The 57,671-nt window shown below is 50.4% G+C and carries 45 protein-coding genes and 1 tRNA gene (1 of these 46 cut by a window edge); 15 read left to right on the forward strand and 31 right to left on the reverse strand.

Annotation, left to right across the window (positions count from 1 at the left end; all coding sequences use genetic code 11):
• The first annotated feature begins 149 nt into the window (after window positions 1-149).
• Entirely contained in the window at window positions 150-1,085 is a 936-nt protein-coding gene (locus tag PsAD46_RS24675; protein ID WP_084404529.1) for a metallophosphoesterase, read from the forward strand.
• Window positions 1,086-1,164: 79 nt separating this feature from the next.
• Here PsAD46_RS24675 and PsAD46_RS24680 read toward each other — a convergent pair whose 3' ends face one another.
• The 11 genes from PsAD46_RS24680 to PsAD46_RS24730 all read right to left on the reverse strand — a co-directional run bounded on the left by PsAD46_RS24680 (window position 1,165) and on the right by PsAD46_RS24730 (window position 14,064).
• Entirely contained in the window at window positions 1,165-1,794 is a 630-nt protein-coding gene (locus tag PsAD46_RS24680; RefSeq protein WP_063290061.1) for a hypothetical protein, read from the reverse strand.
• A gap of 312 nt (window positions 1,795-2,106) precedes the next feature.
• Window positions 2,107-2,715, reverse strand: a complete 609-nt coding sequence (locus PsAD46_RS24685) for a GNAT family N-acetyltransferase (protein ID WP_063308073.1) — start codon at window positions 2,713-2,715, stop codon at window positions 2,107-2,109.
• Between the two features lie 94 nt (window positions 2,716-2,809).
• The gene (gene flhA, locus PsAD46_RS24690) at window positions 2,810-4,984 is read right to left on the reverse strand and encodes a flagellar biosynthesis protein FlhA (RefSeq protein WP_057463628.1); all 2,175 of its coding nucleotides are present in this window, start codon (window positions 4,982-4,984) and stop codon (window positions 2,810-2,812) included.
• A gap of 19 nt (window positions 4,985-5,003) precedes the next feature.
• Complete coding sequence (locus PsAD46_RS24695; RefSeq protein WP_063294006.1) at window positions 5,004-6,377, reverse strand: sigma-54 dependent transcriptional regulator; 1,374 nt, start codon at window positions 6,375-6,377, stop codon at window positions 5,004-5,006.
• 31 nt (window positions 6,378-6,408) lie between these two features.
• The gene (gene fliN, locus PsAD46_RS24700; protein WP_057463671.1) at window positions 6,409-6,726 is read right to left on the reverse strand and encodes a flagellar motor switch protein FliN; all 318 of its coding nucleotides are present in this window, start codon (window positions 6,724-6,726) and stop codon (window positions 6,409-6,411) included.
• 81 nt (window positions 6,727-6,807) lie between these two features.
• Window positions 6,808-7,488, reverse strand: coding sequence for a FliH/SctL family protein (locus tag PsAD46_RS24705; RefSeq protein WP_063308074.1), 681 nt, complete (start codon window positions 7,486-7,488; stop codon window positions 6,808-6,810).
• Window positions 7,489-7,524: 36 nt separating this feature from the next.
• Window positions 7,525-8,589, reverse strand: a complete 1,065-nt coding sequence (locus PsAD46_RS24710; RefSeq protein ID WP_057463631.1) for a flagellar motor switch protein FliG — start codon at window positions 8,587-8,589, stop codon at window positions 7,525-7,527.
• 1 nt (window position 8,590) lies between these two features.
• Window positions 8,591-10,237: a flagellar basal-body MS-ring/collar protein FliF gene (gene fliF, locus PsAD46_RS24715; protein WP_084404530.1), complete on the reverse strand. Its 1,647-nt coding sequence runs from the start codon at window positions 10,235-10,237 to the stop codon at window positions 8,591-8,593.
• Window positions 10,238-10,643: 406 nt separating this feature from the next.
• A complete protein-coding gene (locus tag PsAD46_RS24720; RefSeq protein ID WP_054784903.1) occupies window positions 10,644-10,922 on the reverse strand; it encodes a DUF1153 domain-containing protein in 279 nt (92 codons plus the stop codon).
• A gap of 125 nt (window positions 10,923-11,047) precedes the next feature.
• On the reverse strand, window positions 11,048-11,704 hold the full coding sequence (locus PsAD46_RS24725; protein WP_063294009.1) for a flagellar hook capping FlgD N-terminal domain-containing protein: 657 nt from the start codon (window positions 11,702-11,704) through the stop codon (window positions 11,048-11,050).
• Window positions 11,705-11,727: 23 nt separating this feature from the next.
• Window positions 11,728-14,064, reverse strand: a complete 2,337-nt coding sequence (locus tag PsAD46_RS24730; protein WP_063308075.1) for a flagellar hook-length control protein FliK — start codon at window positions 14,062-14,064, stop codon at window positions 11,728-11,730.
• Between the two features lie 455 nt (window positions 14,065-14,519).
• On the opposite strand from PsAD46_RS24730, the gene mnmA reads away from it, so the two are divergent.
• The 4 genes from mnmA (at window position 14,520) to PsAD46_RS24750 (ending at window position 20,887) form a co-directional block, all read left to right on the forward strand.
• Complete coding sequence (mnmA, locus tag PsAD46_RS24735; RefSeq protein WP_063294011.1) at window positions 14,520-15,722, forward strand: tRNA 2-thiouridine(34) synthase MnmA; 1,203 nt, start codon at window positions 14,520-14,522, stop codon at window positions 15,720-15,722.
• Window positions 15,723-16,086: 364 nt separating this feature from the next.
• Window positions 16,087-16,163 (forward strand) — tRNA-Met (locus PsAD46_RS24740).
• 236 nt (window positions 16,164-16,399) lie between these two features.
• Entirely contained in the window at window positions 16,400-19,954 is a 3,555-nt protein-coding gene (locus PsAD46_RS24745) for a serine/threonine-protein kinase (protein ID WP_063308076.1), read from the forward strand.
• A gap of 42 nt (window positions 19,955-19,996) precedes the next feature.
• Window positions 19,997-20,887, forward strand: a complete 891-nt coding sequence (locus tag PsAD46_RS24750; protein ID WP_063308077.1) for an SDR family oxidoreductase — start codon at window positions 19,997-19,999, stop codon at window positions 20,885-20,887.
• Here the strand turns inward: PsAD46_RS24750 and PsAD46_RS24755 are convergent.
• From PsAD46_RS24755 to PsAD46_RS24765, 3 genes are read right to left on the reverse strand one after another with little or no spacing between them, the layout of a single operon-like run.
• Window positions 20,857-22,218: a TfuA-like protein gene (locus PsAD46_RS24755; protein ID WP_153040813.1), complete on the reverse strand. Its 1,362-nt coding sequence runs from the start codon at window positions 22,216-22,218 to the stop codon at window positions 20,857-20,859. The two genes, PsAD46_RS24750 and PsAD46_RS24755, sit on opposite strands and share 31 nt — an antisense overlap.
• 4 nt (window positions 22,219-22,222) lie before the next feature.
• Window positions 22,223-23,533 carry a YcaO-like family protein gene (locus PsAD46_RS24760; RefSeq protein WP_063308079.1) on the reverse strand — a complete coding sequence of 437 codons (1,311 nt, stop codon included), beginning with the start codon at window positions 23,531-23,533 and terminating at the stop codon, window positions 22,223-22,225.
• A gap of 5 nt (window positions 23,534-23,538) precedes the next feature.
• The gene (locus PsAD46_RS24765; RefSeq protein WP_063308080.1) at window positions 23,539-23,814 is read right to left on the reverse strand and encodes a hypothetical protein; all 276 of its coding nucleotides are present in this window, start codon (window positions 23,812-23,814) and stop codon (window positions 23,539-23,541) included.
• 286 nt (window positions 23,815-24,100) lie between these two features.
• Here PsAD46_RS24765 and PsAD46_RS24770 point away from each other — a divergent pair, with 286 nt between their 5' ends.
• Window positions 24,101-25,117, forward strand: a complete 1,017-nt coding sequence (locus PsAD46_RS24770) for a GGDEF domain-containing protein (RefSeq protein ID WP_063308081.1) — start codon at window positions 24,101-24,103, stop codon at window positions 25,115-25,117.
• Window positions 25,118-25,270: 153 nt separating this feature from the next.
• Here the strand turns inward: PsAD46_RS24770 and PsAD46_RS24775 are convergent, their stop codons facing one another.
• From PsAD46_RS24775 to PsAD46_RS24815, 9 genes are all read right to left on the reverse strand, one after another.
• A complete protein-coding gene (locus tag PsAD46_RS24775; RefSeq protein WP_063294018.1) occupies window positions 25,271-28,444 on the reverse strand; it encodes an efflux RND transporter permease subunit in 3,174 nt (1,057 codons plus the stop codon).
• A 3-nt stretch (window positions 28,445-28,447) separates the two neighbouring features.
• A complete protein-coding gene (locus PsAD46_RS24780; protein WP_063308082.1) occupies window positions 28,448-29,629 on the reverse strand; it encodes an efflux RND transporter periplasmic adaptor subunit in 1,182 nt (393 codons plus the stop codon).
• A 44-nt stretch (window positions 29,630-29,673) separates the two neighbouring features.
• Entirely contained in the window at window positions 29,674-31,056 is a 1,383-nt protein-coding gene (locus tag PsAD46_RS24785; protein ID WP_063294020.1) for a TolC family protein, read from the reverse strand.
• A 119-nt stretch (window positions 31,057-31,175) separates the two neighbouring features.
• The gene (locus tag PsAD46_RS24790) at window positions 31,176-32,468 is read right to left on the reverse strand and encodes a HAMP domain-containing sensor histidine kinase (RefSeq protein ID WP_063294021.1); all 1,293 of its coding nucleotides are present in this window, start codon (window positions 32,466-32,468) and stop codon (window positions 31,176-31,178) included.
• A gap of 12 nt (window positions 32,469-32,480) precedes the next feature.
• Window positions 32,481-33,158, reverse strand: a complete 678-nt coding sequence (locus PsAD46_RS24795; RefSeq protein ID WP_063294109.1) for a response regulator transcription factor — start codon at window positions 33,156-33,158, stop codon at window positions 32,481-32,483.
• Window positions 33,159-33,444: 286 nt separating this feature from the next.
• Entirely contained in the window at window positions 33,445-34,269 is an 825-nt protein-coding gene (locus PsAD46_RS24800; RefSeq protein ID WP_063290075.1) for an ABC transporter permease subunit, read from the reverse strand.
• A 1-nt stretch (window position 34,270) separates the two neighbouring features.
• Complete coding sequence (locus PsAD46_RS24805; RefSeq protein ID WP_063290166.1) at window positions 34,271-35,089, reverse strand: sugar ABC transporter permease; 819 nt, start codon at window positions 35,087-35,089, stop codon at window positions 34,271-34,273.
• A gap of 108 nt (window positions 35,090-35,197) precedes the next feature.
• Window positions 35,198-36,346 carry an extracellular solute-binding protein gene (locus PsAD46_RS24810; RefSeq protein ID WP_063308083.1) on the reverse strand — a complete coding sequence of 383 codons (1,149 nt, stop codon included), beginning with the start codon at window positions 36,344-36,346 and terminating at the stop codon, window positions 35,198-35,200.
• 61 nt (window positions 36,347-36,407) lie between these two features.
• On the reverse strand, window positions 36,408-37,508 hold the full coding sequence (locus tag PsAD46_RS24815; protein ID WP_057463649.1) for an ABC transporter ATP-binding protein: 1,101 nt from the start codon (window positions 37,506-37,508) through the stop codon (window positions 36,408-36,410).
• 129 nt (window positions 37,509-37,637) lie between these two features.
• Between PsAD46_RS24815 and PsAD46_RS24820 the strand changes: the two genes are divergently transcribed.
• The gene (locus tag PsAD46_RS24820; protein WP_063294024.1) at window positions 37,638-38,627 is read left to right on the forward strand and encodes a LacI family DNA-binding transcriptional regulator; all 990 of its coding nucleotides are present in this window, start codon (window positions 37,638-37,640) and stop codon (window positions 38,625-38,627) included.
• Between the two features lie 78 nt (window positions 38,628-38,705).
• On the opposite strand, the gene PsAD46_RS24825 is transcribed toward PsAD46_RS24820, so the two are convergent.
• Together PsAD46_RS24825 and PsAD46_RS24830 are read right to left on the reverse strand one after the other, a co-directional pair.
• Window positions 38,706-39,524 (reverse strand): hypothetical protein, encoded by an 819-nt coding sequence (locus tag PsAD46_RS24825; RefSeq protein WP_063308084.1) that lies wholly within the window; start codon window positions 39,522-39,524, stop codon window positions 38,706-38,708.
• Window positions 39,521-41,716 (reverse strand): hypothetical protein, encoded by a 2,196-nt coding sequence (locus PsAD46_RS24830; protein ID WP_208982019.1) that lies wholly within the window; start codon window positions 41,714-41,716, stop codon window positions 39,521-39,523. Before PsAD46_RS24830 ends, PsAD46_RS24825 begins: the two co-directional genes overlap by 4 nt.
• Window positions 41,717-42,076: 360 nt before the next feature.
• Between PsAD46_RS24830 and PsAD46_RS24835 the strand changes: the two genes are divergently transcribed.
• The 4 genes from PsAD46_RS24835 to pelG are packed head-to-tail and all read left to right on the forward strand — an operon-like array spanning window position 42,077 to window position 47,117.
• Window positions 42,077-43,150, forward strand: coding sequence for a hypothetical protein (locus PsAD46_RS24835; protein WP_063308085.1), 1,074 nt, complete (start codon window positions 42,077-42,079; stop codon window positions 43,148-43,150).
• Between the two features lies 1 nt (window position 43,151).
• On the forward strand, window positions 43,152-44,135 hold the full coding sequence (locus PsAD46_RS24840; RefSeq protein ID WP_063294027.1) for a hypothetical protein: 984 nt from the start codon (window positions 43,152-43,154) through the stop codon (window positions 44,133-44,135).
• Window positions 44,136-44,148: 13 nt separating this feature from the next.
• Window positions 44,149-45,660 (forward strand): GT4 family glycosyltransferase PelF, encoded by a 1,512-nt coding sequence (gene pelF / locus PsAD46_RS24845; protein WP_063294028.1) that lies wholly within the window; start codon window positions 44,149-44,151, stop codon window positions 45,658-45,660.
• Window positions 45,661-45,695: 35 nt separating this feature from the next.
• A complete protein-coding gene (gene pelG, locus PsAD46_RS24850; RefSeq protein WP_063308086.1) occupies window positions 45,696-47,117 on the forward strand; it encodes an exopolysaccharide Pel transporter PelG in 1,422 nt (473 codons plus the stop codon).
• On the opposite strand, the gene PsAD46_RS24855 is transcribed toward pelG, so the two are convergent.
• The 3 genes from PsAD46_RS24855 to PsAD46_RS24865 all read right to left on the reverse strand — a co-directional run bounded on the left by PsAD46_RS24855 (window position 47,114) and on the right by PsAD46_RS24865 (window position 49,393).
• Window positions 47,114-48,013 carry an MJ1477/TM1410 family putative glycoside hydrolase gene (locus PsAD46_RS24855; protein WP_063308087.1) on the reverse strand — a complete coding sequence of 300 codons (900 nt, stop codon included), beginning with the start codon at window positions 48,011-48,013 and terminating at the stop codon, window positions 47,114-47,116. The two genes, pelG and PsAD46_RS24855, sit on opposite strands and share 4 nt — an antisense overlap.
• 133 nt (window positions 48,014-48,146) lie before the next feature.
• A complete protein-coding gene (locus PsAD46_RS24860) occupies window positions 48,147-48,803 on the reverse strand; it encodes a ChrR family anti-sigma-E factor (protein ID WP_063308088.1) in 657 nt (218 codons plus the stop codon).
• Window positions 48,800-49,393, reverse strand: a complete 594-nt coding sequence (locus PsAD46_RS24865; protein WP_063308089.1) for a sigma-70 family RNA polymerase sigma factor — start codon at window positions 49,391-49,393, stop codon at window positions 48,800-48,802. The genes PsAD46_RS24860 and PsAD46_RS24865 overlap by 4 nt, the downstream gene beginning before the upstream one ends.
• A gap of 146 nt (window positions 49,394-49,539) precedes the next feature.
• On the opposite strand from PsAD46_RS24865, the gene PsAD46_RS24870 reads away from it, so the two are divergent.
• From PsAD46_RS24870 to PsAD46_RS24880, 3 genes are read left to right on the forward strand one after another with little or no spacing between them, the layout of a single operon-like run.
• Window positions 49,540-50,880 (forward strand): FAD-dependent oxidoreductase, encoded by a 1,341-nt coding sequence (locus PsAD46_RS24870; protein WP_063308090.1) that lies wholly within the window; start codon window positions 49,540-49,542, stop codon window positions 50,878-50,880.
• Window positions 50,877-51,737, forward strand: coding sequence for a DUF1365 domain-containing protein (locus tag PsAD46_RS24875; RefSeq protein ID WP_063308091.1), 861 nt, complete (start codon window positions 50,877-50,879; stop codon window positions 51,735-51,737). The genes PsAD46_RS24870 and PsAD46_RS24875 overlap by 4 nt, the downstream gene beginning before the upstream one ends.
• The gene (locus tag PsAD46_RS24880; RefSeq protein WP_063308092.1) at window positions 51,734-52,978 is read left to right on the forward strand and encodes a cyclopropane-fatty-acyl-phospholipid synthase family protein; all 1,245 of its coding nucleotides are present in this window, start codon (window positions 51,734-51,736) and stop codon (window positions 52,976-52,978) included. The genes PsAD46_RS24875 and PsAD46_RS24880 overlap by 4 nt, the downstream gene beginning before the upstream one ends.
• Before the next feature lie 38 nt (window positions 52,979-53,016).
• On the opposite strand, the gene PsAD46_RS24885 is transcribed toward PsAD46_RS24880, so the two are convergent.
• From PsAD46_RS24885 to PsAD46_RS24895, 3 genes are read right to left on the reverse strand one after another with little or no spacing between them, the layout of a single operon-like run.
• Window positions 53,017-53,454 (reverse strand): nuclear transport factor 2 family protein, encoded by a 438-nt coding sequence (locus PsAD46_RS24885; protein WP_063308093.1) that lies wholly within the window; start codon window positions 53,452-53,454, stop codon window positions 53,017-53,019.
• Window positions 53,451-54,203, reverse strand: coding sequence for an SDR family NAD(P)-dependent oxidoreductase (locus PsAD46_RS24890; RefSeq protein WP_063308094.1), 753 nt, complete (start codon window positions 54,201-54,203; stop codon window positions 53,451-53,453). Before PsAD46_RS24890 ends, PsAD46_RS24885 begins: the two co-directional genes overlap by 4 nt.
• 44 nt (window positions 54,204-54,247) lie before the next feature.
• The gene (locus PsAD46_RS24895; protein WP_063308095.1) at window positions 54,248-55,780 is read right to left on the reverse strand and encodes a cryptochrome/photolyase family protein; all 1,533 of its coding nucleotides are present in this window, start codon (window positions 55,778-55,780) and stop codon (window positions 54,248-54,250) included.
• A 1,291-nt stretch (window positions 55,781-57,071) separates the two neighbouring features.
• Here PsAD46_RS24895 and PsAD46_RS24900 point away from each other — a divergent pair.
• On the forward strand, window positions 57,072-57,671 hold the 5' portion of the coding sequence (locus tag PsAD46_RS24900) for a crotonase/enoyl-CoA hydratase family protein (RefSeq protein WP_063308096.1). It continues 381 nt past the right edge of the window; only the first 600 of its 981 coding nucleotides appear in the window; its start codon is at window positions 57,072-57,074; its stop codon lies off the right edge, out of view.

Genomic DNA, 57,671 nt, shown 5'->3' on the forward strand with positions numbered 1-57,671 from the left:
CACGACACTGCTGTTTTGCGTCCATCTTCTTGCCTTTAAGGCAAATTGGAAGTCAGCATTGCCGATCTGTTAAAGGCGCTTGAGGGTAATTCCCAGAATTAAGGAAAACTCCTTGACCTCAGGCGCAATGCAGCGATGATGCGCAGGCTATGTTTAAGCTTGTACATATATCTGACCCACATCTGGGTCCATTGCCGGACGTTCAGCCAGTCCAGTTGGTCTCGAAGCGTATTCTTGGCTACATAAATTGGCGGCGCAACCGCGCCCATGCAATGACCAACTCTTATCTTGATGCGCTGATCCGCGATATCCATGCACAACAGCCGGATCATATTGCGCTTTGCGGAGACTTGGTCAATATCGCACTGCCCAAAGAGGTTGCTGGAGCCAAAGACTGGCTCGCAACCGTTGGCTCTCCCGAGACTTTATCCCTGACACCAGGCAATCATGATGCCTATGTCCCAGGCGCTTTAAAGCAAGCCTACGGCGCTTGGCGTCCATACATGCAAAGCGATCCGGGCTTGGGGCTGACACCGCCTCTGGGAACTGATCCGCACTTCCCATTTGCCCGCAGACGAGGCCACGTCACGATTGTTGGCCTCTCCACGGCCAAAGCAACGGGCCCTTTCATGGCCACAGGCCACATCAGCAGCAACCAGCTGCGCGAGCTGGCAGACCAGTTGCGACGCGCAAAAGAGCGCGGTGATTTCCGCGTTGTCATGCTGCATCACCCGCCTGTGCGCAACGCCACAGCCTGGTACAAGCGCTTGGTAGGCTCCAGCCGTTTCCGCAACATCATTGCAGAACATGGCGCGGAGTTGGTTCTGCATGGCCACACCCACCGGGCGACCCGTATGGAAATCAACGGGCCGGAAGGCCCGGTGCCTGTAATTTGCGTTCCATCCGCATCAAATGGCCTGAGTGGCCATAAGCCACCTGCTCGCTACAATCTCTTCACCATTGAAAAAGATGGCGACGGTTGGTCATGCATCATGGAAGAGCGCGGTTTTACAACAGCAGGAGAAGGCGTGCATCACATCGCACAGCATGATCTGTCCATACCCAGCTTAAGGCAAGCAGCGTAAAACCTGTACCTAAGACGTGGGGCTCGTTTTCAGATTAAAAGACAGAGAGGCATACTGATGCCTCTCACAAAGACAGCGCTTAACCCGCAAAAGGGTTCGCATATAAAGCCAGAGCTACAAGCCCCGCCGCCCCGATAACAGTTCCCAGCAAAAGCCCGCAGATCAGAATAAAGAAGTCACGCGCCTTATTGCGCTTGGCTGCAACAGCTCTGCCTGCGTTTTCCTGTTTAAGCTGGTCCAGCCTCTTGCCTGTTGGAACATCTTGCTGGCGAATGCGATTGAGCATCCAGTCTGCTTCCAGCGCACGTTCCTTTTCAATAATCCGCTCGGCAATATATTCGGTAATGCAGTCCGCCATATCGTCAATATCAGCGGTTTCAAGCAACACCATCCGCCCCAGACGAGTCTCCTTCACAAAGCGGTAAGAATGGCGATCACGACCCATTAACACATGACTGGTCATGTCGATCCATAGGCGAGGCTGGGTACCGGGAACGATCTGGAAGGCAAACTGGTCGTCGTCTTCAGGAACTTCCTTGAACACATCAATCAGCTCTTCGCTGAGCAGTTCAAGGCGTGCTTTCTCGCTCTCCTGAAGGCTCACAACAACGTCTGTCCGTTCCATCTCCGCAACACGCACTTTGCGAATACTATCTCTCAGCGACCGCACCTTTTCATGAGGCACAACGTTGTCATGTAGTTCTGACATGGCAGCTCCCGAATATTCGGTTGAACACACCCCGTTTCAACCGCCCCCCAACCTACGTACAACCAATCGGTTTGCGTGCAGCCCTCACACATCTTCCACGATTAATCAAAGGTACATGGTAAAAGGAAACTAACACATCCTAGATAAAACTCTAATGAAACCTCATTAACTGTCCCGTTTTGGGGCACTTTTCCAACACCAACCCTGAGGGGTTTCTGCCGCACAACTCCAAGGTTAGGTGAGAAAACCAATGCAAGCATATGCGTGTCTATCAAGCGAACCGAAAGGTCCAGCCCATCAACCTGCTCTGCCCTATGGCAAAAAAGGAATGTGAGGAGCGCAGGATCGATCAAGAATCTCATTCAGACGCGGATCATCAGCAACTTCAATGGACCGCTTGAATGGCTTAAAGCCACTGCGCAGATAAAATTGCAGTGCCTGTGGGCTATCCCCTGTGCATGTGTGTAACCAGAAGCGCTTCACTTCAGGACGCGAGAAGGCCTTGCTGATCGCGTGGTTCATCAGCCAGCGGCCAGCACCACCGCCAACAGCTTCTGGCACAAGTCCGAAATAGCTCAGTGTGACTTCGTCTTCCTTGGCAACATCCAACTCAAGCATCCCCACAGGCTCACCGTTCTTCATAGCCCAGTAAAACTCATTGGTCGGCCTGCTCAGCGTCGCCTCCAGCTCAGCATCATTCATCACCAAACGACCAAACCAAAGCCACGGCTCACCCACACGTTTAAAGAGAGCTCTATACTCGGTGATATCGATCTTGCCGGCCCGTTCCAGCGTGAGGTCAGGACGATCAATCGGTTTGAGAGCAGGCTTCTCCAACATCTCCAGATGCGTCACCACAGTCGCGACTTTGCCTTCTGGCAGGTCTGTGTATCCATCAAGATCCAGTTGAATATGCGCCATACCACTCTCTCAAACTAGGAAGAAACAATGCACTCTGGGTAGCGGGAAGAAGGAAAGGCTGCAAGTGTTCCAATCTCACGAAACACTTGAGATCCTATATGGTTGCCACTGTTTTCAGTCGCGCCCGCGGGTGAACTTCGTTTTGGCTCATAACAAACGTATGCGCTCTGAAACGCTCAACAATGGAACGCACGAATGGCCGCGATTGAGCTGAGCACAACAGCACAGGAACTTCACCCTGATTGGCCGCCGCATCATAAGCATCACGAACCAAACCAACGAACTCCTGCAGCTTGGAAGGCGCCATCGCTAGCTGGCGATCATCCCCATCCCCGATAATACTTTCAAGGAATGCAGACTCCCATACAGGGCTCAGGCTGATCAAAGGCAGATAACCACCAGGCGCTTGATTGGCAGAGCAGATCTGGCGCGCCAGACGGGTACGCACATGCTCAGCAATGGCATTCGGGTTCCGCGTTGAACCAATCGCCTCCGCAATCCCTTCCAGAATTGTTCCCAAATCACGGATGGAAATGCGCTCTTCCAGCAGCGCCTGCAGCACACGCTGAATTCCAGAGATGGAAATCTGGGTCGGAACAATATCTTCCACCAGCTTGGACTGCTCTTCATCCAGCTTCTTCAACAGAACCTGAACATCTGCGTAGGTAAGGAGCTCGGAAATGTGAGACTTAATTGTCTCCGTCAGGTGCGTGGAAATAACCGTCGCAGGATCAACCACCGTATAACCAAGCAGATTGGCCTCTTCCCGATACTGCGCTTCCACCCAGGTCGCAGGCAAACCAAAGGTTGGCTCTGTGGTATGCGTCCCCGGCAGGCGAACCTGCCCACCAGCAGGGTCCATCACCATAAACTGGTTCGGGAACAGAGAACCGCCGCCAGCATCCACTTCCTTCACCTTGATCATGTAATCATTCGCGCCAAGCTGAATGTTATCAAGGATACGCACTGACGGCATGATCACGCCCATATCAGAGGCAATCTGACGGCGCAGCGCTTTGATCTGCTCCGTAACCTGATCTGTTTCCTGCTTATTACGCCCATTGATGATTGGCAGCAGCGCATAGCCAAGCTCAATCCGCAGCACATCCATTTTCAAGCTGTCGGAAATCGGCGCTTCCTGCGGCTCATCCGGCACTTCAGCTTCAACTTTTGCAGCCACTTCCACCGCTTTTTCGCGAGCATGCTTCTTACTTGCCTGCCGCGCCAGATAACCAGCAGCACCTGCCAATGCTAGGAACGGCAACATCGGCATACCCGGCAGGAACGACAGCACGACCATCACAAACGCAGACATGCCAAGCGCTTTTGGGTAGCCGGTAAACTGCCGGACAAGAGCCTTATCGGCCGCACCCTCAACACCCGCTTTAGAAACAAGAATACCCGCAGCAGTGGAAACGATCAGCGCAGGAATCTGAGAGACCAGGCCATCACCAATCGTCAGCAGCGTATAGTTTTCGGCAGCTTGAGCGAACGTCAGGTTCTGCTGCATCACACCAATAACGATGCCGCCAATCACGTTGATGAACGTGATCATCAGACCGGCGACAGCATCACCACGCACAAACTTAGAGGCACCATCCATGGAGCCGAAGAAGGTGGATTCAGACTCCAGCTCTTTACGACGGGTCCGTGCAGTCTCCTCATCAATCAGGCCCGCACCCAGATCCGCGTCAATCGCCATCTGCTTACCGGGCATTGCATCCAGCGTAAAGCGGGCAGAAACCTCAGCAATACGGCCAGAACCCTTTGTAATAACGATGAAGTTCACAATCACAAGGATTGCAAAGACGATAATCCCGATCACGAAATTACCGCCCATCACAAAGCTACCGAACGCTGCAATCACATTGCCGGCTGCGTCAGCTCCTTCATGTCCGTGTGCCAAAATCAGTCGCGTCGACGCCATATTCAACGACAGTCGCAACATGGTCGCAATCAACAACACAGTCGGAAATGCGGAAAATTCCAGCGGTTTCTGAATGAACAGCCCCACCATCAGGATCATCACTGAAAAGATGATCGAAATCGCGAGAAACATGTCCAGAAGCATCGCAGGCATCGGAACAATGAGCATCACAAGGATGACCATCACACCTGCAGCAAGCCCAAGGTCGCCTTGCTTTATGGCGCCCCAAAGGTCTTGGAAAAAGGCTGAACCACCAGCTGCACCTAGTCCGGGCACGCGAGCAGCAGAAGGAGCGCTGTCGCTTCCTCCTTGAGCCGCTTTTGTATTTGTCTCTTCAGACATCGCCGCGCCCTATCCGTTCTTATGCGTCTGCAGTGCCAGCGCGTGCTTCGCCTGGCCCTGGAACCTCAACACCCTCTTTGGTGTAAAGGTTCAACTTGTTGCGAAGCGTGCGGATCGAAATGCCAAGGATCTTTGCAGCATGCGTACGGTTCCCCAGACAATGATCCAGCGTATCCAAAATGAGATCACGCTCCACATCAGCAACAGTACGCCCGACCATATCGCGCGAGACGGCTTCAGCTGCATGGGCCGCGCGCGAAGCCGTTTGCTGTCCAGACCCCATGGCAATTGGAGATCCATCTGGCATGCGAATAGCGTCTGCATCAATCTCGCTACCAGAAGAAAGAAGAACAGCACGGTGCATGGTGTTTTCCAGCTCGCGTACATTTCCTTTCCATTGGTTGGCCAACAGAAGCTGACGACCTTCCTGAGAAACCGGCAGTGCCTTAGTACCATTCGCCTTGGCATAAATTTCAATGAAGTGACTTGCCAGCTCCAGAATATCTGCTGGCCGCTCTCGCAGCGCCGGCAGTTTCAGGTTCACCACGTTCAGGCGGTACAGCAAATCCTCGCGGAAGCCACCATTGCGCACTTCCTCAGCCAAATCACGGTTGGACGTCGCGATGATGCGAATATCGACCGGTACCGGACGACTGCCTCCAACACGGTCAATCACCCGCTCTTGAATAGCCCGCAACAACTTGGCTTGCAGACGAACATCCATCTCGGAAATCTCGTCAAGCATCAAGGTGCCGCCATTGGCTTCCTCAAACTTGCCAACACGGCGCGCAACAGCACCGGTAAAGGCGCCCTTCTCGTGGCCGAAAAGTTCGGATTCAAGAAGATGCTCAGGAATTGCAGCGCAGTTGATGGAGATAAACGCCTTATCAGCACGACTGGACTTGCTGTGCAGGAAGCGGGAAATCACTTCCTTACCGGACCCGGACTCACCCGTAATCAGAACCGATGCATCAGATGGAGCCACCTGCTCTGCCAGCTTGATCACACTTGCCATGGCCGCGTCGCGATAGATCAGGTCTTCACGCTCTTCCGTAACAGCCGCCAGCACAGCAGCAATCAGCTCCGGATCAGGAGGCAGCGGAATGTATTCCTTTGCTCCAGCCCGAATGGCAGACACAGCCGCGCGCGCATCCGTTCCCAACCCGCACGCAACGAGTGGCACATGGATACGCTCGCGTTCTGTCAGTTCTACCAGCTGACCGATATCTTCATTGACATCAACCATCAAAAGATCCGCACCCTGACCAGAACGCAAGACTTTCATGGCCTCAAGAACGCCAGGCGCATGGGTAACAGATGCCCCCCGCTCCATCGCGATCTTGGTTGCGGTCGTCAGCTGACCGCCAAGGGTCCCAACGATCAAGAGCCGCATGTCAGTTCCTTTCCAGTACGCCCCATGACAATCACTTATCCGCCTTGATGATTTCAGTCATGGTGACACCAAGCTTATCTTCCACGAGCACAACTTCTCCGCGCGCGATCAGCCTGTTATTCACGTAAACGTCGATGGCCTCGCCCACCTTCCGGTCCAGTTCCATAACGATCCCGGTATCCAAATGCAAAAGGTCGGAAACCTTCATCTTTGTATGCCCAAGCACAGCAGCCAGTTGGACCGGAACATCAAAAACAGCTTCCAAATCCTCAGCTGCTTTAATGCCGCCTGCACCTTCTTCATCCAGGCCACCAGCGCGCTGGGTACTCTGGTGTTGGTCCAGCACCATTCCCTGTTCATCACTGCTCATAATCAACCTTTCTGATCCCGCACCGGCCATAGCCAGCACGGTCATAGGCAAAAACTAAAATCACGCTGCTCGACTGGCTCGCTCACGGGCGTCGAAATGAGATTTTATGACTTGTTCAATATGCTCAACCGTCTTGCGACGATCACGAATAATTCCACCATCCGGCCATTCAATCCGGCAATCACCGCGCGACATGCTCTCTGACTTCACAACATGCACCTTGCCTTCAAAGCTGCTGTTCAAAACCAGACCGTCAACCATGTCTTCCAGCGCATGCGTATCTTCTGTCGGCACCTCAATCAAAATCTGAGGGATCTTGCGCAAAGGAGCCAGACATTCAGCAAGCAATGCCACAACTTCAGCAAGCGGCTCACGCGCAATAAGGTGACTGCAAAGACGGCGCGCAATCAGAAAACACATGGAAACCAGGTTCTGCTCTTGAGCGCGGATCTGGCTTTCAAGATCACCCAGAGCAACTTCAAGTCGCTCCCGCAACACCACCAGCTCTTCCTGCGCACTCAGCGTCTGCTGCTCGGCAATGGCCTGCCGGGCCTTCATCTCACCACGAACAAACGCGGCCTCTTCAGCTGCTTTTAAAAGCTGCTTATGCTCAGCAACTGTAATAGTAGGTTCCACCGGAGGGACGTCTTCGACTGTTGCTGCGGCCTCAGCCTCATCGATCGATTTAGTATCAAACAAAAAGCGTCGCCGCACAGCACCTTGAGGCATCACAGTAACCATCAGCGAGCCTCCGGTGATCGCGAAGAAAAGGAACGATTAGTAGACAAACTCTTCCTCTCCTTTCTTCTTGTTAATGCTGATTTCACCAGTGGCTGCCAAATCTTTCGCCTTCAGTACAAGTGAGCTTTGCGCCTCATCTACATCGTGCAATCGAACTGGTCCCATACCTTCCATGTCTTCCTGAAGCATCTTTGCTGCACGCGATGACATGTTGGCCGTAAAGAACACAACAGCAGTTTCAGAAGCTCCTTTGAGAGCCATGGCCAGCTGATCCTTCTCAACATTGCGAAGCAAGGTCTGACAGGCAGCGGAATCTAGTTTCAACAGGTCCTCGAAGGTGAACATCAAATTGCGGATACGCTCTGCAGACTCACGGCTATCTTCTTCCAGTGCTGCCAAAAAGCGGCCTTCGGTTTGCCTGTCGAAATTATTGAAGATGTCGGCCATCATCTCGTGGCTATCACGACGGCTGGTCTGAGACAGGTTCGACATGAACTCGACCCGTAATGTCTGCTCAACCTTCTCCAGAATATCTTTCTGGATAGACTCCATACGCAGCATACGGTTCACCACATCCAGCGCCAGCTCTTCATTCAGCAGCGCAAGAACGCGAGCCGCATGGTCACTCTGAATTTTGGAAAGAACCACCGCAATGGTCTGCGGATACTCATTCTTCAGATAGTTTGCCAGAACGTTTTCAGGAACGTTGGAAAGCTTCTCCCACATGTTCCGACCTGCAGGACCTCGAATTTCCTCCATAATGATCGCAACACGATCAGTTGGCAGGAAAGAGTTCAGCAGGCGCTCTGTAACATCCACGTTGCCGTTCAACGCACCACGGGTGGAAAGCCGCTTCAGGAAGTCAACAAACAGCTCTTCAAGCATGGTCGGTGTAACAGGACCCAGACTCGCCATTGCGCTGGAAACCTGACGCACTTCAATTTCATCCAACCCAGCCCAAATGGCCTTCCCATACTCCTGCCCAAGCGCCAAGAGCAGAACGGCTGCGCGCTCTGCACCTCCAAGCTCTCGTTCAGCTATTCCAGATGAGACTGATAAGGCTTGTGCTGTCGATTCCTGCGGCTGTATCTCCTCACTCATCCTACGCTGCCTCGTTCAACCAACCGCGAACGATATTGACCGCTTCGCTTGGAGAATCTTCAATCAACTCACTTATTTGCTGAATTGAGCTTTGATGGAGAGCTGCCTGCATTTTGGCATCTTCAATCCATTCTGCTGTTGGCATTTCAGAAGGAACCTCCTCCATTTCACCAACAACACCTCCAATTTGCGCAGGGCCCTCAGCGACCAATGTGCCATCTGGCAGCATCTGAACACCGCCTTCTGCCGCCGCCGCTCTCTCTTCTTCTTTAGCAAGAATACGCTTCATCAGCGGAGAGACTGCGAAGATCAACAGCAAGATGGTGATCACTAACAGAACACCCAACTCAGCAAATTTCATGATGTCAGCACGTGTAAAGTCGAACAGCCCACCTTCGCTATCACCAAAGTCCTGAAGAGGAGCTTCGACAAAGCGCATGTTGACCACTTCAACATTATCACCGCGATGTTTGTTAAAGCCAACAGCAGTTCGAACCAGAGTAGCAATTTGCTCCAGCTCATCTTTACTGCGCGGTTGATAGGTCTGCGTGCCATCCTCGCTGGTTGTGTAGGTACCATCAACCAGAACCGCTACAGACAGCCGTTCCAGACCACCTGCTTCATAGATCTCCGTCACTGTACTCTTGGAAATCTCGTAGTTCAGGATTTCCTCAGAAACATTCGAGGCATCCTTGGACCCGGTTGCACTGCCAGCTGCGTCTGCATTCGGCAGCTGGTTGCCAACAGAAACCGTCTCCTCACCATTGGTGGAAGATGCATTCTCTTCTTTACTCTGAGAAGAACGCAACACCTGCCCATCAGGATCATACAGCTCCTGTGTCTCAGTTTTGCGGTTATAGTTGATTTCTGCAGCAACCCGAACACGAGCGCGACCGGTTCCAACAACGTTATTGAGGATCTCTTCAACCTGTTGCCGCAGGCGAGCCTCCATTGTCGAACGTCGTTCATCCAGCGAAGAGCCACCAGCAAGCCCTTCTTTATCGCCGGTTCCGCTGGCAAGCAAAGTGCCGCGCTCATCAACGATAGAGACGTAGGAAGGTTCCAGTCCTTCAACTGCCGTCGCAACAAGATGCTGAATGGCACGGATCTGCCCACCAGACAAAGAACCCTGCACCTTAATTGCAATCGAAGCTGTTGGCGGTTCCCGATCACGCTGGAACAACTGCTTTTCAGGGATCACCAGATGAACACGCGCAGAAGAAATCCGGCCAATGCTGCGAATGGTTCTGGAAAGTTCCCCTTCAAGAGCTCTGAGGCGGTTCAGGTTCTGCACAAAACTGGTTGCACCGAGCGTATCTGTCTTGTCGAAGATTTCATAACCAACACCACCGCCAGATGGCAGGCCAGCTTCCGCCATTGTCATGCGCAGACGATGAACGTTCTCCTGAGGGACAAGAACACTACGTCCGTTGACACCCAACTCATATGAAACACCTTGAGATTCAACCTGGCTAACAATCGCTGCAGCATCTTCAAGAGTAAGGTCCGTGAAGAGCGGCACCATCTGCGGTGCTGTCGCACGAACAATGATGAAACCGAACAGGCCGATCAACGTAACAGCCATCGCCCCCATCGCTGCCAGTCGCGCGGGCCCAAGTCCTTTCAAGAAGTCAAGGATTCCACTCACAGTTGCCGCCCCGTACGTTCAAATCGCTCATTCAAAATGTACCAGCAATACTCTCAACACCTTGGAAATCGGCGTGAATTGCCCCTGATTTGCTGGTAGGTAAAAATTGCCCGCCTTAGAGTTAACAAAAGGTTAATAAAACCCTAATAATCGGTAAACGGGAAATCTACCCACAAAGAAGCATTGTGGAATATCGCAGGAAAGGCCTTTGACTAGGCTTTTGAAGAGTCGAATGAATCTTGAGCGGCCTGTTCGGCAGATTTTGCCGAAGCAGTTAAGACATCATGGTTAATCTGTAAAATTGTACAAAATGTGGCTTCCACATACAAAAAGGCCGGCTGAGACAGCCGGCCTTTTCAGAACCTCAAACCTGTTTGGGTATTACACCCTTTTTGCCTGAAGCTTACTAGTTGCTGCGATAGTCCTGAACGCGTGTAGCGCGCAAGCCGGCTAAACCGTGTCGGTCAATCGAGTTCTGCCAAGACAGAAACTCTTCAACCGTCAAAGTATACCGGTTACATGCTTCATCCAGAGACAACAAGCCTCCACGCACAGCCGCAACCACTTCAGCTTTTCTCCTGATAACCCACCGCTTAGTAGAGGTAGGAGGAAGATCCGCTATCGTCAGAGGGCTCCCATCGGGGCCGATGACGTATTTTACTCGTGAACGTATATGTTCGGTCATTCTACTCTCACACAAACCATGACCAAGCTGAGGATGAGAATAGAACAAGGCGCTTAAAATTTGGCTAAGCCCCCATCAATGTTTTGGTAAGATTCATAACCGGGGATCTTAGTGGATATTAACTACTACAGAATTCCATTGACTCCAGTGACCTCACCCACGGGAATTTTAAGATCCCCCATGTGCAGAATAATGTCGCCAGTGCTGAAGTCCACGGCGTCCACTTTCCCTTTCACTTCGGTCTGAACAGCGAAAGGCTCGCCATTGGCATCCTGGGTAATAATATCAATGGAATAGGCGCCATCACCAGCTTTTGTGCCGTTTGTCGCTACGCCATCCCATTCAAAGGTATTGTCACCTTCCTTCAGATCAATCTCTTCCTGATAGACCTCAGCACCCTCACTATTTTTAACAGTAATGGTTGCCTTGCCTGCGGAAACGGCATCAAGATTCCACGAGGCTTTGTCATCTTTGAGCTGCGCAGTTGCGCTCTGAGCTGTCACTTCCTTACCGATATAGTTTACAAACTGACTCGCACTTTGCGTTTTGAGCTGAGTCAGCTGCTCCTCTAATTTCTCAGTAGTTGCAACCTGTTGCTCAACCATCGTGTATTGAACCAGCTGATTCGTATATTCAGCCGAATCGAGAGGCTCTAACGGATCCTGGTTTTGCACCTGCGTGGTCAGCAATGAAATAAACAGATCAAAGTTTGCATTTATGCTGTTCTGGGTGCTTGCGCCAGAGGAGTTTGCATTCGGTGTCAGTGCATTAATTGTAGTCATTGTCTATTTCCTCATGCGCGGCATCAAACCGAGATATCCAGTCCACCAGCGCGGGCAGCACTATTTAAGTTGTTATGTGCGAGATAGTTTTCGTCTGGCAACTCAGTGCCTTCTGACGCTCGATCCAGCTGCCCGACATTGACCTGTCGGTTCTCTTGCTGATCTGAAGTCTGCGAGCCACGCCCTCCAAGTGAGAACTGAAGAGAGCTTTTATCGCTTTCGATCCCAGCTTCCTGAAGAGCCTTTTCCAACCCACGTTGATCTCGCTGCAAAAGTTCGAGAGTTTCAGGTCTCTCAACAATCAAATGCGCCCGTACGCGGCCATCCTTACTAAATTCAAGAGAAACATCGACTCCACCCAATTCTTTTGGATCAAGCCGGATTTCAAAACGATCAACGCCGCCACTTGCCTGTCGGGCAATCTCAGGCCACACAGCATTCGCAACATTCCTCAGCGTAGAGGTTGGCAGAGAGCCCATTGAACGGAATGCAGTGTCAGAACGTGCAGCAGTACTGGAGATTGCTTCAGAACTTTCCCAATCAAGCTCAGCTTCAGATCCATCCAACGGACCGGCAGCAAGCCCCCAACCGATTGCCGTTGTTGAAGCAACCTGCTCATTTTCCTGTGGCACCTTCACCTGAATACTGACAGAGGGCGTAGTACTTTTCTTGTCAGCGGATACTGCCTGCTCTGTAGGCTTGTTCAGTGCATTGGTAAGCTCATCAGCCTCCGGAGCATCACTAACCTCCGTGACGGATTCAAAACTCGATGTCGCTTGCACAGCTCCACCAGCAGTTTTGTCTTTCACAACCAACGGGGTCGCAACACTCGTCACAGCAGCAGTCCGGCTCACCTGTTCCGCAGAACGGACACCCGCTTCACTTCCTTGAACAGAGGATACATCAACAGCCTTTTGTACCTGCGAAGCTTGGCCAATCTTTTCTGAAGGCACATCCGGCTTGGAAGTCACATTCGGGAAAATGATGTCACCATCACCTTCAACAGATGCGATCTGCACCGCACGCTGTTGATTGCCGACAAAGCTTGAACCAGCACGATCAGTCTGCCGGACAAGCACAGGCTTTTCTAAGGAAGCGTCTGCATCACCTTCAATGGCATCAACAAGAACATCCCCGCGAGAAGACTGAACAGCTCCCTTAACCTCTACAGATTGCGGCTGAACAGGTTCGGATTGAACTTTGACGCTCTTCACGTCTTGCGCTGTTGCTAGCTCACTAACCTGACGACCAACAACAGGTTGCGATGACTGGACATCCGCTTCACCCGCAGCACGATCCGGTGCAGCAGTCTTTTCGGCAGGAGCGCTGACTGAATTAGCAACAGTATCAACATTACCGCTATCTGAGGTCGTGACAGCACCATTACCAACGGCATTGGCGACTTGCTCTACCTTAGCCCCATTGTTCGCTGGTTGAACTTGCGGTGAAGCAGCAGATTTCTGGGGCTGGTCAGATACCACTGAAGAACGTGCAATCAGCTCGGGAGAAACCTTAGCCACTTGATCTGAAACCGGGAGCTCCAGCGCATTTAACTGAGGCTCAGATGAACCACCTTGCTTAACAACAGCACCCTGCTGCTCGGACGTCACGCGCTGCCGCGTATCTGAAGCATTGCGAGCGTTGCCTTTAGATTCCTGTACAGTTCCGGCGACGTCTGTCTCTTGAGCAACAGCTCCAACCTGAGCCGTTACCTGTCCATCATCCGCCTGCGGCAAGATCTGCCCACCACGCTCGGCCTGCTGTAAAGCACCAAGATTTACAACAGCACTCTCTACTGTCTTGGAAGAGATGGCCTCGCCCTCACCCACAATAGGAGAAGCGTTTTGAACATTAGCGACCGGCTGAGTAACTTTCGCTTCGCCTGCTTTCTCCGCTAAGGCTGGCTGACTGCCTGCCTCCTGGACATTTTGTGGCAAGGCAACAAAAGGCGCTTTCGCTTTCCCTTCGCCGCCATTGAGAAGAAGCGCTTCATCATTAGTTGTCGCAACTGCCCCCAATCCCGGAACCACACCAGGCACTGGCAACTGAGAAACAGTGGAAAGCGGCAGTTCACCAGCCAAACCAACAATCGCACTCTCCCCATTTTCATCCTTGATGAGATTTGGGCTCAAAACCGAGAGATCACCGCCAGTCGTTAAAGCTCCAGAAAAGAGATCCACCGCAGTTGCCGCTGCACCATCTCTCTCAGAAGCTTTGGCGAGAAGACCGGAGAAAGTATCGGCATTTTGGCCGAGCACACTCTCACCAAGCAGCGCATTACCACCTTGCCCCACAACGGGGCCTAAAGGCGTTTGCGGCTGAACAGGACCGGCTAAACTCAGCAAAGCAGATTGCGACATATATTCCTCAAACTACGCAGCACACACCATCAGCAACGATGGTCAAGACATCTTGCGCGCAGATATGCAATTAGCGGGCCAGCCACAAAATCAAAAATATATAAGCATTTTCAAATAGATAAACTCAAATCAACATTTCAAAGAACAGGCCACAAGATCACTTATTGCCCCCGCCTCGGCAACAAATGCCCAGCAAGTAAAAACATCAATCAAAAAGATTGGCCTTCCGTCGAGTTTTAGGTATATTCCCGCCAACTAGCACGCTCGAAGCGTACGCATGCGAAGCGTTTAAAAGAGAGCCCGCGTTTAGCCATCGCCAGAGCGCAGCAAGCACTAAGCAAGCAAAAGAAACTAATCTGCGCTTCAGACTTCAATGTCTCCCAGGATTGAAATCTGCTCGTGATGTTATAGATACGGCTCTCACTTAAACGCGCCTACAGGATGAGGTAATTGGAATGCTAAACAGTCTTGGCCTGCCCGGCCGCCCAGAAGACACACGGGTGGTTGTTGCCATGTCAGGCGGTGTTGATTCATCGGTTGTTGCCGGAATGATGAAACGCGAAGGCTATGATGTGGTCGGCGTCACTCTACAGCTCTACGATCATGGCGAAGCAATCCAACGCAAGGGCGCTTGCTGTGCAGGGCAAGACATCCACGATGCCCGCCGTGTCGCAGAAAAACTCGACATTCCGCATTACGTTTTGGATTATGAATCCCGCTTTAAAGAGCAGGTCATCGAACGCTTCGCGGACAGCTATATCAATGGCGAAACACCGATTCCATGCGTAACATGTAACCAGACCGTCAAGTTCAAAGACCTTCTGGAAACGGCAAAGGACTTGGGCGCTGATGTTCTGGTCACAGGTCACTATGTCCGTACAGGCGTGGAAGGCAATCAGCTTGCCATGTTCCGTCCTGTCGATCTGGACCGTGACCAAAGCTACTTCCTATTCGCAACAACGCAGGAACAGCTAGATTTCCTACGCTTCCCATTAGGTGGCATGACCAAACCAGAAGTCCGCGAACTTGCACATGAGTTTGGACTGGCAATTGCTGACAAGCATGACAGTCAGGACATCTGCTTTGTGCCAGAAGGCCGCTACACAGACGTTATTGCCAAGCTTCGCCCGCACGCGGCAGAACCAGGTGATATCGTCCATGTAGATGGCCGCGTTCTTGGCCGACACAACGGCATCATCCATTACACCATCGGTCAGCGCCGCGGTATCGGAGTTGCAACTGGTGACCCTCTCTATGTTGTTCATCTGGATGCAGATGGGCGACGTGTGATTGTCGGTCCGCAAGAAGCGTTAGCAACCCACAACCTGCTGCTGCGCGAAGTAAACTGGATTGGCCCAGGTACGCTGGACGATCTGCCGGAAGACGGCATCACTGTTTATGCAAAGGTGCGCTCTACCCGCCCACCAACAGAAGCAATTCTGCGCAAGAGCGGCGAAAACATTTTTGTCGAGCTGGTAGCAGGCGAATTCGGCGTAGCTCCAGGACAGGCTTGCGTCTTCTTCGACAAAGACGGTCAGGAAGCGCGTGTTCTCGGCGGCGGTTGGATTCAGCGTGCTGAAAAGCAGGAAGGCGCAGAAGCTGCCCTCAAAGCACTACTCGGAAAAGGCTGGGAAGCAGCAGGCTTTCCTGTAGGCTAACGCATTGCCAAACTGACAGAATTATTCAAAACGCCCCGCCTGACCTGATCGTCACCGGGGCGTTTTATTTTGATTTCTCAAGCCAGTGCCTTGCGCAGTTTCAATACGACACCGCCCCACAAATCCCAGAAAAGCCACTCCGGAATTTCTAACTTGGTAAAAAATGAGATTTTCTTGTTCCTGACAACTGCAACTGGCAGTTATTGCTCAACGAAATTGGCATTAACCCTAGGTTTTCATGGAGTTTTTCACAAGAGATCATATTTCCACAAAACTTACCCAAGAACGCTTGACGCCACCCCTCTGGGGCCTTATACACCCCTTCACAGCGCGGCGGTCAACACCGCAACATAGCGCACCGGATGGCGGGGTAGCTCAGTTGGTTAGAGCAGCGGAATCATAATCCGCGTGTCGGGGGTTCAAGTCCCTCCCTCGCTACCATCTCTCTTCAAACGAAGATCAAGACGAGAAGCTACAATTACCTCAAGATATGATGTGACAAACAGCTTCTTCACTTGTGCTCTCTCCATGTACACTTATCGACCTTGTTTTATCGCCATAACGTGTAATCAGCATGCTATTTTACCGGCCAAATTCAAACATTGATTAAAATATCACATCGATAAAGCCAGATAATATTGATATATTACATCTGAACCTCAGCAATAGATATTCAGATGAATCAAAAAAACAATCAATTGGGCCCTTACAGAATAATCAAGCAGATAGGGCAAGGCAGTAACGGGGTTGTTTTTGCTGGTGAAAATACAGCCACCGGCAAACATGTCGCCATCAAAATGGCCACTAAGCGCGACGCATCCAAGCTAAACCAACTCCGTCGCGAAATAAGGTCTCTCGCAAAGCTTAAGCATCCTGGAGTTATTCAGATTCTCGACCATGGCATCTCTGATGGCCTCCCATGGCATGCTACGGAAGTAATTGAAGCACCTACGCTTGCCAAAACGATTGACAAAATCTGGTCAGACCACCGATCAGCGACTTCCACCTCCACTACCCAGGAGTGGTTCGCAACAGAATACAGCCCCGAGACAACTATCTCCGGTTTTGATGAAATTAATCTAGACGAAAACATCACTTACCCTGACCACAACGTCCTACTGGACCATCACAATATTGCAGCTTCCGGCCAACTGGAAGATGCCCTTACGCTTGTCTACGGCATTTGTGAGGTTCTTGCCTATGTACATGGCTTGGGAATTATTCACCGCGATCTAAAGCCCAGCAACGTCTTCATCCTTAAAAGCAAGTTTCCCATACTGGCCGACTTTGGCCTTGTCACTGAGGTACGTGGCTCAGTCGGTCGAGAGGTCGTTGAAAGTGCCCAAGTCGTCAGCGGATCCCCTCATTTTATGGCACCGGAGCAAATTCGAAACGAAACTCTCGATGCTCGCTGCGACTTATACAGTCTTGGATGTATTTTATATGAGCTAGTGACCGGCTTGAAACCCTTCAACGGCTCGCGCGCTCAGGTGTTTCGCGGTCATCTCGAACGCCTTCCGATCAATCCATCTGATCTTGTTTATGGTGTTCCCAAAACACTAGATGCCATGATCATGTCGCTCCTATCAAAAACCGCAGACCAACGCATCGGCTACGCAGAAACTGTTTTGCAATCAATTGAAGTACTTGGCATAAAACGGCCAAAGTGGCCAGTAACGGTTCCTTCAGCAAAGCCGTATCTTTATCGCGCGTCCTTTATTGAAAACTTCAAGATACAGGCAAATATAGAAAGTCATCTGAGCAACGCCAAAGATGGAATAGGGCAGATCCATATTGTCTTCGGTGAAAGCGGACTGGGTAAAACACGTCTCGTCTCAGAGATTGCCAGTAAGGCTAAGAAGTCAGGAATGTCAGTTGTCAGTTGCGAGTGCGCTTCTCAAGTAAGAGACAGCACTCAAACTAAGCCAGTCAGCCAACCACTCCAACCTTTCTTACGATTGTTGGATCAGATCGCTGACACTTGCATCGAAGGGGGAAAGGAGAACTTTGAAATACTAATAGGGAAACATGCCGCAGTATTATCTCAATACTCGACCAGCATAAAATCTCTCCCTTGGGCGAAGCACCTTCCTACTTCGCCAAAGCTCGAACCAGAGCAAACGCTCATACGACTGTTCGAAGCCTTGCGTAGTGTCCTGACCGCTTATTCTCAAACTTGCCCTTTGCTGATGATCCTTGATGACCTGCAATGGGCCGACGAATTAACCCTGGCATTTCTAAAACACCTTGCTGAAGAAGGCATGGACGGCATCTCCGGACTTTTGCTTGGAACTATGAGATCCGAAGAGCGAACCAAAGAGATCAATGCTATTTTGCCTTTTGACGACGTCAGTGATGTCTCCTTGGAAAGAATGGGTACCCATGACATTGAAAAATTAGCTAGCGGCATGCTGGCGATAAACCGGCTTCCTGATGCATTCGCAGAATTCCTTTTAGAGCGTAGCAATGGCAACCCGTTCTTCATTGCTGAGTATCTTCGTACAGCAGTGGCAGAACAGGTGCTTCGGCGGGACCAATCTGGCAAGTGGGCCTTCGCGCACAAAGCACTATCCGATACAACCCGCTTTGAAAAACTCCCACTGCCGAGTTCATTGAGTGAGCTGATCACCCTCCGCATTGGCCAGCTTAGCCCAGACGCACGCCGTTCAGTTGACTGCGCCGCACTCATTGGCCGTCAGTTCGAAATAGACCTCATCGCCTCTGTTAAAAAGCTGAACGAAGAGACGATCGGCCATGTGATTGACGAGTTGGTTGAACGCCAAATCTTAGAAGCCGACGAAAAAGATGGCTTCCGCTTCCTTCACGATAAAATCCGGGAGGTGGCAGAAGCCCAACTTTCCGCTCACCGTCGCCGCGAACTGCATGAGAGAATAGCGACTGAACTGGACAAAGTAAGTGCGAGTGAAAAAGGATCCGATAATATCGACGCGCGCCTAGGCTATCATTGGGCCTGTGCAGGCGTTCCCGGTCGAGCAGCCCGACATTTGCAACTTGCAGCAGATCACGCTCATCGCCACCACGCAAATGATGAAGCTATCAAACTCTATCAAACCGCCCTGTCGGAAATCCAGAAGGCCCGCACCCTTGAACCAGAACGCAAAGAGGACTGGTCTAGGGAAACCATATCAGTTAACGAAGCTCTGGCAGGCCTGTATTCGCTCAAACGAAACCATGACCTCGCCCGTAGTGCATTGAAAAGCGCTCTGGACCAAAAGTCAACCAACCTGATCACGCAGGCCCGCCTGTACAGACTGAGGGCCAAAACCTATGAAGCAGAACATAGGCATGAAGAGGCGCTGACAGCTCTGGATGAAGCCGCGCGCGTCTTGATAACAGATAAGCGCACGCTGACTGCAACACGTGAGGAATACATAGAAATCAAGGTTGCTCGCTTGTGGACACATTATTGGGCCGCAAATTATCACAAAATGGACCAAGAATTTTCTGAGACACAAACTTTAATCGAGCACAGCGGCAACCCCGACCATCACTACAAACTGTACCTTTCGCTTATATACAGAAATTTGCGCCGCGATCGCTACAGAGTCAACGAAGCAACAGTTGAGTTAGGGCAACAGCTGTTGAGATCGGCCATTGAAACAGGAAGGCACATAGAGATTTCCGTCGCACAATTTGAACTTGGATTTCTTCTATTATTTGCCGGAAGGCTTGAAGAGGCGAAGTCAGCTCTACTGAAGGCTCTGGAGATGACCAAGCAAATCGGCGATACCAGCGGCCAAGTTCGCACGCTTTGCTACCATGTCATACTATTAAGAAGACTGGGAGACCTAACTGCAACCGAGATTGCAGCGCTGGAGCTACTGGAGGCAGCAAAAAAAGCTCAGATGATGGATTACGTTGGTGTCGCGCATGCATCATTGGGATGGGTGATGCTCAAGCAAGGAAACGTTGCTCCAGCAAAAACAGAAACCCAAAAAGCAATAAAGGTTTGGTCGGCCCTCCCCTTTGAATATGCAATGAAATGGACAGCCATACTAACTGATCTGAAGATCGCTTCTGAAGCAGGCGACCTAGAAGCGCTGAATAACTGCGCGCAAACTTTAAGACATGAAGTTCAGCTGAGACTCCCCGATCAGGTAGACTTTCCGTTGGAGGGCATAATCACGAGCTTCTCCACAAAGGATTATCGCAAAGTAATGAGCTGCGCAAATGAAGCATTGCTTCAAGCCGAAACCAGAGGATTCCTGTAATATAAATAGTTAGAATCACGTAATCATTTTGAGGGAAATAAAATGATACTTGTTGTTGGAGCAACCGGTGTGCTCGGCTCTAAAGTCTGTAAAGAACTACGAGCCAAAGGGCACCAGGTAAGAGCAATGGTGCGAAGTAGCAGCAGCCAAGAGGGCGTCGAAAAGCTTAAAAATCTTGGTGCTGAAGTTGTTCACGCAGACCTTAAAGACCCCACAACAATTCAAACTGCCTGCCAAGGCGTGAATGCAGTGGTCTCTACAGCGACATCTGTTTCAAGGCCCGTTGAAGGTGACAGCTTTGAGAGCGTTGACCTGAAAGGACAGTTGGATTTGGTCACGCTCGCGAAAGAGAGCGATGTAAAGCACTTTGTATACCTATCATTCCCCCAGTTTGGTCGAACATTCCCGCTCCAGACTGCAAAACGGGCGGTCGAAGATGCCCTGCGAAGTGGTGAGATGGGTTATACCATCTTGCAAGCGCCTCATTTTCAGGAGTCCTGGCTGGCAGCGCCAACCGGTATCAATCCTGAAACAAATGCAATACTTACTTTTGGCGGCGGTAAAGGTGCAATTTCCTGGATCTCGATAGATGATGTGTGTGCGGCCGTCAGAGCCACTTTGGAAACACCTGAGGCTCGGAACCGCACCTTGAAAATCGGTGGTGCCGAAGCGCTCAGTCAGGAAGAGATCATCTTACGCTGCGAACAGCTCGCTGGCAGACCATTGCAGCGCGAAGACATGCCAAAAACACAACTGGAAGCAATGTCCTCATCTGGCGACCCAATGATGCAAACATTTTCCGGTTTGATGAGTGTGTGTGTTGAGGACGGCTGTATCGTTGACAATGAAGAAGCTGAAAAAACATTGGGCTTCCGCCCACGACCACTCAATGACTATCTAGCTCAGCTGGTAGCCTCACTCCCAACGACTTGATGCGCTGTAGACAACGCAGTCTCATGTAAATAGTCCATGACAAGGGTCTGGAGAAACGCCTTTCGGCTCTTCAGGCCCAATCCAGCGATGTGACTATCTATATGAACAGGAACGGGAGTCTTCAATCGCTCGGTAAAGTGCCAGCTTAAGAGCTGTTCCTCAGTGGGGTTGTCGTCGTTTAGAAAAAAACCTTCCAGAACGTCAGATGGGACCAACGTCTTCTTGCTTCCAACCTTCTGGACAAGAGAGCCATATTTCCCGGCAGCGCGCAGCACATCTGGAAGTGCTTTGCGAATATCAGTATCCAAACCATCTCTGATGGTTTCGATACGTTGCTCACGCTTAATCAAAGAAATCAGGTCTTCAGAGCTGAGTTCCTGCTCATGCAGCCAGTCCTGAATTTCCGATCCCTCAACAAGATTACGCCTCACAAAGAAGGAGTGGAGCTTTAGCTGAAATTTCTCTGGCTGCTCCTGTAAGGCAACTCGATCCGCTTCCTTCAGCAAAAGAGCTCGTGCAATCGCACCATCGACAATCTGAGCATACAGCTTTGGATCAAGACGCAACTCATCCAGCAGATCATCAATATTCACTGGGTCTTCTGAAGGGGCGATCTGCCGGATTAACTTTTCCCATGTGTCCGTATGCGCAAAAGCAAAAGACACCTTCTTTGGCTCTAAAGCCCCCGCTTGCTGCGAAGCCATGGTTTTGAGCATCTCCAAGGCATCATCACGCTTAACATCCACCTGCTCAGCTAAAAGCCAGCCTCGAAATGCCTCGATTTCATCGCAATCTGCCCGGCCTTCTATAGAGGACAACAGACGTTTGTAAGTACGCTCAGGAAAGTGAGAGGATTTTGCGGTTGCCTCACAGAACTCTCGAAGCTCTTTGCAAATGACATGCTGGCTCTCCGCCCGATCCAGCGTTGCACGGATGTTGACCATAGCCTCAGACAGTTTTGGATACCCCAGCTCTGCCGGCCCATGAGCAATGGCAACCTCATCATCATCTTCAAGCCGGCCCTCATGATAGGCCTGAAACACCTTGCCGACGCCAGTCATCCCAAAGGTAGCCAACTCAGCAGCTCGCAATGCGCCCATACTCGCAGCCCCATAAACATGCACGCCTCGCGACATAGCCCATAGGATTTCCTTGTGCCACACAGAAGGAACTTGCTCGAAATACCCGTCGATTATTCCGATCATACGGGCACCATCTTCAACAGCACAATAAACATCACCTTGCGAAGCTGGCGGAAGATAAGTCGCATCCAAGACGGCCTGAGCATCAGATAGAGCAAGGCTTGGACCAAGAAAAACAAAAACAGACATAGCTTTATGCACCACCAGCTAAATCGAGACTATGCAACTTCAATCGCTTGCCGGGGACATAGCCCGGAGCATCATGCAAACCTTCAAGACCGGGAATGACAACACGCACGACCTCAATGCCGTCAACATACCCTCCTAGGTTCACCAGTGCGACCTGTTCAATTCCAACCGCCCGAAGTTGCGCAATTTGATGTGTAATGTCCTCTTCAAAGCTTTCCCCATCAAAGCTTGGCACGTCCTTGAACGAAAGGCCTTGAAGCTCAGCGCACTTACCTATTCTTCTCCTAATAGTCTCCACGCGATCGCGATTTCTGGAAACCTCAAAAAAGTCGCGGTGAGCATCATCCCTAGCTCCAGCAATAAATGTTAGTCGAGTTTGGGCAGCTTCCGTCAAAGCTCTCAAAAGGGCTATCTCACGCACTGAGTGGCATCCACTGCCATCGCTTGCATAATATTGTCCAAGATGGTTGGGAACGAAATCGGCGATCGTGCAAGCAAAAGTTGGTAGCCCGATATCGGTCGTAATCGACCAAACACCGACAGCCTGTCCTGCATCGCGCAGCATCTTAATCACCTCAAGACAATCCGGATCATCAACACTAGATAAATCCAGAGCACCCTTCGGATCCGCTGTCGCCCCTCGAGCAGACCAAAATGCGAGCGCATCGCGTTCCACCAGCTCACAAATCCCATGACTAACAGCTTCATACCAACAGTTACCACTGGCGAGTCCATTGGAACTCATCTGAAAGTGGCCGCTGCTGCCGGACAGTGGCAGCGTAAAGTTGGTGTGCACCATCTCATAGGGCACCCAAACCGAACAATCAGACACCAGATCACGCCCCTCACACCATAGAACCTGCCGGTTCGGATCTAATGACCGAGTGCTATTGTGCGGTAGGCGTCCAACATCAAGCACAGCCCCGTCCTGAGAGATCTCAGAAAAACTTGCCAGACGAAGTGGGAGCTTTACATGTTCTGCGTGATAGCCTTCAATCGCCTCCATTATGCCGGAAGCTTTGGCTGCCGCCAGGTCTAAGCCTTTGCCTTGAGATACGGCCAGCGACCTCGCATTAGGTCGGTAGACAGCAACCACAGGCAAGCCGATCTTATCAAGGCCGGTGATATTCGCGACACGGGTAATCCCAAAAGACTGCAAATAGGGCTCAATCCGCTCAATCGTCTGGACAGGTGAAACGAGCCGATGCGTGCCTCTACGGTATGTTTTCTCTACTAACGATGTTTCAGAGGCATGACTTCGTTGTAGCTCTTCACCACCCCGAAAACACGCCTCCGCCGCTTTATGCGGAGCCATATCTATTAGTAACCGCCTTTAATCACATCGATATTCAGGAGAAAGCATGTCCCTCCAACACTGCTCGGCGAAATTTTCTTTTCAGAACCTTTCTCCTCGTAGTTTGGAATTGAAGCAACTGCTGCACCAAACTTCACCAGCTCTTCCACTCTCATGTGCTCAGAAATCGGCTCAGGAGTTTTGTCTTTCCACTCAGCCTCAGAGATCCGATATACTTCATCTTTCCAGACAATCAGTACATCCTGATCATATTCAACTTTCTCACTGTTATCTGTAGACATAATTTCTTACCCTCAATTAAGAATCAAATATATTTACGTAGTTTTTATTATCACTCGTGCATACATTTACAATGATAGTTTAGTGTAATATATTTTAAAGCAATTTCCGCGCTCATCACACAACACTAACGAGCACTAATGCCCCATAATCCAATGTTAGGGGTTTTGGCTAACTCGAGAGTGTTAACGATCAAAGCAGAAAATGCGTGCTAACTGATAAATCCGAATACCGTGACGGCACAATAGTCTGATCGCTTCGGAAAATAAGAGATGGCCGGGGCTCCAAATGAACTGTGATGATTTGAAAATTGGAAAGACCGAGAATTCAGTAGATCAGGCAAGTGATTTGGGACAAGGATCAGATGAGACAGTTCAATTTGATCACCAACAACTCCCTATTGATCTAGCAAGTCATTCAAGTCAGAACGACAACTCCCAGCCTGGCATTATGTTTGTTAGTGGTAATGAAACTGGGCAAGTTCATCTTCTGACTACTCCAAGGGTTCAAATTGGTCGTTCGCCAGACCGCCAAATAATGGTTAGAGACGCGAGTGTTAGCCGTCAGCATCTGCTTTTGGAAACAACGCCAGAAGGCGTTCAAGCGATTGATCTGAAATCGCGTAATGGCGTGTTTGTAAATGGTAATAAGATCAAAAGATGCTGGATATCTCCCAATGATGTAATTCGCATCGGACCAAAGATAATATTGCGATACTCTCTTTTTTCCAATGTAGAGCTCGATGTACTGAGAAAAATGCATCGAGCATCAACTCTGGACCCACTTACGCTTACTTACAATAGGAAGTACTTCAGTGGTCATCTCAAGCAACTTCAAGAACTGCCTGCGAAAAAGCGAAATTTATCCCTCATCCTGATAGATATTGATCATTTTAAAAGAATTAATGATACGTTCGGTCATCAATTAGGTGATCAAGCCCTAAATCATATAGCAACAATCATTCGTACGACTGTAAGAGGGGATGATATTGTCTGCCGTTATGGCGGAGAAGAATTTACAATATTACTCAGTGACACATCTAATACTATGTCAACAGAAATTGCCGAAAGAATTCGCAATCGAATCGAGAGTAATCCATTACGCCGAGATGGCAATACAATTCGCTTAACTGTTTCAATTGGTGTCGCAATAGTTGAAGAAGCAAACGGCAATCTGGACAATTTATTCAAATTAGCTGATGCTCGCATGTACGCAGCAAAGAGACGCGGTCGAAATCAAGTGGTAAGCTTGCAAAGTTCAGTTGATAGCGTCCAGCATCCATTTTCTTACAACCCCGATACTTAAGAGCACAAGGCTTGGAGATTAGCCCCAAAGCTATACAACAAGGACACCATGTCAGACGCAATGCAAGCAACTTCAACAGTTTGCTTGCGTCACTTTCCTTCTATCAGCCGGCCTCAGGGGTCTCTGCCTAGTGAAATGACCAACTCGCCTCATTCACTCACCCACAACTGTAACCTCGCGCGCATCCGTTTCCATCCGCTTTGGTGCAACCAGCCCTATCACAGTCTCTTTCAACCTCCTGACATCTGCCAGGATCATCATGAATGTCGGGATCAAGAACAAGGTGATCAAGGTTGCGAATAGAATTCCAAAGCCCAAAGACACCGCTGCAGGAATGAGGAATTGGGCCTGTTCAGCGGTTTCAAAGATCATTGGTGCCAGCCCGGCAAACGTGGTCGTCGAGGTTAGGATCACGGCACGCATGCGCTGAGTTCCTGCCGCAACAAGAGCCTGACGCATTGGCATACCGACAGCCCTGTTGTCATTAAAGGCAGAAACCAGAAGCAGACTGTCGTTCACCACAATACCGCTGAGAGCAAGTATCCCGTTGATGCTGAGGATGGAAACAGGGATACCAACAATCCAGTGCCCGATAATCGCTCCCGTAATACCAAACGGAATAGCGATCATAACCACAATCGGCTGGGTATAAGACTTGAGCGGCACCGCAAGCAGAACATAGATCGCGATGATCGTAATTCCAAAGGCCGTCATCAACCCACCAATTGCTTCGCGTTGCTGTTCAACCTCTCCCCCAAAATCAACGGCAACACCGGGATACATTGCCTGTAGTTCTGGCAAGATTTCCTGATTGAAGTAGGTGACCAACGCATCAGCAGCTATCTCGTCTTTATTGATCTGCGCATCAAGTGTCGCAACCCGCTTGCGTGAACTGCGATAGATCTCATCTACAGTCAGATCAGAATGCAAGTTTGCAACGGAGGACAGCAAGATAGGATCACCAGCCGGAGTACGAACATAGAGCGTTTGCAAGGCTGCAGCAGAGCTTCGCTGCGCCTCTGGGTAACGCACCCTCACCTTAACTTCTTGCTGGTTCCGCTGGAACTCCTGTATCTCTGCGCCGCCGATAGCCTGAAACACCTGCTCAGAAATGGCAGAGGTCGTCATGCCAACGGAGCGTCCGTAATCAGTGAGTTCAATGTTCAATCGCCCACGCACAGCCCTGAAGTCATTGGTAACTGACAAAACGCCGTTCTGGGTTGAGAGCCTATCCTCAACGTACTGGCTAGCCGCAATCAACTGATCAACATCATCCAGCAGTAGCTCTACTCTGAAATCAGCAAAATCAAAGTCATCAGCCGCAAACTTAATCGTTTGCGCCCCTTCAACTGGTCCAACCAGCTTGCGCCAGCGCTCTGCAATCTCATTTGCGGTAATGTCACGCTCGCTTGGCGGTGTAGTAATTGCCAGCACAGTCACGTTTCCATCGTCACTGGCCTGCATCTCAATGCCAGTGATCGGAGAAACACCAGACGTTACTTCAGCATCCAGCTGCGCTTTCAATTCATGAGCCGCCGCTTCAATCCGGTTCGCTTCAGCAAACAGTCGCCCATAACCAAGGTCAGGCTCGCCTTTATAGGTCGCAGTCACGATTTGACGTGGGATCTCTGGGAAGAACACAACACGCACAATCCCGGAGGGCACCATATAGACCACCGCCACAAAGAGCACCACAAAGCACAAGGCAGACAGATAACGCATTCTGAGGCTGAGCTTCACCAAGGGGCGATAAACACTTTGCTTAAACCGCTCCAAGCCGCCGCTGACAGCGTTCTGAATAACCTTCCAACCACGAGAAAGCGGATTAGCAGGCTTTGCATTATGCTTCAGATGAGCCAGATGCGCAGGCAGAATGAACTTGGATTCAATGATCGAAAACACAAGGCAGAAAACCACCACCCAAGAGAACACCGAGAACACTTCCGCCAGCCGTCCAGTCACCAGCGTGATTGGGTAGAAAGCAGCAATTGTTGTCAGCACGCCAAAGATTGCAGGTGTCGCGACCAGTTTGACGCCCTTGATGACGTTATCAATCCCATCGCCTTCTTTCTCAGTCACACTATGCGCGCTCTCAGCAACCACAATCGCATCATCAACCACGATACCAAGCGCAATGATGAACCCGAATGTAGTCATCTCGTTGAGCGTCATTCCCCAAAAGGAATCTCCCATCAAGGTAAGTGCGCCTGCAAAAGCGATTGGCAGCCCCATTGCAACCCAGAAAGCCGTACGTAAGTTGAGAAAAAGCGCAAGAGTGACGAGTACAAGCCCCATTCCCATGAGACCGTTTTTCATCATCAGAGAAAGACGGTCTGAGATGTTCTCGCTCTCGTCCTCCCAAAAATCAAACTTGATGTTCGTGGGCAAGCTGTCTTCAGCTTCAACCTCATTGATAATTTCACGTGCTCGCACTGCTGCAGGAATAAGATTGGCTTTCCCGATCAGCTGCACGCTCAGCTTTCTGGCAGGTAGTCCTTGATAGCGGTAGATTGAGCGATCATCCGTGTAAGCATCCGTAATCTTTGCAACATCCTGCAACCTAACAACAGTGCCATCAGAAAGAGTCACAACAGGAATGCTTTCGAAGTCTTGCAGAAAGTAACCCTGCCTGTCTGCTTTAATCAGGATCCGCCCGTTTTCACTCTTCAAACTGCCTTGCTGAGAAATAAGCGAGAAGTTACCGACCTGTCGAACCAGTTCATCAAAGCTGAGCTTATATCGCTGCAAAGCTTCTTCCTGCACTTCAATCGAGATCTCCTGCATCCGCTCACCACTGATAGTGACAGTTGGGATCAACGCGTCCTCAAGTAAGCGGTCTTTGATACGCCGCGCAACAGTATCCAGAACGTCTGGATCCGCCTCTCCATAGAGCTCAATTTGAATAGCATCTTCAATCTCCTCCGCGCGCACCACAACTGGCTTCTCAGCAGTTGAAGGAAGAGAAACAGCATCCACCTTGGTTTTGATGTCGGAAAGAAGCTTATCCAGATCAGTGCCGGAGGATTTTTCGATTACGATCGAAGAGTTGCTCGCCGTGGAGGTGCTCGTGACTTTCTTGATACCTTCGGTCCCTGTCAGCGCACGCTCAATCTTCTCCGTCACACCACGTTCAGTTTCTTGCGCAGCACCTGACTTGTATTCAACGCTGATAGTGACCTGATTGGCTTCAAATCCCGGAAAACCCTCAGTGCGAATGTTCATTGCGGTGTAAATACCAGCAACAAAAATACAGATCATAAGCAGGTTTGCCGCAACCGGGTTGTGCGCAAACCAAGCGATCCACCCTTTGTGGTTACTCTGTTGCATGGCTTACTCCGCAGCCTGAGTGGTGACAATCTGCTGTGGCAGATAACGACTGATTGGGTTCACCACGATCTCCCATGACCCTTGAGAAGGAAACGCCGTTACATCTAGAGCCACCTCATCGCCGCGCGTGAACAAAGGCGCCACAAGATGCCGCTCAAGCTGGCTATTATCAGAGACTGTCCAGACATATCCTTGAGAGGTAATGGCGGACGCCGGAACCATGACTATCTCCGGAATTTCTCGCCCTGTGAGCATCACACGCACAAATGTACCCGGACGCATGACAGTGCCCAGCGCATTGCGAGGTTCAATCTGCAACCGCAAGGATTGCTGACGTGTTTGGGCATTCGCAGTTGCCCCAACTGAAGTGATCTTGGCGGGCCACTGCACGCCAGACTCGTTCAACACGCGTGCCGATATCTCATTGACGCTGAGAGAACTGCCCTTCTCAGTCATCAGCAATTGCCATTGGGCAGGTGTCAGGGCCACCTCAACATCCAGTGTGTCGGTCGAGTAAATCTCGGCGATCTGCGTGCCTGCGGCGACGTAGCTGGAAGGTGCAATGCTGCGCAAAATCACAACCGCATCAAAAGGCGCAACTATACGAGTGTTTTCAAGATTCCGCTGCGCTTCCACCAGATTGGCCGCGGCTGCTTTGAGCTTAAGCTGCTCCAGTTTCAAAAACGGTTTTCTCAAAACCAGCGGGGTTACTTCACGACCTTTGATATTCGCACGTTCCCAATCCAGCTCAGCTTGTTTCCCGCGCTGTTCCTCTTGCAAAAAAGACAGCTCAGAACTCGCGACACTTTCCTGTGCAGTGGCCAGCGCTGCCCGATAGCTGCTATCTTCAATCTCAGCCAGAACATCACCTTTTTTGAGCATCAGTCCAGGCTCGAGCTGCGATGATAAGCGCACAACACGACCAGTCACCTCACTCGTCAACTGCTGCTGATAGTGTGCACTCACAGCACCAAAGACAGTAAACTCAACAGCCTCCGGCCCGGCCTCTCGCGTAACCACTGAAACCAAAGGCCGAGGCAAAGGAGGTACAGTGGCTTCCTGTGCCATAGCAGGCTGTGAAGCTGTCAATCCTGCCAGAAGGGTCAGTATCGAAAGGCAAACGGCCTGAGGTGCTTTCGAAGGATATGCTCCGAAAGCCATAAATGGTCGAAGGGTACTACGCATATTGGGAACTGCTTGTTGGTTTGAGAAGGAATAAAAGTGCCCGCCTAAAGGCCGATGCCAAAAGCAACAGCCAGATCAACACGATTTTGCATTCTGCTGCTGCGTATGTTGACCACCGCTTGCCGAGCAGCAAACGCATCACGTTCCGCTGACAACAGCGTCACAATATCGGTCAGGCCATCACGATACCTGCGTTCATATTGTTCATAATTGCTTTGAGAATGGCTCAGGGCCCGGGTGAGAAACGTTTCGCGGCTGCGCAACGTTTGCTCATTCTGGAGGCCGTTTTCGACCTCCAGAACAGCCGTGAGCAATGTCTGACGATAAGACAGCCAGAGGCGGGCAGCATCCAGATCAGCTTGTTTGGCGGTTAACCGGCGATTTCCGCCATCGAGTATCGGAGCTGACATTGATCCAAGGAGACGCCATGCCGGGCCACCATTCAACAAATCTGCAAGGCTTGCGGATTGATCACTTGCAGAAAAGTTGACAGAAAAAGACGGAAGCAGATCCTTGTAAGCTGCCTTATGTTGCAGGTCCGCAGCAGCGGCCCGCTCATAAGCAGCTAACAGGTCTGGTCGCCGCCCAAGTGTGGTGGCTGGCATGGCGCCTTTAGGCAGCTTGACGTTGGGGAGCAAGCTACCAGTTCGAAAATGAGTGTTCGGCATCTGGCTGGCCGCAACCTGCATCTGCCGTTTAAGCTGATCAATCTGCAATTTACGATCTGCCAGATCGGATTGCGCATTGGCAGTGGCAGAACGCGCCGCCTCCAAGTCACTCAGCTCTCCGATACCGCGTGTAAATTGATCAGAGATGATCTCCTCGGTGTTTCCCAGGCTGGAAATGCGGGAACGATCCAGATCTGCCAGTTTCTCCAGTGCAGTGAGCTGCACCCAGTTCCGCATCGCTTGCGCTGCAAGAGAAGCCCGTGCTGCTTGCAAATCATGCTCGCTGGCGGTTTGGATCCGGCCAGATGCGCGCGCACGATCAGAAAGCTTGCCCCAAAGATCAGCTTCCCAATTGACGGTGAGGTCTCCGCCAACAGAGCTGGCATAAGACGTCCCTTGGGCAGATTTTGAGCGTTGTCGATCTGCACTGCTGTTGAATGTAAGTGTTGGCCAGAGTGAGTCAGATGTCTTTTCCCGCTCCAGCTCTGCTTTTTGCAAATCAAGCACTGACTGACGAAGAGAGATGTTGTTTGCCAACACCGCATCCACATGTGTGTTCAGCTTCTTATCACTACTCAACGCAAGCAGTGACGAAAGGTTTTGCGCTTGAGGCGACACACCTTGCTTCCACTCAGCGGGTGTCTGTTTCACGGCCATTTCTTCCGTAAACGTTGTTCGCTGAGGGCTCAGCCCGGTTGTGCAACTTGCCAGCAAAATACCCGATGCTGCAAAAATGAGCATGTGCGATAAAGACCGCATGTCCTATCCCCTATAAATTCTCAGGGGAGAAATAACTCAGTGAGGATTATCGCAGGGTAACGACGTAACTTACTATGAAATAACAACAATTAAGAATATGCATATCGCAGATGCATTCACTAGAAAGTTAAACGAGTCGTAACGTGATCGCCAACTTGCTCTATCTGAAAAGTCCAGTTCAAACGGCGTGCAATCCGGCGAATGAGCGAAAGACCGACACCATAACTCTCCTCAAAGACAATCTTGCTCTCCTGTTCGGAAAGGTCCGCAGCCTGGTTGCAAATGACGATATCTTTAGGACTGATCGAAATATCAATTTGACCATGCTGCGTGTGCTGGAATGCATTCCGAATAATGTTGGCAGCAATAATACTCAGCGGTACTCTGGGTGCATCAATCGTAAGAGCTGGAAGGTTCACGTTCAGCACAACGCCCTTTCCGCAAAGCAAATATTTATGGTCTTCAATCACTTCATCCAGAAGTGTCGATAGATCCACTTTCTCAAGGTCCGGGTTAGGTTCCTGCTCACGTCCCAACCATAACAACGTCGCTACAATGGTCTCCATTGAATGACTGGCACGTTTGATCCGTGCGGTTACTTTGCGTTGTTTGTCATCTGTCGCAATCTTTTCCATGACACTGGTGCTACCAGAAATGATCGTAATCGGTGTCCGCAACTCATGGCTCGCATGACGCAAAAACGAATGCTCTCTTTCCACAAAACGCCCCAGTCGCCGTGCAGCATTGCTCAGGTGGTCACCAATTTTATTCAGTTCGTCATAATGAAAATCTGGTCGCCGCTCGACGGCACTCGTCTCATTCAACGTGTCAGCCCACTCTTGTAAGGCAGCGATACGGCGATTGATACGTTGGTTGAGGAATTGCGACAGCAAAAACACCAGTACAAGGATTGTAGCACCACCAACAAACATCACACGTTCAAGAAAATCAAAATCCAGAATTCCCCCAGTGTCCAGATCCTCATTGAACTTCAACATGCGAACGACATAGAGCGTACGACCATCACTAAGACGCTCAGCTAAGAAAAAGATGACAAATTCTGGAGCTCTTCCGCTTTCACCAACTGGTTCGATATCAGCATGGCCAAGCTCAATTTCATCTTTTGGAAAAGCCTTCTTTACCATCTCTGGTAGATCTTCATATTTGAATGTCGAGAAGATCCTTGCATCTTCAGGAGGCAAGTCTGCAGGCTGCTTCTCCAGCGCTTTTTCATAGGCAAGTATAAAGCTCTTTAGCTCAACCTTGTTTGATAACTTCAACCCAGCAACCAGGTAAGAAAACAGACCGATCGTATAGACGATTACAAGCAAGCCAACGAAAGCGAGTAACCAGTAGCGCAGCTCCCGCTTCAGTGTCTTTGTCTTCTTTCTTTTTCGCCTAAACAGAAACATCTGGTACTTCCCTCAGGGCCTCAATACAAAGCCGGAGCCCGCAATTGTATGCAAAAGCTGCGTTTCAAAAGGGCGTTGCACTTGGCGGCGAAGTTTATAAAGGTGCACTTTAAGACTGTCACTGGCAGGTACCTGATCTCCCCAAACAGCTCTCTCAAGCTCTTGTTTGCTCAAAACATTGGGCGTACTTCGAACCAACTGCTCAAGCAAGATCCATCCAGTCGGAGACAATTTCAACTGCCGCCCCGCACGTGTGGCCTGTCGCGCATTCAAATTGACTTCCAGATCCCCGATCGTAACTGCATTACAATGGCCTTTACTCCTGCGATGCAAAGCACGAATACGCACCGCCAGCTCGGGAAAGGCAAAGGGCTTGATCAGGTAGTCATCTGCACCTGCCTCAAATCCCGCAACACGATCACTCACCGCATCACGTGCAGTCAGCATAAGGATCGGACAGGTGATATTTTTTGCCCGCAACTGCTGACAAACCGAGAGCCCATCGACTTTCGGCAGCGTGAGATCCAGCAAAATAAGATCGTATTGATTTTTCAGCGCGCTATCGAGGCCTGCCTGACCATTAAAGGCGAAGTCACATTCGATATTCTCGAAAGATAGAAAATCACCAACTGTCGCTGCCAGATCCATATCGTCTTCAATGAGAAGTACAAGCAGTGCATTCATTTCCATCGGCATCACTCAGCCTTGCCTGACCACTATTACGGGACCTGGGAGAGGTTATGATCGTATCCGATCAAAATTAAGAGGCGGTTGAACCGTGAAAAAGGCTGAAACATTCGACTACACCTATGAAGGATACATCTCCGGAACATCCCACAGCAGATGTAACGAGCTGGTTATCACGTAAGTAGCCGAAAAATATATGAATTCAATCAAACGAGGTAAAAGCGACGACTCAAAAACCATGGGCCGTCACTTTGAATTCTAGGTGCAAGACTTGTTGCCGAAAGCAACCTCAGTTCCCCACCTTCGCCAACACATCCGCCTTCAGGAATCGCTCAATAAACAGCATGAAGCCGACGGATGGCACCAGAAGGATCAGGGAGGAGATGGACGCGATTTGGTAGTTGCCTTCCATGCTGGAGGTAAACAGCAACATCGGCAGCGTCACGACATCTGGCGCACCAACAAAGTAGGTTCCGGTGAACTCGTCCATGGAGATAAGGAACACAAAGATCGCGCTCGCCATAACGCCCGGCAAAGCCAGAGGCAATGTCACATCAGTAAACGTGCGCCAGCGCCCTGCCCCCATATTACGCGCCGCAGCTTCCAGTTCCGCATCCACTGCAGCAAAGGCAGCAGTCGCAATCCATACGGCAAACACCAGCCCCTGACTGGCGTGAACCAGCACAACACCTGCAATGGAACCAGTCAGATCCAATCCATAGAAAATGCGAGCAACATTCATATGCACAGCAACCGCCGGAAAGGCCTGCGGCAGGAGAAACAGCAGCATGATGAGATATCGGAAAGGCATTTTCCCACGCGCCAGAGCATATCCAGCTGGAATGGCAATCGCCAGACTGACCACCACAGTTAGCAGCGCAATCCAGATGCTGGAGAACAGGGCCTCAGTGGCATTACCCTCAGGGCGGAAAACACGTTCCCAGAACGAAAAGCCATACTCCAGAGGCAGCTTGTAAGGAAAGTACCAAACTTCCGCGACAGCCCACAAAAGCATGTTGGTGATTGGGCCAAAGATTGCAAAAGCCAGCAGGCTCATGGTGAGAACACGGGTAACTGTACGCACCCAAGTGGAAGAAAGAGCAGCTTGCACCATCTTATGCTCCCTTATCTTTCAGGCTCTGACGCAGATAGAACCACGCAACCACCCCGGTAAACAGATAGGACATGATGCCCAGCGCATTTGCGACACCATAATCACCATAGGAATTGATCCGCCACGCCATATCAACAGTCAGCATGGTCGGCGACTGCGCGTTGATCATAAGCGGTACAGAAAGAACAGAGAGCATCACCACATAAGACAGGATCAACCCAACCATCAGCGTTGTCGCAATCTGCGGCACCACAAGCTCAATCAGAATACGCAGGCGGGAAGCCCCAAAAATCCGGCCAGCGTCAATCGTGGTGCGGTCAATGGAAGCCATAGCACCCGCAACAAGCAGAGCCACAAACGGCGTCTGCTTCCAGACAAAAGTGATCACAATCCCGCGCCAGTCCAGATAACTCTGCGCCGCAAGTGGCTCGATAATGCCGGAGCTGGTGAGGATGTTGTTCATCATCCCGTTCTTTGCCAAAAACGTCCGCATCAACTGCGCGCTCACAATAAACGGAATGAACAACGGCCACCGATAAAGCCACTTGAGAACAGCGACGGCCGTCGGGTTTTCGCCAAGCGTCAGATAGCCCGCAATAGCAACAGCCAGCACGCCGATAACAACCGTAGACAGGCTGACAATCACAATCGTGAACAGAATATCTTTGGAATAGAACTCAATTGCCTTGGTAAAATTGGCGATATGCCAGCTGCCTTCGCCATTGTCTGTGAAGGCTGAAACCACAGAATAGCCAAAGGGATAAACAAACAAAAAGCCGATCATCAACAGTGCAGGCGCAACAAGCAATATTGCCCCCATCCGACCCGGCCCAACTGACATACTTTGTCCACTCATGGACACCACCTCTCACCAAAACCAAACTTGCCGGGAGAGACGCACGCCCCTCCCGGTTTCTTTCAGATATGCTTAGTTAGAAACCTGCCGCTCGTAGCCTTCTTTGATGTCGTCAAAGTAAGGACCAATCGGGAACGGTTTACCTTTCTGAGCAAGCTCAAGAGGTGTGACGTCAGTGAACAACTTGGTCCAGACTTCCTCATCCAAAGCTGCTTTCACGTGGTCTGCATCGATGCCTGGATACCAGTTGAAGCGGTTCACAATGCCTTCTGCCTGAACAGCAGGACTGGTTGCCAACTCGATGAACTTTTCAGCCAGATCTTTGTTCGCAGCCTTCGCTGGTGTTGCGTAGTAGTAAGGCTGACCAGGCATACCCGGTGCAATCAGTTTCAGCTTCAGGTTTGGTGGAATACGGCCATCGCCCTGCCAGGAATAGAACATGTCGACCCAAACCGGACCCATCACGATCTCACCACGGTTCAACATGTCCAGGGTACCAGCATTACCCGGAGTGAAAGTCACGTTCTCGTTGAACGCTTTCAGATCAGCATAAGCCTGCGCCCAGGTGTCTTTCTTCGCCGGATCATATGGTCCGCTCTGCAGGGTCTTAGTATCGCCTGCATAGGTGTACATCCAGCCAGTCACAAACGCGACGCCGGACATACCGTTTTTGATGCCGTTATAGCCGAACTGTTTTGGGTACTTCTCTACCCATGCACGCAGCTCGTCATAAGACTCGGGTGGATTTGGCACCAAAGCAGGGTTGTAAGCAATCGCCGTCTGGCTATGGAACATTGGCATCACATAGCCGCCAACATAAACGCCAAGCGCATTTTCAGCCGTCGCGCGCGTCACCATTTTGCCGGTTTCGATGTTGTCGCGGAAATCAGCCAAAAGGCCTTTTTCTTTCATCTCGCCGGTTTTCTTCTGCGCAGCAACAATAACGTCGATGTCCCACTGCTCTTTACCCGCAGCAGACTGTGCTTCCAGCTTTTCAAGAATTTTCTGAGAACCAGCATCTCCCGGGCCGGTCCCAGTGACGCGAACTTTCACGCCTGGGTATTTTTCTTCAAAAAGCGGGCCCAGATAATCGGTCACATATTCAACCATGTTCTGGGAGCCGCCGGTAATCACGTTCAGCTGAGTTTCAGCCGACGCAGGCAGAGCAACAGCAATCACAGCACCTGAGATTGCACCTGTAAGAACTGACTTAAGTGTCATCACTCAAAATCCCTGGGTTAAGATCGTTGAGAAAAAAGTTCTATTCACGTTTAAAAAGGTGTCAGGCCGCCTCGGAATAAAGGTGAAGCCCACCAGCTGGCACGCAGATCGTCACCACATCGCCAACTGCATATCGACAAGGATCGTCGATCATGTAGAGCTGCCCGGCGCTTTCTATTTCGTAGCGAAATACCCCCCCCGGATAGCTGAGTTGTGTCACCCTACCCGCCAGAGCCAAATGCCCCTCAGGTACGGCTTCATCGGCACGCAAATGTGCTGCACTGGAGCGGAAACGCCCCCGAACAGATCCGGCAGCTGATGCCTGCCAGTTCACACCTCCATCACCAATCTCGTTTGAAACGCTTAAGCTGGCAGCCTTGACGGCCTCCTGCCTTGCAATGCTCAAAGTTCCATTTGCACGCTCAACATTGAGGGCAATTTCGTTCTCAGCGCCCATAAAGGTCGCAACAAAATTGGACTTTGGCTGCTCATAAACTTCCAGCGGTGTGCCCACCTGCGCAACGTGCCCTCCATTGAGAATAACAATGCGATCGGCCATCACCATCGCTTCTTCCCTGTCGTGGGTCACATGCACTGCCGTCAAACCCATACGCTGTTGCAAAGAACGGATCTCATGCCGCATGGACAAGCGAATGCGTGCATCAAGATTGGAAAGCGGCTCATCTAGCAACAGGATCGGGGAATCGACAGCCAGTGCCCGGCCAAGCGCCACACGTTGACGCTGACCTCCAGAAAGGTTGGGCACTTTGCGGTCCCCAAAATCCGCAAGTCCCAGCAGCGTCAACAGCTCATCAACCTTCCGGTTGATCTGCTCCTTGGACATCCCACGCAGCTTCAGGCCATACCCCATGTTCTGACGAACCGTCATATGAGGCCAGAGTGCATAACTTTGAAACACCATCGCCATGTTGCGTTGCTCGGGCGGTAACTGTGCAACATCATTCCCGTTAACGCGGATCTGCCCCGACATGGGTTTGATGAAACCGGAGAGACTTTTCAGAAGAGTTGTCTTTCCGCAGCCAGATGAACCCAGCAGCGCAACAAACTCAGAAGAGTTGATTTCAAGATCAATGTCATGAAGAACACGGGTCTTGTCGTAACCAACACAAAGCTTTTCGATTTCGATTCCTACGCCAACCATTCCGGAAACTTGCCCCCCTTTAAGCAACCAAAGCATTATGCTATGAGTTTTGGCAATCGATTGCAATAGAGGTCTTCTAAGCGACTTCTTTGAAGTTAAAATGACAATCATCCAAGATAGTAAGAAGCGATGAAAAGACTGACAGGTAAAGATGTTGCACGTGCCGCAGGCGTTTCTGTCTCTGCTGTTTCCCGTGCGTTCACGGCGGAGAATCGCCTCAACAAAGCGACTCGCGATCACATTTTAAAAGTCGCTTCTGAGATGGGGTATCGCCCCAACGCACTTGCACGCTCCCTCATCAAACAAGAATCAGATCTGGTCGCTGTCGTCTTCGGAAACACCGATGGCATGTACGATAAAGATTTCTTCAATCGCCTGTCGACCGCCTTGCAAAAACGCGGAAAATGGGCCCTGCAAATACGCTCTGAGGAAGAAGAAAACATTGCCGAGACACTGGGCAAAGCACTAATGTATCCGGTTTCAGCGGCCATCGTGCGAGCCGGCACAGTTGATTTGCAAGTGATCGAAAACAGCAAGAAAATGCACGTGCCATTGATCTACACAGGGCTGGGACCAATGGTCAAAGGTGCAGACTGTGTGTGGTTAAACTACAAGCGCGGCGGTCTGCTTGGCACGCGGCACCTAATCAAACGCGGATGTAAAAAGATCGCTTACATCGGCGGTATTGAAGGCATCACAGCAGACACAGGTCGACGCGAAGGATATCTGGAAGCACTCGGCGAAGCTGGCCTTCAACCCCACGGAGTGTCACAAACCCGGTTCGATTTCGAAAGCGGCCTGCAGGCCGCATTGAGCCTCCTGCAAAGTGATAATCCGCCCGACGCCTTTTACTGTGTCTCGGATGCAGCAGCTCTGGGTGTTTTGAATGCAGCAAAATCCATACTGAACCTGCGTGTTCCGGAAGATGTTGCCGTCGTAGGATCAGACAACATGCCAATGGCTGCCTGGCCTTGCTTTGATCTGACTGCAGCAACCAATCCAATCGACGAGATTGTCCAAAACCTCATGAACACGCTGGAAGCCCGCCTTGCAGACCCGGATCAGCAGGAAATGTCCGTCGTGGTAGAACCCGAACTGGTCATCCGCGGCAGTGCGTAGCTGAGAGCAGCAAAGACGCCCACAACTGAGGCTGATGAATCTTCAGAAGCATCAGCCAGAGCCTAGCAAACCACGATGTCATGGACAGTCTTGAGCGCCCTCTTGGGACCTGATGACACAAGATAAAATCGCAGCTAGCCCCTCAGGCACCTCGACCTCCCGCATGTACTCATCACGGCCATACCGCAAAAACTCGCTCCGAAAATCAAAGTCAGCCCAAGGCTTGTTTGTCTCTCGCAGACTGAGAGCAACAGTTTCGGCCTTCAGAAAGTCACCGATTTCAAGTAGGCTATGAAAATAGGCCAGACGTGCAGGCCAATGCTTGGATGTCAAAGGAGCACTTTCGTGATGCTTGGCAAGAGCAGCCGCAGCCACTTCCATCCTCTCCCCCTGAAAATGCAACATGCCCAACCGGCCAAGTTGTTGAGGCGTCAACACTCCTTTACCGCCAAAGAAGGAAAGCTCTGAGAGCTCTTCCTCATAAAGCCCCTCAAACTGCAACGTGGAGAGCAGCTTGTCACGGTCCTCAGGCTCAGCGCTCAACCGTGCGACCGCCTTTAAGGTTTCCACATATCCTCGAAAGTCACCTGCCAATCGGTGGTAGAGCTCAATCTTGCGCAACACCCAAAGGTCATCGGGAGAGCGTTCAATATACGCCTCGTGCATGCGGTGCATTTCCTCAACAAACCCCAATTGCTCTGCAATCTCAGCCAGCTGAAGATACTCCTCCGGACTACTGTCGTCCTCCTCAAATGAGGCCAGTAAATGCTCCCGAGCCTCATGATACTTTTGCTCTTTGATCTGAACAGCAATCTTCTCTGTTTGCCCCGGAACAAGCGCATAACCGATCCCCAGAAACAGCAGATAAAGCGACAAATACTTGAGAAAGCGGATCATGGCCGCCTCCTCATCGTCGCCATGCGTGCCGTCGAAGCCCAGTTTTTACATGTCAATGAAATGTCCAATGGGTCCATCCCGGATACAGCCAAATCCAAACGCAAAGATCCATCCGGCAATGGCTGAACATTATCACTCAAGATAAGCTCATCCTCTCTCCTCACCTTCACCCGATGAAGGCTTGAAGACAGTCCACGAAACTGAAACTCTCCAGCTCCAAACCCAAAAGCACGAAAACCAATGCGGCAAGGCTTATGCACCCAGTCGTAAACCTGCCATCGGGCATCCGTGATGCTGGCAATATGCTCATCGCCTGTGCTGTGCGATGACTTCAATACAATCTCCGGAACACGAACCGCCGGATCCAGCGAAACATACAGCGAATTCTGGTGGTGCCTTGAGCCAATAACGCCTTTGCTCTTCGCTAAATCAATCTGCCACTGCTCTGCATCATCAAACCGAAACGACTGAAGGCGCCCTCGATTCAAAACAAGCCAGCTGTGATCACTCGCCTGGTAAAGCTTCACCCCAAAAAAGCTATTTGCAATAGCAGCATACTGCGAGGCAAAGATCGGCAAATAAGCCCCTCCACGCGCCCGATCCAAATGCTTCCGAACCGCTCTCAGCGATGCATCATGTTCCGCAGAATAGGTGTGGTAATACACATTGTAGGGCCTCAGCCGGATCGGGCTCTCAGTATTATCAACGGTCTGATGTAATTGCGAAAATCCGTAGAATGGCCCCGTCCAGTCATTCGTATATGTGTTCTCGTTGCTGGAGACAGCATAGATCTGCCGCTCTTCGCCAACCTGGCGGGATAAGGGGGCCACATAACTCAACGAAGGCCAGTCACGGTCAAACCGCGTATCGCCGCCATTCATGTTGTAAACCCCAAGCTTACGAGTATGCGCAAGCGCTTCCTCAAAGGGCTGCGTGTCACCAGACCACAAGAACAACTTCGCTTTTTTACCACTCGGCGCAAAGCTTTCGGCCTGAGAAAGAGAACCTCCGATCTCTCCCACCAGCGAGAACGGTTTACGCATGTAATAGCGCGGCATAGACACATTCTGCGCCAGATAAGTCTTGAAAGAGGCCTTGCCACTCTCACCAAAGAAACGCTTGGAGAGCCAGCTCACAGGCCCCTCAGCTGCTGGCTCTTTTGCAACATTCTTCTCACGAATAAGCGCAAGCTCTTTTGCACGGTCATAATCTCGATAGAAAGCCCAGTGGAATGGGTGGGAGTGGGTATGGCTGGCCACTTCCACCTGCGGGAGAGCAAACAACTCTTTGACCAGCCCAACGCTGCGATCATCCCCTCCCTCACTCCGATCAACATCCGCTGTCACCAGACCATAAGTGACAGGTAAATCAGGGTAGGGCTCAATCAGCTCTCGAAGCATCACTTCACCGGACAATGCCTTTTGTCCCCGATACTTGGAGGAATAGGAGACATTGTTCCAACCATCCCCATCAATGTGCGAGAAGTAAATTCGCCGCCCCATCAACGTCGACGTATCCGGAATAGGAAAGCGTTCCTGCTTAAGCGCCAGTTGAAGAAATCCAATTGGATCAATCAACCACTTCTGGCGGTTGAGCACATCGTCAGTCGCAATGGCAAAGCCGGGTTGAACATAGGATCCTCCAGCCCCGATAAAAGCCAACTGCGTTCGTTCCGTCGCAACACGCACAGGCGGCTGAACAGAGGCAATCGACTGCCCCTCTGGGGATATGCGCGTAACCAGTGAGTACCCCGGCAATACTTTGTAAAAGGGTCGTTCAAAGGCAGTTAGCTCTGAATCCAGACGAAGATCTGACGAGGCGCTTGTGAGCATCACGAATCCAGCCTCAAACCGAAGTCCCAGATGCTGCAAGAACAGATTCAAGACCGCCCCATCATCTTCCAGATCGCGAATTCCGGTCTCACCAAACACAAGAAACTGCAATCCTGAACTCGCCTGCTTATCGGCCCATGCAAAGTATTGATGCGGATCAGCCAATACCCCTTGGAACCAGCTCACAACAGCAGCTGTGTTTTCCGTAGGTTTCATCGCAGACAAACCCGCATTCACGTCAACATACCGGATCGAATAACCAAGGTGGTTCAACGGCATCTCAAGAAGGTTATGTATTGCCGTTGCAGATGGCTCAGCCTCACGAAGGCTATCGTACAACCCGATAATCTCTCGCTTCACCAAGGCGGCCTGCGAATTATTGATGAAACATACAAAGCAAAACAGCGCAAAACCGTAGAAAATAAGGGCGCGAACCTGCCTAGTAATTCCAGCTAAAAACAATTGCCACTCACCTTCAATACAGAAGGAGTACAAAGAACAATCGTTACGCACTTCACGCATCCTGAAGTCACCAATAAGTAATTTAAGACTGTATACTTATTGCAAACAAATCATTTTATATCCAACCCCGAACTTAATACCCTAACTTTCCATAGAGTTGAATATAAATAAAACAGCAAGTAAATATTCCCGGCCACAAATGAAGATTTAAAACACAATCTATACTGATGATTTTGACAATAGGACTATTTATTCGCGATGTATTCGGATCAGTATTTTTCAAGTAACACTGAACATCATAAAAAGAAGAAAGCGAAACGCACACCGGAAAAGCGTTACCACGCTTTGGAGGTCGTCCTGCTGTTCCTCCCCTTCCCCGCAGTGTCCACGATGTATCCTGAAATCTCACTCTGGAGCATTTCGCCAAGCCCGTTGTGGATCCCGATCATTATTGCCAGCTCTATCCTCGGAACCCGTTCCGGAATCCTCGCCGTTCTGGCAGCGCTGGCGATCACTCTTTGGCACATCCCGCCACAAACCATGGGCGGACAGGGTTTCTTTGAGTACTTCACAAACACAGGCTTGCAACCAACACTCTGGCTCCTGACAGCGATTGTACTCGGAGAATTCAGGACATCACTGCTGCGCAAAAACCAAAAACTCCAAAGCCAGTTGGCCCATGCCTTAGGACAACGAGACACAATCTCTGATTACTGCACCACACTCACGCTTGAAGCCGAGAACCTGCAAAGCCGTATAGCTTCGATGGAAACCACAAGCCCGGTCAGTGTGTGTAGGGCAATCGACAAGCTGAGTACGCTGGATCTTCAAAACAACAGCAATCAGCTGGAAACCCTTTTTGCCAACCTGATCGGCACGACCAGATATAGCCTCTTCAAGTGCTCAAATAAGCGCCTTGGTCTCCTCCATTCCAACACCACGGCATCATCTGAGCTGAAACCTTCGCGTGAGCAGCAAGAACAAGCATGGCTGATCAACCATCTGGATACGACCGAGCTAACCTCTCTGGCTGGTGATAAAAGAGTATTCAGGTCTCGCACGCCCAGAGGGAGTCTGGTGTTTCTATTTGGAACTCCAGGTTCAAACAGCCTGCGAACGGACGGTGAAGCACTGCAAGGAGCAATCATTTTCCATCAGTTGGAAGCGCACCTGCTCGAAGAAGACTCCACAGTGCTGTTAGAAGCCATCAGCAGTGCGCTCTCAAACACCCTCCTTAGCCACAACACAGCCCCAATGCCAGATAACCTCGTCGCCTTCTATTCGGTCAACGCTCCCCAAACGAGCAACAGGTTCGACAACTCGGTGATCTAGGATGGTTCAGGATACGTTGCGCGATGCGCCAACCACCAAGCAGCCTTTCAGCCTCTCAATACTCTTGCTGCCGGTTATCATCGTAACCGCAACACTTATCGAAGCTTGGTTCTTCTCGCAGATCATCCAAAACTCCGAGGTAATCGAGCTTGCTGCTGCATTTCATTGTCTGACAGTCGTGCTCTGCCTTCTGCTTATGAGAAACATCCACAGCACAGGCTTTGCGCTTTTTGATTATGGCATCTTGCTCTTCGCACTGTTTGGCCCATTGGGAGGATTGTTAGCTTCTGTCCTGATGCAATTGGATGGCAGAAAACAAACTGCCCGGCTTGCCAAATGGCACACAACACTTGCTCTTGAAGATACGCCAACCAGACAAGCCGATGTATTCAGCAAGATCATAAGCAACCGGTCATTGGACATGACAAATGGATCGCCGAAGCCATTCCAGAAAATCTTTGCCTCAGGAAACACTCAGGAGATCAAAAGAGCTCTGTCCATCATAACGCTCAAATACAAACCCGAGTTACTGGAGTTCCTTCAGGCCGCACTCAAAAACGACAAGCCTGAGATCCGCGTTCAGGCAGCCGCTGTTTACACCAAACTCAAACAACGCTTTCAAAACGATATCTCGGAGATCATCACTCTCCCCTCAGAAGCGTCAATAGAGCAACGACGTGAGGCAATCACACGATTACAGGCCGCAGCCCTCTCTCAACTCATAGACACATCCCAGCCAGAGCAAGTGACTTCCACGCTGCGTAAGTTCCTGAAAACAGATGCACGCCCCGAAGCCGAAAAAGCCCTGACCCTCTTGCGGGCAGACCGCCTCATTCAAAAAGAAGCTCTCAAAGAGGCACAGCTTTGCCTGAAGCAATTAACCCGCGTCAAAGATCTGGAAGCCTGCGCGATGAATCAGCGCATAAAGAACAGGCTTGAACGAAGAACGGTTCAGTCTGCGCACGAGCAGGCTTTAGTCAACTGAGAGGGTAAGTGGTATGCGTTCTTCGTCAACAACAGACGTCTGCATAATCGTTGAGGGCTGCTACCCTTATGTTGCCGGAGGCGTATCCTCTTGGATCAATTGGCTTATCTCAGGCCTACCAGACCTCACCTTCTCTGTCGTCGCAGTTCTCGCCAGCTCACAAAATGGAATACCCAAATACAAGTTACCACCAAATGTGAAGCACTATCAGGAGCTTGCTCTCTTCGACATCCATGATCCCGAGCCCGTACCAGATTACGGCACCTCCAGCACACAAGGCATCTCAAGAGAACTACGCGCCTTCCTAAAAAACGGCAGCAAAGCGCGCTTGTATGATCTTGATCGTCTCGTGAACTCCACCACCCGCCCATGGTCCATAAACCAGCTGACCCACTCTGATCTCACATGGAACGTCATCTGCCAGATGTACGAGGAGATTCTGCCGGAAACCTCATTCCATCACTTCTTCTGGGCTTGGTACACATTGTTCGGCGGCCTGTTCGCAGTCCTTAAAGCTCCCATCCCGCAAGCCAGGACCTACCACACCATTTCAACGGGATACGCAGGCCTGTTCGCAGCAAGAGCGGCCCTGAGCACACAAGCACCGGCAATCATCACCGAGCACGGCATCTACACCAACGAACGCCGCATAGAGATCCTGCTCGCAGACTGGATTGAAGACAGCATCAATAAAGGTTTCTCGCTGGATGATCCTCGCCTTGACCTGCGCGATCTCTGGATCTCGGCCTTCGAAGCATTTGCCAGATGCTGCTACAACAGCTGTTCGGATATCACCACGCTTTACAAAGACAACCAGCTGATGCAGCTGTCTCAGGGAGCGTGCCAAAGCAAGATGCAAGTCATTCCCAACGGCATCAACCTCGACAATTTCAAGTCCGCACAAGCGCAGCACAACAACCACAAGCCAACCGTGGCGCTCATTGGGCGCGTGGTCGCAATCAAGGACGTCAAAAGCTTCATTCACGCCGTTGGCTTGCTGAAAAATGAGCTCCCTGATGTGAATGCACTCATCCTGGGGCCAACAGACGAAGAACCCACCTACTACGAGGAATGTCATAAGCTCACAGTGCAGCTGGGTCTGGAGGAGACAATCACATTCACAGGTCCGGTCAACATCGCTGAGTACCTGCCCTCCATTGATCTCGTCGCACTCACCAGTTTGAGCGAAGCCCAACCCCTCGTTCTTCTCGAAGCTGGAGCCGCCGGAATTCCATGTGTCGCAACAGATGTTGGCTCATGCAGAGAGGTCTTGGAAGGACGCGCAGATGATCCCCATCCACTCGGGTCTGGCGGCATCATCACAGAGCTTGTATCTCCATCCGCAACAGCACAAGCCATGGCCAGACTGCTAAGGGATGATGAACTTCGCCAGCAATACGGAGCGCAGCTGCGACAACGCATAGAACGTGACTACAACGAGCAGCAAGCCCTCAAATCCTACAAGGATTTGTATGAGCGGAACTTCGAGAGACAGCGCCCAAAAGCAAAACACCTTTTTGCATAAAACCAAAGATAACATCATGGTATCGGAGACTTTGAATGGCAGGCATCGGCTTTGAGCTGCAACGTCTAACTCACAAAGGTGATTTGTCGTCTCATGTACGGGCTGTCTTCCATGCAAGCATGGTCATCGCAGGCCCTTGGCTCATGTTCATTCTGTGTGTCCTGTTCATCTCACTTCTCACCGAACAGAAACTGGGCTTACCGCTACTCACCGGCTTCAGAACAAAACTGATTTACATCCTCGGCCTATCGCTTCTCACAAGCGCACCCGTCTTGATCATCGCTATAAGGATGGCCTCAGACGCTATTTATTTCAGAAAATTCCATCTCATTCCGCAAATCTATCTGGGCGCGTTGTATGCCTGCGCTCTGCTGACAACAATTGTCAGTGCACCAATCCTGATAATGCTCCTGAATGTTCCGCTTCATGACGTGATAAGCATCATTGTTTCCTGCGTGATCGCCAGCCTGCTTTGGATTGCCCTCGGCTTCAGCTCAAGCCTGCAAAATTACAGAAGCGTCAGCCTATCCTTTGCAACAGGCTTACTTCTCACAGTTGCACTCATCATCTACAGCACAGCACATAGTCCCAGCGAGTTTCATTTGCTTGGCGCCTTCAGCCTGGGTTTCCTGTTGTGCTTTATCTGGCTTTCAACAGAAGTCCTCTTCACATTCCCCGCGTCGCACTACTCTTTCACAACAACGCTGACATATGTTGCAGGCGCCATGAAGCGCTATTGGCCCCTCGCATTGGCCGCAATATTCAACATCAGCGCACTATGGGTCGACAAAGTCATCATCTGGCAAAGTACAGAAGGCCAGCTTCTGCCTAGCGGCCTGCGGCATGCACCCGCCTATGACAGTTCAATATTCATAGCCCAGCTACTTCTTATCCCACCTTTGGCGCTGTTTTTGATTGAGGCCGAAACCAACTTCTTTCGAAACTTCAGATCCTACATCCAAACGATCACGGGACATGGCACCCTTGTTGAGATACGCGAGAAATCAGAAAACCTGAAGACAGAAGCGATCTATACATTGGGGCGCATCACACTGATCCAGCTAGCGCTCTGCGCACTGCTTGTGTTGTTCTCTCCAATGGTGGTCGAATCTTTGAATTTTGAATACCGACAAGCTGCGATAATCCGAATTGCGGCAATCAGTGTACTCTTTCAATTCTTGTTTTTCGCAGCCTCTACAACACTCATTTTCATCAACAAAAACATGGAAAACATGCTGTTGCAGCTCGCGTTTTTATTGCTCAACGCCAGTTGTACCTATGCAACCTTGTTTCTTCCTCGGGAATATCTTGGCTTCGGCTACTTCGTCGCCTGCCTGACAGCAAGTTTCCTAGCTGTGGCGACACTGCAAAATGCCTTTAAAAAGCTGGACCAGCACATCTTCTTTCAGGCGCGTCTCTCCCTGAGGCCCAACACCTGGTATGAGGCTCTTCGTTAGAAGGCGACCAGCGTATCTAAGGGCCTGCGGGTAAAGAGAGAAATCACGCCCAACTCATCCAGTTCCTTGCGCGCGCGCCTACGCTTGTCTCCATCCTCCAGGTACTCGATTACGAAGACTGACAAACCATCCCTTTGCGCTTCAGCCAGAAAGCCCCAACTCCAGTTAATCAGTTGAGGGCTATTACGGGCTCCATCTTGATAGGCGCCAAAAAGCAAATCTTCCTTACTGATCCCGTCAATCTCATCGCAGTATTCGGGAAACCGAAGCAGCTCTTCCCCGTTCTGGGCGACGATAATGAAGCCGGGCTCCTGTGCTTTCGCCAGTCTGGAAATTTTCCCGACAAACTTCACCATTCTGGCCTGCGCTTGATCACCCTCATCATACCGCTGGAAAACATCAACACCATCCAGATACACACCATCATAACCAGCAGAAATGATGTGCTTGAGATAGGCCATAATGAGGCCTTGCCATTCTGGTTGCCAGAATTTGACGGTGTAATTACCGGGCCAATTGGGATTTTCATCACCCAGCCATTTAGGAGGGGTCTCCTGCCAGGTATCTTTCCAGTAATCCCGATAATCCTCTGCTTCACCTATGCTGAGATAAGCAAGCACACGACGTCTGGAACCATCTGGTTTTTCCTTAGCCTTGGCAATTTCGTAACTGGAAAACCGACCCCGCGCAGTGCCGTCTTTGGAGTAATCAATCACCACAAGATCGAGATCTGACCTATGGATTTTCTTGATCTCGATATCCTGCAATTGGACGCCCCAGCGAGACACATCATTCAACGGCGCTTGCATCTCTTCCACCTTGTCGCTGGAGCAACTCAAAAGCAATAAAGCAGGAGACAAAGCAACAACAGCGAGGACAAACCTGAGGTAAAACATCGGCGCTCCATGCGACAGGCCCCACACCTTATGCGCAGACAAAACACAACGCTATGCCTATTCTTTCTTATGAAAATTTCTCAGGTCAGCTCACTAGTAAACAGCCCAGAACAGCTACAGCCACAACGTCGGATCAGATCCCGAAGAGTGGCTGCAGAAGCTTGGGAAAGAAGCCTTTGAAGTCCAGCGGTGCGTCAGTCACAGCAAGGCAGATGCAGTCTTCTTCTGTATCTGCGATTGGCTGATGATGTACATGCTCGTCTGCTTCCTGGACATCGCCAATCTTATAGCGTCCGGTTTCATCGCTAAAAGACCCCTGCAACACCAGCGTCATTTCTGATCCGTGGTGAGAATGCTCAGGCGTGACGAAACCCGGAGACAGTTTCAGCAAGCGAGCACTCTCGCCTTCGCTCGACTTGATCGGCAAGATGAACTGTCTGATCCCCGGACCAACCATCTTCCATTTGATACCGCTGTATCCATGCCCCAGCACATCCCACAGCGCCGATGGCACGACTTTCTCAGGCTTGGGTTCAGCCAGATAGGCACCCATCGAAAGTGTTGGCTCGTTCTCAACCCGAGCCATCAGAAGATCGAACATGTCGTCAGAAGGTTTTTGTTGCTCGCCCGTTTGAAGCATAGCACCTGCAAGAGCTTCCGCTTCAGCTACGCGGGCCTTACACCCTTGGCAAAGCTCCAGATGACAGGAGACAAGCAACGCATGCCCTGCCGGCAAAGAGCCAGTCGCATAAGCCCATACAATTTCATCGCTGAGGTGATGGTTGATCATAGGTCCACCCCTTCCAAAAGTTTCCGTAAACGCCCAAGTGCCAATCTCATCCGGGATTTAACAGTCCCGAGCGGCAGTTGCAGGTATTGGGCGATTTTTGAATGACTGGCATCTTCATAAAACGCCAGTTTGATGATGGTCGATTGCTCTGCTGGCAACAGGGGAAGAGCCTTCTTCACTCGTTCGCTGAGTTGTGATTGGTGATGGTCATCAAACTGCGTCTCTTCTCCAACCAGCGCATTGGCAAAAAACTGATCATCTTTGTAAAGATACCGCCGCTCTTTACGAAAACGATCAATCCGGAGGTTACGAGCAATCGTGTAAATCCAGGTCGAAGCTGAAGCCTTACGACTATCAAACATCTCAGCCTTTCGCCACACGATCACAAAGGTTTCCTGAACCAGTTCCTCTGACAGCTCAGAGGTGGCTCCTCCTTTGAGAAAGTAAGTCTTGAGCCGAGGTGCGAAGAACTCGAAGAGCTGACGAAATGTCTGACGAGACCGCTCTTGACCCAGAGACTGGAGCAAAGCGCTCAAATCTGCGGAGGTCAGGCTGTTCTCGCTCTCGCCATCATTATTTTGAAGCTGCATCGTAACCATCGCTCTGCAAACCGCCGGGTTGTGTCACATAGTCTTTTTACCAAACAGTTTGTCAATTGGATCACTTTTTCCTGCCTAAGGTGATCCATTTCCAATCAACGCTCCTAAAAAGAGAAACTTTGGATTGGATGTGAGCTATGAAAATTGCAGTTATTGGGAGTGGAATTTCCGGTCTTTCCGCAGCCTGGCTTCTCTCTAAAAGCCATGATGTAGATGTCTACGAGAAAGATGATCGTCTCGGCGGCCACGCCAACACGCAGCACGTAAAAGTCGCTGATAAAGACGTCGCTGTAGACACCGGTTTCATCGTCTATAACGAAAGAACCTATCCCAACCTGACTGCACTCTTCAATCATCTGGATATTCAGACAGACCCAACCGAAATGTCCTTCGCAGTTTCGCTCGATCAAGGCACCCGCGAGTATTCTGGCTCAGGTTTGAAAGGCCTGTTCGCCCAAAAATCCAACCTCTTCCGCCCCAGCTTCCTGCGCATGGTATCGGAAACGCTCCGCTTTTATAAGGATGCACCTCAGGACGCCGAGGATCCAAAACTCCAGTCAGCAACACTGGGCAGTTATCTTACTCAAAACAACTATTCAACCAACTTCATCAATGAGCATCTGCTTCCCATGGGCGCTGCCATTTGGTCTATGCCTCCACAACAATTGCTGCAGTTTCCATTCCGCACGTTCATCGGCTTTTGCAACAATCATGGCCTTTTGCAAGTACGCGACAGACCGCAATGGCGCACAGTTTCTGGCGGGTCTTGCAACTATGTTCAGAAACTCGCCTCAGAGATTTCCGGCAAAGTCATTTTGAATGCCGGCATTTCAGATATCCAGCGCAAACCCGGATCGATCACGGTTTACTCAAGAAGCGGTCACGCATCCTCCTACGATCATATCGTGTTTGCGTGTCACTCAGATCAAGCATTTGCCCTGCTCAATGCTGAAGGCAATGCCTCTCGGGCAGAGCGTCAGATCCTCGGATCAATCCGGTATCAGCGAAACATCGCCATCCTGCATCGCGACATTTCCCTCATGCCGAAACGCAAAACAACCTGGTCCGCATGGAACTTCATCGGCAATCAGATGGGAAACAACGCTCTGTGCGTGACGTACTGGATGAATGCCCTTCAAAGACTCAACACCTCTGAGGATGTATTTGTCACCCTCAACCCGAGCCATCAACCAGCTGAAGGCTCCGTGCTGCGCACCTTCCAATACGCCCACCCGGTTTTCGATCAAACTGCATTGTCCGCTCAAAGGCAACTTTGGCAAATTCAGGGGGAACGGCGCACTTGGTTCTGCGGCGCTTACCTGGGCTATGGCTTCCATGAGGATGGGTTGCAGTCTGGCTTGGCCGTGGCTGAGGCGCTCGGTAACGGCCAACGCCCATGGACATGCGATAATCCCAACGGACGCATTGGCCTGCCTGAAGACTGGCCCCACGGAAGTTATCAGGAGGCTGCGGAATGATCCTGACAGGACGACAGCAGGACTCCACCAATGCACCGCTCAGGATCTACCTGGGCGATGTGGTGCACTGCCGTCATGATCAGATCAAACACAAGCTCAGCTATAAAGCCGTTTCCTTTTCAATCGACATCGACCGATTGCAGGACGTGAACCAGATATCGCGCTTGCTGTCCGTCGACCGGTTCAACCTATTCAGCTTCCATCCATCAGACCACATGGAAGAAGGTCATTCATCCCTGCGCGGTTATGTAGAGGATGTGTTGAAACAAGCGCACATAACCGCCATTCCCGAACAGATACGCCTCCTCGCCTACCCTAGATTTTTAGGAAGGGCCTTCAATCCAATCAGTGTGTTCTACTGCTATTCGAAAAACAAATTGGAAGCCATTCTCTATCAGGTTCGAAACACCTTTGGCGACATGCACCATTATGCCGTTGAAATAACGCCATCTGAGCATCAAGGCATTCAACAGGCCTACCGACACTCCTGCCCAAAGAACTTCCATGTATCACCGTTCCTGGAAGTCTCCGGCCATTATCATTTTGTTGCACGCCCACCAACGGACCATGTTTCGCTCATCATTCGGCTGACACAGGGCAACGCTCCTGTATTGTCCGCCAGTTTTCAGGGAAAACAAAAGGCGGCGACAACAACGCGCCTCCTCAAGATCGGCCTTCGGTACTTCCAGAATTCGGCAAAAATCCTGGGGCTCATTCATTTCGAAGCTCTCAAACTCTGGATCAAAGGCGCCCGCTTTCATAAGCGACCATCACCGCCAGCATCCATCGTAACGAGTATGCACAAGCAAACTCCAGCACTCGAAAAGACCAAAATAAACTCAGGGAGACACCCATGACACTCAGAGATCACTCCTCCCTCAGTCCGTTGACCGGCACAAAAATGACAGAGCTTAACCTCTCTTCAAAACTCTGGAAGACATTGCTGGACCGTATGCTCCGCCGTCTCTCCGAAGGTCATTTATGGGTCATTCTTCCCAATGATCAAATGCTTTCCTATGGCAACCCCTCTGGGAAAGGCCCGGTCGTAACCGTCAAGATTTTAAGCACTCGCCTTTTATGGCGTCTTCTTTCCGGTAACTCTCTCGCATTGGCCGAAGGGTATCTGGAAGAAGACTGGCAATGCAGCGACCTGAGGTCTCTGTTCGATTTGCTGGTGGCCAACAAACACATCATGCAATCTGTCACCAAGCGCGGCATCCTCTCACGCGCTTTCGCCCGCCTGCGCCATTTGGCAAATGCAAACACATTAAACGGTAGCAAGCGTAACATCGCGTTCCACTACGATCTTGGAAATGACTTTTACAGCCACTGGCTCGATGAGACGATGACCTACTCATCTGCTTACAAACTAAAACAGCACGAAACACTCGAAGACGCCCAGCGTAGAAAGTACGATCGTGTCTTGCAGATGACCGATACACAACCAGACCAACAAATTCTGGAGATTGGCTGCGGTTGGGGTGGCTTTGCTGAACATGCCTGCACTGCCGGACGTGATGTGCACGGCATCACACTCTCGCAAGAGCAGCTCAGATTTGCCCAATCCCGCCTTCAATCCCAAGAAACTGACGGAAGTGCATCCTTCGAACTGCGCGACTATCGCGAAACGCAAGGCCAGTACGACGCCATTGTCTCAATCGAGATGATCGAAGCGGTGGGTGAAGAGAACTGGGCCGGTTATTTTGAAAAGCTCAAGTCTCGCCTGAAACCGGGCGGCACTGCTGTCATTCAGGCAATTCTCATCTCTGACGAAAAGTTCCATAGTTACCGCAAGAACGTTGATTTCATTCAGCGCTACATCTTCCCGGGAGGTTTGCTCCCCTCAGCTAAGGAACTTGCAAGGCAGATTGAGCAACAAAAACTGCAACTCGTGACACGTGAGTTCTTTGGTGCAGACTACGAGCAGACACTCGTACGCTGGAGAAAGTCGTTCTTCCAGAGCTGGCCAGAAATTGCCAAGCTGGGCTACGACAGCCGCTTCAAACGGATGTGGCATTACTATCTGGCATATTGTGAGGCTGGCTTTGCTGAGGGAACCATCAATGTTGGCCTGTTTCAGATCAGAAAACCAATTTGACGAAGTTAAAGTTGGGCCAGACAGGCCCAACCAATCCTTTAGATCGCAGCACGCGAAGCAATCCATCTGATCATCGCACCAACAACCGGCAGCTTGCGATAGAAATGGCGTGAAGCATCCCAATAATCATAGTGCGCACAAACTTTGGCATCCTTGTCAAAATGCACCTCTGTCACACCCCGCACGCCCCAGTTGCCAAGCAGTTTTTGCTTGCAGGTAAAATCCCAACGCATGAAACACAGATCACCAGACCAGGCCAGATCAAGAATCTTGAACCGTGGCTCCTGAACATCCTCATACATCTTGTGAAAGACCTTTTCGAAATTGGCACGCCCTTTCACATCATTAAACGGATCAATGAAGTGCACGTCATCACTGATGAGTTCATGAACGTCTTCAATACGTTCCGGCGTAACTTCTTCAAAGAAAAGCGCATACTGCCTTGCAGCAGTCTCCAGATCAGCTCTCTCAGTCATCGTTTACTCATCCTTCTCGTAACCGGAAAGTAGAGAGCGTATGGCAACAAGCGCAGGATCTTCATGATAGCGGCAAGACGGAACGGGAAGTAAATCTCAAACTTGCGCTTCTCAAGCCCCCTATAGATATCCTTGGCAGCCTGCTCTGGTCCCAGAAGAAACGGCATCTCAAAGGTGTTCTTGTCAGTCATGGGTGTCTTTACGAAGCCCGGATTCACAAGTGACAGGTCAATCCCAGCCTTGTCAAAGTCAGGTTTCAGACTCTCACACAGGTTGATCAGCGCCGCTTTGGTTGGCCCATAACAAGCAGCGTTGGGAAGACCGCAATACCCGCTTAATGAACTGACGATCGCGATGTGCCCTGCACCTTGCTGTTTCAGCAACGGAAAGAGCCCCGCAATCACACGCACAGCACCAAAGTAATTCGTATCCATGGAAGCCACAGAATGCTCTTCACTCAACACATCTATGCCGCCGGGAAAGTACACGCCTGAGCAATACACCGTAAGGTCAGGCAGTTTGTCAGTCTGCTGAAAACGCTCCAAGGCCTCAGCGACTTGCACTGCATCGGTCACATCAAGCGGCATCACGTCAACATTGCTGGCATCCTGAGCAACAGCCTGAAGCTTCTGCTCATTTCGCGCACTGACAACAACCAGCCATCCAGAACGCGCATACAACTGGGCAAGGCTTGCTCCGATGCCGGAACTCGCTCCAATAATCCAAACAAGCTTCTCATGTTCTGCCATAACGCCCTCTCTGTTTGCTCTTACGCAGCGAGGTAACTTTCAGATCACGCTTGCGTCTCATCCAACAGCCCAAGAAAACGGCGGCTATCACTTCTGATCTCGCTCTTCTTGCTGTCACTCATCTTGTCCCAGCTGCGGTAGATCATCGAGACTCTGGGATTGCCTCGGAGCTTCTCTTCATTCTGATCCAGAAAATTCCAATAAAGGTAGTTGAAGGGACAGGCTTTCTCACCCGTCTTCGTTGCGTGAGAATAAGTGCAATGCTCGCAGTAGTTCGACATTCTGTTGATGTAAGCACCACTGGCTGCATATGGCTTTGAAGCGAACAGCCCACCATCCGCAAACAAGATCATTCCATTCACATTGGGCAACTCCACCCACTCATAAGCATCCGCGTAAACTGCGAGATACCACTCACTCACTTGTTTGGGAGCAAGCCCGGCAAGCAACGAGAAATTCCCGATTACCATCAGCCGCTGAATGTGATGCGCGTAGGCATTCGTTTTTGTCTCAACAATACACTGGTGCAGACAATTCATCTGCGTCTCTCCAGTCCAGTAAAACTCAGGCAAGTTTCGAGAGGCCTCAAAATAATTTAGTCCTGCGTAGTCAGGCATGGAAAGCCAATAGATCCCACGAATAAACTCTCGCCACCCCACAATCTGGCGGATGAAACCCTCAACAGAGTTCAACGGTGCAGTCCCGTCAAAATACGCCCGCTCCGCCGCACGAACACATTCGAGAGGAAGCAATAATCCGCAATTGAGGTAGAAGCTGATGTGACTATGAAACATCCAGGGTTCGCCCTGAACCATAGCATCCTGATAATCACCAAACTTGCCGAGACGCTCAGCAACAAACTGATCCAGCGCCTTAAGCGCATCCTCACGCGTCACAGCAAGAGAAAACGGCTGCAAGTCACCAAAGTGCTCGGGAAACTGCTCCGCAACAAGCGCCAGAACTTCCTCTGTGATTTCGTCTGGCTCTACAGAAAAAGGAGCCGGAACATCCAACTCCTTTGGTGCCTTCTTGCGGTTGTCATGATCATAATTCCACTGTCCGCCCAGAGGTTTGTCACCCTCCATCAAGATGACATGATCACGTCGCATCTCTCGATAAAAGTACTCCAGCCGTAAGCTCTTTCGCCCGGACGCCCACTTTTGAAAACCTTCAGCAGAGCAGAGAAAGCGGTCATCGTCACGCAGCTCTACCGGCACACCCAACCGCTCCTGCCAGCTCTCCATCTCATCCAGCAGGCGATATTCACCGGGCTTTGTCACAATGACTTCAGAAACAGTGTCGTTCTTGATTAATCGAAGGACTTCCCCAAACAAGCGACCAGTATTTTCAGCGCAATCATAATTTACATAAACAACCCGATGCCCCCGAGACCTCAACTCCTCGGCAAAGTGACGCATTGCCGAAAACAGAAACGCAATCTTCTTCTTGTGATGACGAACATAAGTCGCTTCCTCACGCACCTCGGCCATCACAATGACATCTTCACCCGGCTTGGCATCGCGCAGGCTGGAAAGAGACGAACTCAGCTGATCCCCAAGCACCAGGCGCAAACGCATCTGCAGTTCTCCCCTCAAGGCAGCCCATCAAACTCCCCAAAAGGTAGAGCGCAAGCAACAACGAAGCTATACCCAACAATTAAGCCAAGCCTCCACCTGAGGCCCCTTGTCTCCACTCACAAGCTCAGTCAAGCATTCAGGATAAGATCACTCATTTCACTCAGCACGAAGCATTGGTGCCATAGCTCGACCATGTCCATACTGCAGCAAATGCGTCGCTCAATGTGACTAGACAGTAAGACGCGCGAGTGGATGAAAGAGAGCGTGTTTTTCACATTTCAACGCAGCTTTTACAAAAGCGCTCACCGCTTCTGACCGATGAACGCAAACTGTCGCAAACACATATCTCATCGACATCGCAAAGTTGGTAGGAGAAGCTCAAACCATCACAGCAATGACGCTCAAGTCCGCTCTTTGTTGCTCTCAAAACGACCATTTTTTACGTTAATCCAGACGAGTGATTTGCTGTCTAACACCTCAAAATCAGCGCAATTCAGCAGTTTTCCACGTTTTGTACAAAAAAATCGACGCTTATGATGGTAAAAGTTCATCAAGCGTATAAGTGCCGTTTTTTTAGGCAGAACACCTTAGGAAGACGAGTTAAACCCGAAAATTGCAACTGCAAAGCGCGATAGCAATACTCAACGAGAGCATTCCTGAAGGTTGCCCAAAAATAACTCATAAATCGTTGTATTTATTGATTTTTATATGATCCCAGAGTTTCTCGTAAAGTCCAAATAGCGATCTTATAGGTTAAGGTTACGTGATAAAATACGCTCTCTCAATCAGATGAAATTGCCTGACTAACTCGCTAAACAAGCAACAAACGAATTTTGGTTAGTTTTCGCAATGTATGAATTACTAATATTTTAAATATTATACTTTGATTTAAGTAACAATTTGAGAGATCCAAAACTGATGATTATTTTTGCTTGTATAGGTGCGCTCCATTTCCACTTATAACTGAATTGTTTACTACAAGCCTCAGCTTAGTTTCATATTACCTATTGGGAACCCCCACTCCAACTCTTAAGTAATCATATCTATAAGCTTTAAGAGTCCAACAGTTAATATTCATGGTTAACAATAAAGCTAAAATTTTAGTCACAATGACGCTGGGTAACTACTTCACACATGCAGTGCAATAACTTTTTTGCTCGACATACATATTGGTATTAATATATTATTTACCATGTTTGATTGCACATAATACAGTCGAAAGCAAAAAATAGACTGATCTGGGGTGTGCCAAAACCACTGTAACGCATAGGCAAATTTTGTAGGGGCTGAGATGTCTGATCTAACGGGGCATAGATCCAACTTTCCTTCCTTAATTGGAACAACAAAGCCATCCTTAAAGTCTGGCACACATCCAGTTGTGGATGTCGCCGCTGTTTCAATTGCACAGCAATTTGCGTCTGTTCAGTTGAATTGGGTTGATCTGGAATTCGACGAAACAACAAAAGCTCTCTGGCTTTATATGAAAAGCGAAGGGCGTCCTTGCTTTACACCTGAGTTGCTGAGCGAACTCGCACAGTCACAGGCCGTGATGAAGCGTCTTTTTGAGACTTATCAGCCAGCAGATCCGTGCCCGATCAACTTCAAGGTCGTTGCCTCTCGTATTCCAGGCGTTTACAATCTTGGCGGTGATCTTAACCTGTTCATCCAGCTTATCCGCGAAAAAGACCGTGAGAAGCTTCACAAGTATGCCGTTGATTGCATTGACGTTGTTTACCGCAACGCAATCTCTTCAAACCTGCCAATCGTCACGATCGGCATGATTCAGGGAGATGCATTAGGTGGTGGATTTGAAACTGCACTCTCTTGCGATGTGATCATCGCAGAACGTCAAGCCAAATTCGGCCTGCCGGAGGTTCTGTTCAATCTGTTC

This window comes from Pseudovibrio sp. Ad46 (genome assembly GCF_001623065.1).
Lineage (GTDB): Bacteria > Pseudomonadota > Alphaproteobacteria > Rhizobiales > Stappiaceae > Pseudovibrio.

What these genes read in the sequence shown, in the direction of transcription:
- mnmA (WP_063294011.1), top strand. Translation starts at nt 14,520, where the DNA reads ATGCTAAACAGTCTTGGCCTGCCCGGCCGCCCAGAAGACACACGGGTG.
- PsAD46_RS24720 (WP_054784903.1), bottom strand. Translation starts at nt 10,922, where the DNA reads ATGACCGAACATATACGTTCACGAGTAAAATACGTCATCGGCCCCGAT.
- PsAD46_RS24875 (WP_063308091.1), top strand. Translation starts at nt 50,877, where the DNA reads ATGATCCTGACAGGACGACAGCAGGACTCCACCAATGCACCGCTCAGG.
- PsAD46_RS24765 (WP_063308080.1), bottom strand. Translation starts at nt 23,814, where the DNA reads ATGTCTACAGATAACAGTGAGAAAGTTGAATATGATCAGGATGTACTG.
- PsAD46_RS24800 (WP_063290075.1), bottom strand. Translation starts at nt 34,269, where the DNA reads ATGGTGCAAGCTGCTCTTTCTTCCACTTGGGTGCGTACAGTTACCCGT.
- PsAD46_RS24795 (WP_063294109.1), bottom strand. Translation starts at nt 33,158, where the DNA reads ATGGAAATGAATGCACTGCTTGTACTTCTCATTGAAGACGATATGGAT.
- PsAD46_RS24730 (WP_063308075.1), bottom strand. Translation starts at nt 14,064, where the DNA reads ATGTCGCAATCTGCTTTGCTGAGTTTAGCCGGTCCTGTTCAGCCGCAA.
- PsAD46_RS24695 (WP_063294006.1), bottom strand. Translation starts at nt 6,377, where the DNA reads ATGCGGCTCTTGATCGTTGGGACCCTTGGCGGTCAGCTGACGACCGCA.
- PsAD46_RS24780 (WP_063308082.1), bottom strand. Translation starts at nt 29,629, where the DNA reads ATGCGTAGTACCCTTCGACCATTTATGGCTTTCGGAGCATATCCTTCG.
- PsAD46_RS24885 (WP_063308093.1), bottom strand. Translation starts at nt 53,454, where the DNA reads ATGACTGAGAGAGCTGATCTGGAGACTGCTGCAAGGCAGTATGCGCTT.
- PsAD46_RS24860 (WP_063308088.1), bottom strand. Translation starts at nt 48,803, where the DNA reads ATGATCAACCATCACCTCAGCGATGAAATTGTATGGGCTTATGCGACT.
- PsAD46_RS24760 (WP_063308079.1), bottom strand. Translation starts at nt 23,533, where the DNA reads ATGGCTCCGCATAAAGCGGCGGAGGCGTGTTTTCGGGGTGGTGAAGAG.
- PsAD46_RS24750 (WP_063308077.1), top strand. Translation starts at nt 19,997, where the DNA reads ATGATACTTGTTGTTGGAGCAACCGGTGTGCTCGGCTCTAAAGTCTGT.
- PsAD46_RS24805 (WP_063290166.1), bottom strand. Translation starts at nt 35,089, where the DNA reads ATGGGGGCAATATTGCTTGTTGCGCCTGCACTGTTGATGATCGGCTTT.
- PsAD46_RS24685 (WP_063308073.1), bottom strand. Translation starts at nt 2,715, where the DNA reads ATGGCGCATATTCAACTGGATCTTGATGGATACACAGACCTGCCAGAA.
- PsAD46_RS24680 (WP_063290061.1), bottom strand. Translation starts at nt 1,794, where the DNA reads ATGTCAGAACTACATGACAACGTTGTGCCTCATGAAAAGGTGCGGTCG.
- PsAD46_RS24890 (WP_063308094.1), bottom strand. Translation starts at nt 54,203, where the DNA reads ATGGCAGAACATGAGAAGCTTGTTTGGATTATTGGAGCGAGTTCCGGC.
- PsAD46_RS24775 (WP_063294018.1), bottom strand. Translation starts at nt 28,444, where the DNA reads ATGCAACAGAGTAACCACAAAGGGTGGATCGCTTGGTTTGCGCACAAC.
- PsAD46_RS24770 (WP_063308081.1), top strand. Translation starts at nt 24,101, where the DNA reads ATGAACTGTGATGATTTGAAAATTGGAAAGACCGAGAATTCAGTAGAT.
- PsAD46_RS24870 (WP_063308090.1), top strand. Translation starts at nt 49,540, where the DNA reads ATGAAAATTGCAGTTATTGGGAGTGGAATTTCCGGTCTTTCCGCAGCC.
- PsAD46_RS24820 (WP_063294024.1), top strand. Translation starts at nt 37,638, where the DNA reads ATGAAAAGACTGACAGGTAAAGATGTTGCACGTGCCGCAGGCGTTTCT.
- PsAD46_RS24790 (WP_063294021.1), bottom strand. Translation starts at nt 32,468, where the DNA reads ATGTTTCTGTTTAGGCGAAAAAGAAAGAAGACAAAGACACTGAAGCGG.
- PsAD46_RS24815 (WP_057463649.1), bottom strand. Translation starts at nt 37,508, where the DNA reads ATGGTTGGCGTAGGAATCGAAATCGAAAAGCTTTGTGTTGGTTACGAC.
- pelG (WP_063308086.1), top strand. Translation starts at nt 45,696, where the DNA reads ATGGCAGGCATCGGCTTTGAGCTGCAACGTCTAACTCACAAAGGTGAT.
- PsAD46_RS24840 (WP_063294027.1), top strand. Translation starts at nt 43,152, where the DNA reads ATGGTTCAGGATACGTTGCGCGATGCGCCAACCACCAAGCAGCCTTTC.
- PsAD46_RS24710 (WP_057463631.1), bottom strand. Translation starts at nt 8,589, where the DNA reads ATGAGTGAGGAGATACAGCCGCAGGAATCGACAGCACAAGCCTTATCA.
- PsAD46_RS24745 (WP_063308076.1), top strand. Translation starts at nt 16,400, where the DNA reads ATGAATCAAAAAAACAATCAATTGGGCCCTTACAGAATAATCAAGCAG.
- PsAD46_RS24835 (WP_063308085.1), top strand. Translation starts at nt 42,077, where the DNA reads ATGTATTCGGATCAGTATTTTTCAAGTAACACTGAACATCATAAAAAG.
- fliN (WP_057463671.1), bottom strand. Translation starts at nt 6,726, where the DNA reads ATGGTGCTGGACCAACACCAGAGTACCCAGCGCGCTGGTGGCCTGGAT.
- PsAD46_RS24675 (WP_084404529.1), top strand. Translation starts at nt 150, where the DNA reads ATGTTTAAGCTTGTACATATATCTGACCCACATCTGGGTCCATTGCCG.
- pelF (WP_063294028.1), top strand. Translation starts at nt 44,149, where the DNA reads ATGCGTTCTTCGTCAACAACAGACGTCTGCATAATCGTTGAGGGCTGC.
- PsAD46_RS24705 (WP_063308074.1), bottom strand. Translation starts at nt 7,488, where the DNA reads ATGGTTACTGTGATGCCTCAAGGTGCTGTGCGGCGACGCTTTTTGTTT.
- PsAD46_RS24785 (WP_063294020.1), bottom strand. Translation starts at nt 31,056, where the DNA reads ATGCGGTCTTTATCGCACATGCTCATTTTTGCAGCATCGGGTATTTTG.
- PsAD46_RS24865 (WP_063308089.1), bottom strand. Translation starts at nt 49,393, where the DNA reads ATGCAGCTTCAAAATAATGATGGCGAGAGCGAGAACAGCCTGACCTCC.
- flhA (WP_057463628.1), bottom strand. Translation starts at nt 4,984, where the DNA reads ATGTCTGAAGAGACAAATACAAAAGCGGCTCAAGGAGGAAGCGACAGC.
- PsAD46_RS24755 (WP_153040813.1), bottom strand. Translation starts at nt 22,218, where the DNA reads ATGTCTGTTTTTGTTTTTCTTGGTCCAAGCCTTGCTCTATCTGATGCT.
- PsAD46_RS24895 (WP_063308095.1), bottom strand. Translation starts at nt 55,780, where the DNA reads ATGCGTTTGCGCCTGGTGCTTGGGGATCAGCTGAGTTCGTCTCTTTCC.
- PsAD46_RS24810 (WP_063308083.1), bottom strand. Translation starts at nt 36,346, where the DNA reads ATGACACTTAAGTCAGTTCTTACAGGTGCAATCTCAGGTGCTGTGATT.
- PsAD46_RS24725 (WP_063294009.1), bottom strand. Translation starts at nt 11,704, where the DNA reads ATGACTACAATTAATGCACTGACACCGAATGCAAACTCCTCTGGCGCA.
- PsAD46_RS24825 (WP_063308084.1), bottom strand. Translation starts at nt 39,524, where the DNA reads ATGATCCGCTTTCTCAAGTATTTGTCGCTTTATCTGCTGTTTCTGGGG.
- PsAD46_RS24880 (WP_063308092.1), top strand. Translation starts at nt 51,734, where the DNA reads ATGACACTCAGAGATCACTCCTCCCTCAGTCCGTTGACCGGCACAAAA.
- PsAD46_RS24855 (WP_063308087.1), bottom strand. Translation starts at nt 48,013, where the DNA reads ATGTTTTACCTCAGGTTTGTCCTCGCTGTTGTTGCTTTGTCTCCTGCT.